A 42,091-nucleotide genomic window follows, 5' to 3' on the forward strand; every position below is an offset into this window, starting at 1 on the left:
CTCACCAGATACAACACCCGTAACCCCACCAGATACAACACCTGTAACCCCAACAAATACAACACCCTTAACCTCACCAGATACAACACCCGTAATCCCAACACCAACACCCGTAATCCCAACACCAACACCCGTAATCCCAACACCAACACCCGTAACCCCAACACCAACACCCGTAACCCCAACACCAACACCCGTAACCCCAACAGAATCTCCAAGCACATAAAACTGCTAATGGGTAAAAAATGCTACGCAAAAGCCGAAGACAGTACGTTTTGTCATAATTTTGCCTAATTTCTGTGGAACTTAACAGCTCCAATGCAGTAGCACAGACTTATGCTCGATTAGGGGCAGAACTATATAACTGTTAACTACTGCCTTTACTGCCGCCAAAGCAAAAAGTGATATTCCCTACGACCAGATAGCATCTGCTAACGCTAGATTAAATCAAGGACAGGACTTACACAGCGTTCAACGGATATTCTTATATAGTTCAATCACGTTCTGTGTGTAAGTTCCCAGGAACTCACTTGTTGCTAAAGAGAACATAAACTTATGACTTTTGATTACGACCTGTTTGTAATTGGTGCGGGTTCTGGAGGTTTGGCGGCTTCCAAACGAGCGGCTAGCTACGGCGCAAAAGTGGCGATCGCTGAATATGATTTAGTTGGTGGCACTTGTGTGATTCGCGGTTGCGTTCCCAAAAAACTCATGGTCTATGGCTCTCACTTTCCCGAACTGTTCAGTGACGCTTCAGGCTATGGCTGGAAAGTAGGTAATGCTGAGTTTGACTGGGAATATTTCATTACATCTATAGATAAGGAAGTTCGGCGACTATCGCAACTGCACATAAGCTTCTTGGAAAAAGCCGGAGTAGAACTATTTTCTGGTCGCGCCACATTGGTAGATCCTCACACCATAGAAGTTGATGGACGTAAAGTTACAGCAGACAAAATTTTAATTGCTGTTGGTGGGCGTCCCGTCAAGCCAGATTTACCAGGCATGGAACATGGCATTACCTCCGACGAAATCTTTCATCTAAAAGAACAACCAAAACACATCGTCATTATTGGCGCTGGTTATATCGGCACGGAATTTGCTTGTATTATGCGCGGTTTGGGTTCTGAGGTGACACAAATTACCAGAGGTGAAAAGATTTTGAATGGTTTTGATGAAGATGTCCGCATAGAAATTGAAGAGGGTATGACGAACCACGGAATTCGTTTGATTAAGAATAATGTGGTGAAAGCAATTGAACGTGTCCCAGAAGGGTTGAAACTGACTTTATCAGGGGATGACCAAGAATCACTAATTGCCGATGTGTTTTTAGTAGCGACCGGTCGAACCCCCAATGTAGATGGATTAGGTTTAGAAAACGCTGGGGTTGATATTGTCGCTAGTTCTATCGAAGGCCCTGGATACCCAACCACAAGTGCGATCGCAGTCAATGAATACAGTCAAACTAGTCAACCGAATATTTTTGCTGTTGGCGATGTCACCGACCGAATCAATTTAACTCCCGTGGCCATTGGTGAAGGTCGCGCCTTTGCTGATAGTGAATTTGGGGATAATCGCCGCGAATTCAGTCACGAAACTGTGCCCACAGCCATATTTTCTAACCCAGAAGCCGCAACAGTCGGCTGGACAGAAGCCGAAGCACGAGAAAAACTTGGTGATGCCGTAAAAATTTTTCGCACTCGCTTTCGCCCTATGTACCACAGTTTGACTGGTAAACAAGAGAAGACAATGATGAAGTTGGTAGTTGATGGCAACACTGACAAAGTTCTAGGCGCTCACATGGTAGGTGAAGGTGCAGCTGAAATTATCCAAGGTGTGGCGATCGCAGTCAAGATGGGCGCAACTAAAAAAGACTTTGATGCTACTGTGGGTATCCATCCCTCATCCGCAGAGGAATTTGTCACATTGCGGTAATAAGAGTTATGGGTTATGAGTTGAAAAAATAAACTCATAACTTAAAACTTAAAATTTATAACTTCTCACTCCTAACTCCTAACTATTAACAGTCTTGGACTACATATATCTTCACGGATTTGCTTCTAGCCCTAAATCTGCCAAAGCACGGGATATAGGCGATCGCTTTACCCAAATTCAGACAAGGCTGAAAATTCCCGATCTCAATGCTGGCGATTTTTCCCAATTAACAATCACTCGTCAGCTCAATCAAGTTGCCGCAGAATTCAGCAATGATTCTACACCAGTAACGCTTATTGGCTCAAGTTTGGGTGGTTTGACTGCTGCCCACTTGGGACAACAAAATTTACAAGTGCAACGCTTAGTTTTGCTAGCACCAGCTTTTGGGTTTTTATCACATTGGTTGCCCAAGCTAGGAGATGAAGAAGTACAGCGTTGGCAGCAAGAAAAATATATCATGGTCTATCACTATGGGGAAGAGCGATTAATTCCTTTAAGTTACGATTTCGTCATAGATGCTGCCCAATACCAAGAAAAACTTTTGCAACGCCCTATCTCCACGCTAATTTTGCACGGAAAAAAAGATGAAGTCATTCCGATAGAAGCTAGTCGGCACTTTGCGCACTCCCGTTCTTGGGTGGAGTTAGTTGAACTCGACAGTGACCACGCCTTGGGTAATGTTATGGAAGAAATTTGGCAGGCAATTCGCCTCTTTTGCCAATTACCTTGAAGTTGTAAAATATTAGACTCACAGATAACTAATGTCCTTAGTCATTTGTCCTTTGTTAGTTACTAATGACCAATGACTAATGACCATTGACTAATGACTAAAACTATGCTTCCCTTCATCCGGTCAGATTTAGCCCAATTCACCGCCTATAAACCTCATCCTAGCAGCGATACAGCCAATTCTGTCGCCACACAGTTTGATCGCTTAGATACAAATGAAAGCCCATACGATTTACCTCTTGAGTTAAAAGAGAAGCTGGCGTGGACTTATCAGCAAGTAATTGAAACAAATCGTTATCCTGATGGCGGACATGAAACCCTTAAAAATGCGATCGCTGAGTACATTAATCAGTCAGCCGACCTCTCATCATCGTTATTTACTGCTGCCAATATTTCTGTTGGTAATGGTTCAGATGAACTAATCCGCTCTTTATTAATCGCCACTTGTCTGGGAGGAGAAGGGTCAATTCTTGTCTCCAATCCCACTTTCTCGATGTACGGGATTTTGGCGCAAACTTTGGGCATTCCTGTAGTGGCGGTGGGGAGAAATGAAACAAATTTTGAAATTGACATAAGCGCCGCACAGTCTGCGATCGAACAAACTCAAAATCCCCCCATTCGCGTAATTTTCGTAGTCCATCCCAATTCGCCGACTGCTAATAGCTTAACTGAGGCTGAGTTAGCGTGGTTAAGAAGCTTGCCACAGCATATTTTAGTAGTAATTGATGAAGCTTACTTTGAATTCAGTCAAACTACCCTAGTAGGTGAATTACCACAGCATCTTAATTGGGTAATATTACGCACTTTTTCTAAAGCTTTCCGATTGGCATCTCTCCGTATTGGTTATTGCGTTGCCCATCCCGAAGCGATCGCCATTTTAGAAAAAGTTCGCTTACCCTACAATCTCCCCAGTTTTTCCATAGCAGCTGCCTTAGTTGGTTTACAAAATCGTACACTCTTGCTGGAATCAATTTCCCAGATCCTGAGTGAACGAGCTAAACTCATCGAAATTTTATCCCAGCAACCGGAACTACAAATTACTCCAAGTACTGCGAACTTTATTTACCTGCGTCTTAAACCAAATGGCTTTAATTCACAAGAAGCTGCTTTAAAAACTTTCCACCAGAAACTTAAAACACTCGGCACTCTTGTACGGCACATTAGCGGAGGATTACGAATTACTGTCGGAACGATAGAAGAAAACGCCCGCACCGTTAATCGAGTAAAAACTGCTTTGGCAAATTTATCATCTTAGCAATTTACTCAGTAATTAAACCTGCTATTTAACTCACTGCCCAAACGGCGTACTACTCCCACTGTTTGTGGCAGCACACCTACTAAAAGAGCAAAAGCAACATCCGGCAAAAGAGCCACTATTTCTGGTGGAAAGTATTGTTCAAATTGATCGAGAATCTTCTGCACTCGCTGCCCAGGCAGTGGATTTTCTGTAATTTGTTTGATCAATCGAATCCACTGTCGCCTAATCAAGTAAGCCTTCTGGCGTTCTTCATTAGATTCAGGAGTTAATAAAGAAAGATTACCTATGGGCAGTGCCCTTTGGCAATCACAATCGTAATCCCCACCCACAGCAGCCCCAGGCCCAGCAAACTCTGCATGGTAGCGTTTAAAGAGTATTAATCCATTTCGCCTACGACTATTGACGATGAAAACTTCTCCACTGTGCAAACGTGTAAGGATATCCGAGCCTTGCGATTGCTCAGTTCCGTCTGACATGACAACAGAGTCAAGGAAAGTAGTTTCAGGGTAATAAGTTGATACCATAGAGGTCTGATAGCGTCGATGCTGTTCGCTATCCATGTTTTTTAAACTTTTAATGAATGTTGTTGTAGTATGCACTTCAAAACGGAACTAGCTGTTATATCAAATCAAGTTTTTGAATTCTTTTATTATCAAGACCTTTCTGGTCAATCTAACTAAAAATAACAATATATAGGCGTTGTTTCAGTAATTGAGTGATTATATTTTATGAGATATAACTAGATTTGTCTGTAAACTCTACTAATGTTTTCTTAAAGTTTTTATAAAGATGAATATATGAATTACAAAGTTATTATGAGGAAGTAAGATTTCTTTCAACGTGATTTTGCGTTATGTTCCTATTATAGTCCATTTTCATCTATATCGAATGCTTTCAAAAATTTGTTAAGCATAAATTTCAAAAGGGAATTTAACATTTTTTAATATTAAAAATATTTACCAACAAGATAATTTGTTTATAGCGACGAGGGCATTTTTCGTAAAAAGTTAAAATCAAATATTCTTTTGATAAAAAATTATCAAAAGCTTTTTACTCGCTTCGTAAATTAACAAACACGTTTAAGTTTTGATTTATTAAGACTCCTATTTGATTGCGTGAAAAAACTTAGTATAACTCAAAGAGCCTTCTTTCTCGTTAGCTCTTGCTTGCTAAATCAAGTAAATTCTGGAAATCAAAGCGGATTTATCTGGATATTTAGATAATATTGGCTAAATTTCTAATTAAACCCCGTTCATTTTAAAACCTAGAGTTATTAAAAAGAGTATATTATCTAGTCCTGGCTTGAGTTTTGAGCTTTCTCGGAGTCAAAATAATTATGGTTCTAAAGGTAGACGTGGTTTAGCTTAGTTTGTGTTTGATTACCGCTATGAGTTACAGATTTTATTGAATTAATTGGAATGGAATACAAAACTTGACAATTGCCAAAATAAAACTCAGAGAATGGAATCAGGACTCAGGCGCTTGTGCAATAACATCTGGCTTGAGCGTCTTAGAAGAAATGTATTCCAATTAGATTCGACTTTATGCACTCGATATCCCAGCTTGAAATAAAGCTGTCGTGCTTGATGGTTATTTTCTAAAACATGGAGATATAAGTCTTGAAATCCCCACTCGCGAGAGACTTTTTCACAGCTAGTAAGTAATCCTGAAGCCACACCATGTCTACGGTATTTTGGGTGAACCGCTAAATTAGATAAGTAAGGAAAACCTACACCAACCTCGCTCCATGAATCACTACTGTAGCGTACACCCATTTCCACACTTCCTACTAAGTTAGTAGCCTCACCAGTAGTAGCTTCAAGAGCAACTAAGCAAAGATGACGGGGCGCAGGTGATGCCATCCGATGCCTTAAGTCTTCGTAAATACCCAGACGTAGCAACGGAAAAGCCCATCCCCATATACCATTGTGGGAGTGAAAGCTTTCAGTAATAATTTGGGCAACACCAATCAAATCAGCAGGTGTAGCTGTACGAATTTGGAATTGGTAGGAAGCTGGATCGATTGGCTGTTGGTGGTATGGGTGAAAAAACCGATATTTCAAGGCTAGTTTAGTATTGATTTTATTCAACAAAAATTTTCTCAAATATCCTAAAACAAAATTTAAACTAAATCAGAACTTATAGAGTTGCCCAGGAGATTTAACTGAACCAATGTAGATTAAACAAATTTTACACTTTAGTTTGGAGTTTTATAACCTGCATTTTTGAAAGAGTATTAGAGGATGAATGAACAAGTATTTTTCATAACATCAAAGCCTCGGAAACCTAACCCCCCTAGCCCCCAACACTTATGAGGGAATGGCAGGGTGGTTTCATACGAAAAAAGAAAAATACATAAGTCTTGATTTCTTGTTTTGTGTCCAGGTTTTTTCCCTCACTTCCATTCCTTTCCCCCACGAGGGCAAAGGCTTTGAACCACAGTTTTAGTTTTTCTCTGCTTGTATGAAACCACCCTGCCTTCCCTACGAGGGAATGGGTGTTTCAAAGCCTCTCCCCGAAGCAAAGAGGAATGGAAGTGGGGTTTATAGTATACTTTACGACTTTTCAAACATCCTCTTAGGAGTTACAACTTCATAAATCTATTTAAACCCAGTATATTCATTGCATACCTTCTTTTAGGTAGGCAGAATATCAAACTGATTACTACAAAAACATCTCTAAAGTGATAGAGCTTTCAGCGAGTGGGCAGAGGAATAGCATAACTTATCTGTAAGCAGCATCTCCAAAATTGTTAAGTAAGTACACTATTGGCAAACTCTGGTTTCAAACTACCCTTGGTTACAGTACTGAACTTGTTTTTTGCAGTTACCGCACACTGATGCTACTTTGCTACTAAGTCCTAGAAGTAAGCTGTACAGTTACTGTGACAAGAATCTGTAAGGTTTCCTAATCCCTAATCTCTAACTCCTCAACCACTTACCACTTGTCTTAATGATAGTTCTGATTGCTAAATTAGAAAGAGGTATTTGTCTAATAGTATACTTTGACTTTAAATCTTATTGTTTTAATTTTGCTGGCTCTACCATGACTACCATAAATAAAATTTACCTGCAAGTGTTATTACAACAACTGTGGAGGGAAAACTTAATATGCAGCTTTATCTGGATTTTTCTGCTGGCTATGAGCGCTGTATGTATTATCAGACATTGCTCACAGGAGGTGAAAAAAGATTTGGCAAGCAAGCGTCGACTCTATAACACTAAAACTGACAATGAAAGCAATTACCCTGCACCAACGCAAACGGTAATCGGCACAAGCAATTGAGACGAATTACTGTGAGTAAACGCTCATACACTCAGCAGTCATGTAGCCAAACAGCCCTATTGGTCGAAATGCTCTGCTCTTACCTGACTCAGAAAAATCCTTACCTGATCAGATTATTCTTTATCCGACTGCCGTTGCAGCAGGAAAGCGGTGCATGAAATCCCAAGCAAACAGTAAGCCTAAAATTTTGGTTGTCGATGATGAACCAGACAACCTTGACTTGCTTTACCGCACTTTTTATCGTGATTATAAGGTGCTAAGGGCAACCTCTGGCCCTGCGGCCCTCGATCTGCTGGCTCAAGAGGGAGAGATCGCGGTGATCATCTCCGATCAGCGGATGCCAATGATGAGCGGTACAGAATTTTTGAGCCTAACAGCAACTCAATATCCAGATATTATTCGGATAATTTTAACTGGCTACACCGATGTCGAAGACTTGGTGGAAGCAATCAACGCTGGTAAGGTATTTAAGTATGTCACGAAACCGTGGGAAGCGGAGGAACTCAAAGCAGTGGTACGCCAAGCTTTGGATACCCACAATGTCCTCAAAGCTAGAACCCGCGAACTTACCCGCACACTCCGTCAAGAATCGCTGCTGAATACTGTTACCAATACGATTCGCAGTGCTTTAGACTACAGACAAATTTTGCAAGCAATTGTAGATACAGTGGGTGACATGTTGGAGGTGGATGTTTGTCTGCTACGTCCCTTCCAAGATGAGCAGTTGGCGGATAAAGGGTTTATTTATCAGAAGCCTCTTTCTGAAGAAACAGAGGTGCAGGAGAGCAAAGGGGAAGTGGCAGTAAGTCTTTCCCCTCTGCCCGCTATATCCTCTGCAACTCCTCTGCCTCTTTTGGCTCAGACGGTATGGGAAACCCGCGAAGTCCAGGTGATTCACGATGCGATCGATGATGAGCGCATTCACGGTAACACTCCCGAACTGCGCGAACGGGGGCAAGCTTTTGCTGCTGCTAACATTTGTTCTAGTTTAGTTGTGCCATTGATCTGCCAACAAGAACTGATGGCAGTGCTAGCACTGCACCAGTGTTCTGTTCCTCGCTTCTGGGGTGAGGATGAGGTGCAGTTAGTGTTGATGGTAGCGGATCAGGCAGCCTTAGCTTTGTCTCAAGCTTATGCTTACGAACAAGTACGTGCTCTTGCCAAGCGAGAGAGCTTGATTAATACAATTACTAGCGCGATTCGCTCTAGCTTAGATCCTCAAGATATCTTTGCGGCTATTACCCAACAATTGGGACAAGCTTTACAAGTTGATGGGTGCGTCTTGTCTTTGTGGACAGAGGAAGATGAATTTGTTGAGTGTGTGGGTTTGTATGACAGTTTTCAACATCTAGAAAATTTAAGAGCGCCAGCCCCAGATAATAATTCAAGTAGCAATCATCACCTATCAAACCAGAGATTACCCTATTCTCAAGCATCGATTCAAGAAAATCCCATCCTCCAACAAATGCTACAGACACATGAACCTGTGGTAATTGGTAATGTAAACCATTCTCCTTCAGATGTGCGGGGTTTTGATTTACCTTTAAAAATGCCAGCGCGATCGCTAATGTTTGTGCCATTATTAGCTGATGGTAAATGTATCGGTAGTATTACTTTGCATGAAGGTAAAAAAGTACGCCAATGGTTGCCATCTGATATCGATTTGGCGAAAGCAGTGGCAGCGCAAGCCGCGATCGCTGTGCAACAGTCACACTTGTATCAAAAAACTCGCCAACAAGCTGAACGCTTACTGGAATTAGACAAACAAAAAACTGAATTTTTTCAAAATATTTCCCATGAGTTCCGCACACCGATTACCTTGATTCAAGGGCCTTTAGAGTCGGCAGTAGCGGCTGGTGAGGGATTATCTTACTCTCAAAGTGCGATCGCCCTGCGTAACTCCCGCCGCCTGCTGCGACTGGTAAATCAACTCCTGGATTTACAACGCCTGAATGCCGGGAGAATGCAGCCTAGCTTCCATCCCTGTGATTTAGTCGAATTTGTCAGCCAAATAGTGGAATCTTTTCGTCCCTATTGTGAGAAAAAGAGACTGCATCTCGTCACCCAATTAGATGAATGTTCGACGGTGTACTTGGACATGGAAAAATTTGACAAGGTGGTTTACAATCTCTTGTCAAATGCCATGAAGTTTACTCCCGAAGGTGGCACGATCGGTGTCAGACTAAAATCTGAGCGCGATCGCTGCATATTACAAGTGCAAGATACTGGAATTGGTATTGTTAAAGAACAAATTCCCCACCTATTTGAGCGCTTTCGCCAAGCTGAAGGTTCAGCAAACCGCTCCTATGAAGGCAGTGGTTTGGGTTTAGCTTTAGTTAAAGAATTAGTAGAATTACATGGTGGTCAAGTCACTGTGGAATCAGTTTATGGTGAAGGTACTACTTTTAGTTTATGGCTGGTGACTGGAAATGCTCATTTACATGCACAGCAAGTACTAGAAACGCCTACTGAACTGAATACAAACCGCGCTAGCGTAGAATTAGCTGATTTAGAACTAGTAGAGTCAACAACAGACAATATTGAAGATATTACAATAAACCTGTCCCCCAGTGTTGATACTCAAGACTCAGCACATAAGACTCAGCACTCAATTTTAGTTGTAGATGACAACCCCGATTTGCGAACCTATGTATCTGAAATTTTCCGCCGTAATGGCTATCATGTACAGACAGCTCGTAACGGTCATGAAGGGCACAGTAGAGCGAAGGAAATTCTACCCAGCTTGATTGTGACTGACTTAATGATGCCGTTGGTGAGCGGACTTGAGATGATTCAGATGATCCGCAATGAGGAGACGTTGAAAGGAACACCAATCATTCTGCTGACAGCGAAAGTAGATGAAGAAACCCGCATCGAAGGTACAGAACATGGCGCGGACGCTTATTTAGCAAAACCATTCAACGATCGGGAACTTTTGGCGGAAGTTCGCAATCTTTTAGCGTTGAAAGAAAATGAACGGCGAATTGTGGAGTTAAATACTTATCTAACAGAATCGGTGCTAAAGCGCTTTTTGCCTGCTGTATTGGTGCAAAAAGCCGCAACCGGAGACTTAACGTTAGATTTGCGCCCAGAACCACGCTTAATTACAGTTTTGTTTAGCGACATTGTGGGTTTTACACAGCTAGCAAATACTCTCAGATCCCGACGAGTTGCAGAGCTGCTAAATGAATATTTAGAAGCAATGACCAAAGTTGTATTTAGCAATGGCGGCACTGTAGATAAATTTATGGGAGATGCTATCTTAGCTTTATATGGAGCGCCGGAAGAACTAACCCCTAACGAACAAGTGCGTCGTGCCATTAATACAGCAAGAGCAATGCACCACTCACTGGCTGACTTGAACCAGCGCTGGCGAGAGCAAGGTGTATTCGATAGCGACAAACTTACTAGCGTACAGTTCCGGTGTGGTATTCACCAAGGTACTGCTGTTGTGGGGATGTTTGGTAGCGCTGAACGCGCCGATTATACTGCTATTGGCCCAAGTGTCAATATTGCCGCAAGGTTGCAAGCTGCCGCTGTTCCCGGTACGATTCTAGTTTCTGCTGCCGTAGCAGATTATTTGCAGGAAGGAGAAATTACTAAAGGTAGTCCGCTAGAACTTAAAGGAGTAGATGAAACAGTTTTGACTTTTGCTGTTTCACCAGAGGTAATGGTTAATCGCTAAAATTTAGACTGGTATTTTAAAGCATTACCAATGAGTAAAAGTGCATAATCATATCCAGTTTATATAATATGACACCATCGGTTGCAGACAAAACTCCAATTCCAGCCAAGGTCTGGAGACGACACACCGATCCACCAGGTTTGTGGATTTTTGTCGTTGTTAGTTCAGTCTCTCTGCACTTGCTGGTGTTCTGGCTGATGCGCTCATCTAATGCATTTAGTCTGTGGTTTCCCCAGCAAAATCAATCTGTTGTTCCCGTTGAATTGATAGAAATTGCTCCTAAAACAACATCAATAATCAAATCAAAATCAACAGCCAAAATAGTTTCGTCAAAGCCACTATCCTCTACTCAAAAGTCTGTACCAGCACGTTCATCACAAACAGCACGAACTACGCCTAGAAATGAAGATATTGGCGCAATAAATGCTTCTGAAAATCTCCAGAGAAAGAGCCGAATTTACGCCTCTCAACCTAATAGCGAACCTTCTAGACAGCAGATAGTCCCCACGCCAACACCGAAACCTATAGCTAAAGCCACACCGATACCGAAACCTACACCTAAAGCCACACCGAAACCTATAGCTAAAGCCACGCCGACACCGAAACCTATAGCTAAAGCCACGCCAACACCTACAGTTCCAGTCGGTAATTTACCTTGGAAGCGTCGTCAAGAAATTAAACTAGGAAAGGGAACGCAACTACCAACAGGTATTCCATCAAATCGACCAGTTTTAGAACCTGAAAATAGAGAAACTCCAGCGCCTTCGACTAGAGAAACTCCAGCGCCTTCGACTGGAGAAACTCCAGCGACTTCGACTGGAGAAACTCCAGCGCCTTCCACTAGAGAAACTCCAGCGCCTTCGACTAGAGAAACTCCACCAACTTCGACTGGAGGAGCATCGGTAGCAATAGTAGCTCCCTTATCTAGAGATCAAGTGATTAGCTTGATACAATCAAAAGGATTCCGACAAGATGCTTTACCCGATGTTATCGCTTTATACAGGGGAAGCAACACAAAACAATTAGACCCAAGTTTTCTTGTCCCCAATTCGGAACTTGAACCAGCACAACTTTTGGCTAGCTTGATAATCGATCAGAATGGCAACTTTCAACAGGCTGTAGTTCTAGAAATAGAACCAGCAAAACTGCAAAGTGAAAAAAGTACATACGAGCAAGTCTTGAGGGAAGTTTTCAAAACAGAAAACTTTCTTGCTGCCCACAATAACGATGGCACAAAACCAGAATTGAGCAATTTGTATGTCAGGATCAAAATGCAACCCGCAAATTCCAACTAAATGCTTGAATTTTTACAAAAACTGTGTTAAACTTATAAAGTTGGAAATTTGCGGGCGTAGTTTAGTGGTAAAACTATAGCCTTCCAAGCTATTAATGCGGGTTCGATTCCCGCCGCCCGCTTAAAAAAAACTCTTAAATATACGAGTACAAAAACCTAAGTCTAAATCTTAGTAAAATAATTAGTGAAACAGCTATTCACAATTTTTTGCAGCGTACAGAAATAGCTTGAAACTGAGAGTAGCCAAATTCTAGGATGAGGAATAAGCAACACTTTGTTCAACAACATCCGCACTCTGGCTATCTTTTTGTTGTTTTATAGTTGACAGAACTCTGGAAAACGCCCAATAAGTTTTGATTTTTTGAATTTTAGAATTGCTGCTAATTAAGATTTTCTAGGCGAATGCGTGGATCGGCTGCTTTGAGCATCAAGTCGGCGATTAAATTGCCAACAATCAGCAATACTGCGCCCATAACCAAGCTTGCCATTAATAAATATAAATCTTGAGCTTGTAAAGCCTGTAAAGCCAATCTTCCTAAACCAGGCCAGTTGAAGAAAAATTCGGCGATGAAGGCACCATTTAATAAACCAGCTAATTCAAAACCTAATAAAGTAATTAAGGGATTTATAGCGTTGCGCAGTGCATGAACATAGATGACGCGGTTTTCTGGTAAACCTTTGGCACGAGCCGTTTGGATGTAATCTTGACGCAGGACATCTAATAATTCGCCGCGAGTGATGCGTTGCAAACCCGCAAAACTAGTAATTGAGAGTGCGATGGTGGGTAAAATCATGTGCCAACCGATATCTAAGATTCTGCCAAACCACGACAGTTCTGAGTGATTGATGCTAGTCATGCTACCCACTGGAAAAAATGGTGAGGTGATTTGGGCTAAAACCAGCAGCGCTAAAGCAGTGATGAAACTAGGAAAGCCTTGTCCTGCGTAACTAATCACTTGTAAAATCCGGTCTGCTGGCTTATTTTGTTTAACGGCGGCAAAGATCCCTAGAGGGATGGCGATCGCCCATGTGACAATTAAAGATGCGATCGCTAATAGCAAAGTCGCTGGTACTCGTTCCCACAACAGCGATGCCACTGAACGTTGATAAATAAAACTCGTGCCAAAATCCCCTTTGGTCAAGATTCGCCATAGCCACAGCCCAAATTGCTCTGGCCAAGACTTATCCAGACCAAACTGCCGTTTGATTTCCTCAATTCTTTCAGGAGATATCTTCGGATTTTGCCGCAGCGTATCTACATAATCACCGGGAGCGAGTTGAATGATGAAAAACGACAACGCTGACGCCAACAACAAAGTTAGCAGTGCCTGCAATAGTCGTTTTGCCACATAAACAAAAGTTTCGCTCGTGACTAGCCTGATTAGCCAATCCCGACCTGTCTCCAAGGAAATTTTCGTAGATGTCATTTATATTTTGTCCTTTGTCATTTGTCATTTGTCATTTGTCCTTTGTCCTTCATCATTTGTCTGTTGTTTTTCTACTGACTAATGACTAATGACCAATGACTAATGACTAATATTCAATTAAAGAGATAATCGGCACGTCCGGTAAATGTGTACGCCCTTGTAAATCCCGTAGCTCGATAATAAACCCAAATCCTACTAGTTCGCAGCCAATTTTCTGCACCAATTTAGCTGTGGCACTCGCTGTCCCACCTGTGGCAATCAAGTCGTCGACAATCAAAACTCGGCTACCTTGGTGTAAAGCGTCTTGATGCACTTCTAGGCAATCTGTACCATACTCTAGTTGATATTCAATTGAGTGAACGGCTGCTGGTAACTTCCCTTTTTTGCGGATGGGAATAAAACCAGCTCCTAATTTATAAGCTAGAGGCGAACCAAAAATGAATCCTCTCGACTCCATACCAATGACATAATCAACTGTTATTCCAGCTTCATTGCATTTTTGTGCTAAAAAGTCAATAGTGTAGCGCAGTCCCTCTGGGTCGCGCAGTAACGTAGTAATATCCCGAAATAAAATTCCGGGTTTCGGGAAATCTGGAATGTTACGAACGAGAGACTTTAAATCCATAAAATAGGGATTAGGGAATGGGGCATGGGGCATGGGGCATAGGGCATGGAGAGTGGGGAAGTGAGGGAGCAAGGGAAGCAGGGGAAGAAGAACTATTGATTATTGACAAATGCCCAATGTTCAATGCCCCTCAAGAATACTGAGTTCCGAGTTTCGAGTGCTGAGTGAGGGGGAGGGGAGAATAACTCTTAACTTTTAACTCAACACTCAGCACAAGCTAAACGCCCCGCTATCGCTAACAGCACTTAGCACTCAACACTGTTTTGCCCAATGCCCAATGCCCAATTTCAGATACCTGAAAAATCGTACACTATAATGTCATACGCTGGGGGTCAAGTGGGGATAAAGGCTGAAGCTTCGCTCTTCATTGACGATAATTAGAATCTAAACCAAGCTATAAAAGGTATTTCACTAAGAAATGAGGTGAATTTAGTTATGTTTTAAAATTTTGATTTCAATATAGGGAAAACTTTGAGTAGAAAGAGTTAGGTAATGTATATATCAGGTAGTCATGCTACTGCCACAAGTCTAAGGCTTAAGTCTTGGCTACCGATCTTAAATTTGTTTTATCTAGTCTGTTGGAACCGCACAAGGTATTTATAGAATGAATGTTTCAGCAAGTTTAACGCCGTTCAACAGTCCAACCCAAGACTCACTGCCGATGATTCTGGACACTTTACCAGATCCTGCGATCGCTTCCAAAACGTGTCCTCGGAGAACCAGGCTGCAAATTGACCTGATTTTACTGGCAATTGAAGCTTTAGAACTTGGTGGTTCGGAAGCAATCCTGGCTTTTGCTCAAGAGTTGGATCTTAAAGGAATTGTTAAAGACAGGGTGAATTTATGGCGGATGCGTAGCTCTAACCCGCTACGAAGAGCGCACATACGCCGTCCCTTAACTATTATGGAAGCAAAAGCTTTGGTGGTCATTGCTTGCTATATAGCACGGCGTTTAACTGTTGTCATCCGTCAGTTATTAATGATATGTCAACAAATGGAAGAAAAACAGATTCCATTAGAACAGAATTTGCGGCTATCTAATTATTTAGAGCGGTTTAGAGCACATTTTAAAAGCCGGATGAATGCTCGACGTTCTGGTGTACTCGCATTAACTTCTGATGAAAAATTAGATGCGCTAGCAATAAATTTGTTAGGACAATTACTATTTTGTACTGGTACTGCTGGAATGCAGCGGTTCTGGATTAGTCTTTTTGACGGTGAAGTAGAATGAATATTCAACGTAAGTACAGTCTACCTAATTGTACTCTTCTTTTAGAAGGGTTAAGTGATGTCACTAGGGCTGCACAGTTTCAGGAAATGCGCCCAGAATTATCAATATTGGTAAATGCAGAATGCTATTTATCTGGTTACAATCAACCTTTAACGGGAGGGCGAGAATTTTTTGAAAGTTTGGTGAGGGCTGTTAGTGGTTATGCTCAAGAATTTCTGAGTACTGTACCCAATCCGCAAGCACACAACCAGGAATCGGAGCTAGTAGAGTTTCAAAAAATTGACGGCAACCGCCACAGGTTAATCATACATTCAGAGAATGCTCCAGAGGGGTTTGATCGCTCTAATAATTCTAAACGTCCGCCGATTGAAATAGATTTGAATACGGTACAGTTGTTTGATTTAGTAGAAGCAGTAGATCAGTTTTTTGCTGATACTCAGACTTTACCAGAATTATCTCTAGAACTACAACCAGTTACTAGACGCTATGGCGGTGCTAGTCAGGCTGTAATCAGGCAGGCTGTTCCTGCTGCCATAGGAGTATCAAGTTTAGCAGTAGCAGCGATCGCATTTAACTTGATTCCACCCCCCCAAATTCGTCCACCGCAGCCTAAGCCAGATGAACAATCTAGCTCTACAACAAACAACCTTAATCCTCCAGCATCAGCAGCTGCAACACCCATCGCAGCTGCAACACCGACGACACCACCCACAGCCGATCAAAAGCCAGTAGTTAAAGATTTAGAAGCACTTTTAAATACAGTTCCAGAAATTACCGATCCATCCCAGTTGCGTGCATTGAATCGTCAAGTGTATAACCAAGTTCATCCAGCTTGGACTAAGCGTTCAGGATTGCAACAGGATTTGATCTATCGTTTGGGTGTAGCTGCGGATGGAGCGATCGTTGGTTATAAAGCGGTGAATAAAGAGGCCAATCAAGAAGTCGGACAAACTCCTCTGCCTAACCTACTTTATAATCCTGCTAACCGCGCTCCCATTTCTAATGAACCAATCGCCCAATTCCGAATAGTGTTTACTACAAATGGTGTGCTGCAAGTTAGCCCTTGGCGAGGATATGCTAAGACACCAGAGGTAGTCGGTGCTAAAATTACTGACTCTAATATCACTAAAGGTTTAAATCAAAAGCTTTATAATACAGTTCGTCAAACCTGGAGTGGCACCCCCACCTTTACGCGAGATTTAAAATATCGGGTAGCAGTAAACAAAGATGGTGTCATTGCTGACTACGAACCACTCAATCAAGTCGCATTTGATTATTTCCGAGAAACACCTCTTCCTAAGATGTTTAACGACATCTATGGTTCTAATGTAGCTCCTCCCAATGACAAAGAACCTCTAGCCCACTTTCAAGTGATATTCAAGCCTAATGGCAAACTTGAAGTCACTCCTTGGAAGGGATATCAGTAATTGGGTATGGGGCATGCCCAATGCCCAATGCCCAATTACCTTGTAATTCTCCGCATATAATTTCCCCATAATTGAGCTGCTTGAGCGCTGCTACCAGATGTCGGGGAATTATTGTCGTTTCCCAGCCAAACGCCAGTTACAAGTCGCTGACTGGGGATAAAACCAATAAACCACAAGTCAACGTTTTTATCAGTCGTGCCTGTTTTACCAGCTTCCCCTAGTCCAATGGCAGCACTACGACCAGTACCTCTTGCGATTACACCGCGCATCAAACTAGTCATTTCATCGGCGACATTAGTTGTTAACACTCGTTTGTTGGCACCTGGATCTTGGTCGAAGGAGTAGATTACCCGACAGGTTTTGATATCATTGCGATCGCTGCAATCACCACTGTCTAAAATTCGGCTGATGGCATGGGGAGGATTCGACACACCGCGATTGCCAATAGCACCAAAAGCACCAGTCATTTCCAAAACATTAACTACACTTTGACCCAGTACCAAGCCGGGAACTGGATCTAGGTTTGATTTTATTCCCAAACGCTGCGCCATTGCCACAACTTTATCCAGCCCAACTTGTCTGGCAACTCGCAAGGCGATGGGATTTTCTGAAAGCGCCAGTCCGGTGGCAATATCTAAACTAGTGTCAGCACCAGCACGACAGGGTTTATAAGTAAAGCCTTGCCAAGTTAAAGGCGCGCAGGAATAACTGTTGGATGGCGAAATTCCCTGTTGAATAGCGGCGGTGTAAGCAAAGATTTTGAAGGTGGAACCTGGTTGTCTTTTGGCTTGAACAGCACGATTGAACTGACTTTTTTTGTAATCAGTCCCGCCTACCATTGCCAATATACTGCCCGTACTAGAGTCAAGAGTGACTAGCGCCCCTTGAGAAAAATTAAAAGTTCTACCAGAGTTGTTCACCGAATTATTCAACGCTGCTTCTGCTTGTCTCTGTATGGTTGGATCGAGCTTGGTTTCAATGATATAGTTTCCCTCTCTTGCAGCTCCCTCCCCCAAAATTGATTCGAGTTCAGAGAAGACGTAACTGTAAAAATAAGGTGCGATCGTTTTAGCTTGCTGTTCGCAGACTTTAGGACTAATTTGGACAGTGGAGCGTCTAGCTCGGTTCGCATCCTCTGCTTTAATTTTGCCCATCTCCAACAACCGCTTAATCACACGATTCCGGTATTCAGCCGCTTCTAGTTTATTGGGCCCATCCCCACAAAAATCGAAGGCGTTGGGTGCTGGTAAAATTCCTACCAATGTTGCTGCTTCTGCCAAAGTTAATTCTTTAGCCGACTTTTCAAAGTAATATCGGGCTGCATCCTCAAAGCCAGAGGTATCTCCTCCCAAAAAAACCCGATTTAAGTACATCAGCAAAATATCATCTTTGCTGTAAAATGTTTCGAGTTTTAGGGCGACAACTGCCTCCCGCAATTTCCGACCAAGGGTATCCTGTCTGCCTACATACTCGCGGAACAAACTGCGGGCAACTTGCTGGGTGACAGTGCTGGCTCCTTGTTGCACATCTCCGGTGCGGCTATTAATCAACACAGCTCGTAAAATCCCCAGAGGATCGACCCCAAAGTGCCAGTAGTAACGACTATCTTCTGAAGCCACTACCGCAGCAGGCAAATAAGGGCCAAATTCCTCTAATCGCTTCATGTCTACATGAGAGATTGTCCGAGGTTCTCTCAGAGGAGTGGCTCCATCACGGGCGTAAACAACTACTGGGGCGCGTGTTGCTGTTGGTAAAGGTTTGACTGAAAATTTTAGCCATTCGACGCCAATAACTAACGTTAACAGCGCACTGACACCACCAACTCCATAAGCTGTCCAACTTGCAGCTTTGACATACCATTCTGGTGGATCGACATATTGCAACCGTACAGAAGCGGCTAGTTCTGGGGGTCCCAGAGTCAGAATATCGCCGTGACGCAGTTCTAGAGAACTAACACGACGTTTGCCACGATAAATGCCATTGGTGGAGTTTTCGTCTTTGATCGTGAAAACTGGTGTGCGCTGACTAGAATTCCGCGATAATGAGAGGTGAATTTGGCTGACAACAGGGTTACGGATAACGATATCGCTGGATTTCGAGCTACGACCGAGAATATAGCGATCGCCCAACAGTGGATATACTTCTGCTTTATCCGCCCCCGCATCCTGCACCCAAAGTTCTGGTACTTTGGCATTAGGCTTGAGCGCCAATTTTGAAAAATCGACCCTAGCTTGAATCGTATGTACTGCTTGAGTCAGTTGACCTAGTAACGTTTGTGGCTTGTGAGGGGGTTGGGGAGAACTCATCGGCTATTCACATCACAGTTTTTAATAAAGAATCGGGCGAATTACAATCAATTTTAGATGTTAGTCTTTCATCATTTTACTCATAAGCCAAAGCATAAATTAGCTATACGTAACTTTTTGAGCTAATTTATACTTTAATTTATGTTAAAGCTAAAGTAATGTTGTAACTTTAATCACTTTTTTATATAGACAAATATTTCTGTATATTATTTTCAAAAGCTTATATAAGCTAGTATAAATAGTTCAAGAACTACAGATATACTTTTTATTTGTGTCTTTTGAAACACTAGTTGTCAATAAATAACTGATTTAATTTTTACCAATTTTACATATCCACATATTCTGAAACAAACCTAAATATCTTCATTTAGGAGGATTTTCTAAATCTTGGTTATCTGCTTTAATGGGGCGAGTGTTCTGTTGAGGTTAATTTGAGAAATGATGGGAAAATCTCTGAGCTTGATTGGTACAGCTTTATCTTTGGCACTTACCACTAATATTGCTGTAGCCGAATCCAGTAAATCCCCCATAGCCCAATCTAGTACCGACTCCACTAGTGCACCAGCGGAAATCAAGCTGTCACCAGAAGGTAAGAAAATTCTGTGCGAGAATTTTCCACTTAATTCACGTTGTCCCGGCGGCACAGCACTCACCCCTAGCGCTCCTGGTAGTACTACAGTACCAGCAGAAACAACACCAGCAGAAACAACAACGCCTGATAGCACCACCACTCCTGACAGCACAACTGCACCAGGAAGCACTCCTTCTGGATCTGGTACTCCCGAAACCACTCCAGCACCAGGAAGCACAACCCCATCGGCACCTGACGCACCTAGCAACTTAACTCCACCACCAGGAAGCGTTACTCCAACCACTCCTGAAGGCGCACCTAGCAACTTAACTCCACCAGGAAGCTCAACCACTCCTGAAGGCGCACCTAGCAACTTAACTCCACCATCAGGAAGCCCAAACACTCCTGAAAGCGCACCTACTACTCCTGGCAGCACTACCGAACCAGGTAGCTCAACTACACCAGAACAACCTGGCACTCCTGGCACTCCTGGCAGCAGCCTCGAACCCGGTAGCTCTCCCAGTACTCCTGGCTCTAGTTCACCAAAAACTCCTACCACAGGTAACTAAATTTAAAGCTGGGGCATAATCTAAATAATGGTTTGCCATCAGCGATCGTCGGTGCATCTTTCGCGATCTCTTGCATCAGTTTGGATAACTGGTGTTAAGTGACAAATAAAAATTGATAAAAACCTTATAAGTAAAGTCTTCGCATATAAGACTGAGCAAGGGTTTCACTAAGTCAATAGCCTGGGATTAATCATCCCAGGCTTAATAGTTTAATGGGATCTGCCAGTTGAAGTCGGTGTTTTTTGGAAGGAAGCAATTAACAGGAAAACAATACCGATACTAATAAATGAATCTGCCACATTAAATACAGCAAAGTTAATCAGGCGAAAATCAAGAAAATCAACGACGTAGCCTAAAACAAAACGATCGATACCGTTGCCCATAGCTCCACCTAAAATCAAGCCATAGCCTAACTGATCCCACAAATTTAATGTTGGACCAATTAACGCCAATGCTATCAACACTAAACTCACTCCTAAAGATAGCCAGCGCAACCACTCTACTTTCCCACTCAACAGACTAAAAGCCGCACCAGTATTAGTGACATACGTAAAGTGAAAGATACCTGGTAAGAGTGGTAGTGTCTGTCCCAAGCTAAAGCTTTGTACTACCCAGTACTTTGTTATTTGGTCTAAGAAAAAAGCAATGAAAGCAGCGATCCAGAAAAGACGATTTTTTAAATGCATGGCGAATTAGTCATTGGTCGTTGGTCGTTGGTCATTAGTCATTGGTCATTGGTCATGAGCTTTTGACAAATGACAAAGGACGAAAGGCAATGAACTAATAAAACATTAAGTGACGCAATATATATGCTATTACACTAACTGCACAGACCACGGTTAGTTGACCTGGTAGTGCAAACCAGGAATATCTAAGGATTGCTTGTATCAAGGTTAGATTTTCTGTGCCTTTCCACTGAAAAAAATAGCTAATAATTAAATAAGTAATACCGCATAGGTGGAGAGTTAATAAGCCACAGACACAACTAAAGGCAAGAGTTTCTAGTCGAGGTCTGGCTTTAAAAGCAACTAAGCCACAAATCCAAGCTCCAGGAATAAAACCTAGTAGATAGCCAAACTGAGACAGCTTGACATAACCAATACCGCCACCATCGGCAAATACTGGTAATAAGGTTAACCCCATGACTAAATAGGCAATTTGCGAGAGCGCACCCGCATTTTTGCCTCCTAAACAACCCACCAACAATACTGCGCCAATTTGAAAAGTGACACCTAAAGAAAAAGTCTGAATTCCGTGCTGACTCCAAGTCCAAGGAAAGGTGATGCCATAAACTTCTAAGAAGGTACCACCCATTGTCAGGAGTAAGCCAATCATAGACCATAGTAATTGATTGGAAGCAGCAAACATTTATCAGGCAACCAAGGAAAAGCAAAAGGGAAAATCAACAGCAACTAGTATATTCATTAATATTGAAATGAAATTTGTGCTGACATCTTAAGAACTAGCATATTTTCTTTTGCCTTTTTGGTATGTAATTTTTCAGTTCTACGAATTTCAGCTTAAATGTCTATTGTCTAATTTTATTAACTGAGGCCTGTTCTGAATTCTGGTATTTGACCGAAAATACAGTAAAATCTACATTATTGAGCTTGGTATTTATACTATTTTTTCAGATAATTGCCTAAATTGAGCTACAAAGTGCTTAATATTTATAGTGCTTATCAGTTGAGTCTAATACAGACCTAACAAGAACAGCCACTTCCCAAGGAAGTGAAATAAGATTCATAGCCTTTATCCTTTTAGGAGAGGTAGAAGTGTATTGGATACAAAGCAAAAGCGCTATTCCATACTAAAATTTTTTCACAACTGAGCCAAAGAATTTACTCTAATAATAAAGTTTTGTAAATGCGTATGAGCTACTTAATCCAGTGCTAGATATAACTTGGACGTTAAGTAAGAGTATAAAAATTATCAAGCAAAACTAAAAATAAGGGTTTGTTCTTCATCAAAAAAAAACAAGCATTTTTTGTTCTATTAACCTATTGTTAATCTTTATTGCTGTCCTTTAGGAGTATCTTAGAAACGCTCACCTGAAAAGTTACTAAAAAATTGATAGCGATGCTCTCACGTCTTAGTGCAATAAAAACTCATCGCCTCACAGGTTCAATTTCAGTGTTAGCACTGACAATCAGCCTAGCAGCTTGTGGCGGACAGCAAACACCAGATGGTACAGCCACCAAAGATACGCCTTCTGGCACTGCTACAGATACTACTGCTTCTAGCCCAGCTAAATTAGACCTTGGCGGAACCGTAAAGTTAAGCGGGGCTGGTGCGTCTTTTCCGGCACCACTGTACGATACCTGGTTCACAGATTTAAACAAAAAATATCCCAATCTGCAAGTTGACTATGCATCAGTTGGTAGCGGTTCTGGAGTTGAACAATTTATCAAAGGCACTGTAGACTTTGGTGCCAGCGATGTCGCAATGAAGGATGAAGAAATCCAAAAAGTACCAGCAGATAGAGGTGTTATTTTACTACCTGTGACTGCTGGTAGCATCGTGTTAGCTTACAACTTGCCTGATGTTCCAGAACTCAAGCTCCCACGAGCCGTTTACGCCGATATTCTACTAGGCAAAATCACGTCTTGGGATGATGCCCAAATTGCCAAGGCTAACCCAGGTGCAAAGCTTCCAAAAGAGTCAATCACAGTTGTTTATCGTTCAGATGGTAGCGGAACTACGGGTGTGTTCACAAAACACCTCAGCGCTATCAGCCCTGAGTGGAAGAATAAAGTTGGTGAAGGCAAAACCGTCAACTGGCCTAAGGGAGTAGGTGCTAAAGGTAACGAGGGTGTTACTGCCCAAATCCAACAAACTCAAGGTTCCATTGGTTATGTCGAGTATGGCTATGCCAAACAAAATAGTCTCAAGTTTGCTGCTTTGGAAAATAAAGGCGGTAAGTTTGTTGTAGCTAGTGAAGAGTCAGCTTCTAAAACTCTCGAATCAGTAGCTCTACCGGCAAATCTCCGCTCCTTCATTTCCGATCCCGACGGGGCTGATTCCTATCCTATCGTCACTTACACCTGGATTTTGGCTTACAAGAAATATCCCAATGCAGCAAAAGCCAAGGCGATTGAAGCTGCGATCGAATACGCTTTAACTGATGGACAGAAGCAAGCTAGTGCATTAGGATATGTTCCTTTACCCTCAAATGTGATTACAAAGGTAGCTGCTGCTGCTGACCAAATCAGTCCAGAGTACAAAATTTCTGTTGCCAGTGGTAATAGCGCTAGCAAGTAAGCAAGCAATAAAACATGCCTATCCAGTAGTAACTTTGGATACGGAGTTACTATTGTATAAGTCAGTTTAAATAGATGATGAGGCAGCAATTTTACTAATCTGGTTGCCTCCCATATTTTTCTCTGATTTTATTCTGAAAGTCGGTATTCATGACTACAAATTCTCAAAATCTGTCATCAGCGATGAAAAATCGCTCTGACGCCGAAAAATCCCTAGATTTGGGTTTTATTTGGCTGACTAAAATTTTCGCTTTTGGGGTTGCTGGTACTTTATTATGGATTGGGTCGCAGGTTGCAATTGCCTCTTGGCCTGCTATCCAAAAGTTTGGTGCTGGCTTTCTAGTCAACACCACTTGGAACCCGGTTAATGATAGCTATGGGGTGCTACCCCAAATTTATGGAACTCTCGTGAGTTCTTTTATTGGTCTGCTGATAGCAGTGCCAATTGGGGTTGGTACTGCAATTGTACTGAGCGAGGATTTTTTACCTGCAAAAGTGAAGCTAGTACTGGTTTTTGCGGTAGAACTGCTCGCAGCTATTCCCAGCGTTGTCTATGGCGTGTGGGGTATTTTCGTTTTGGTGCCAATATTAACCAGCTTGGGAAAATGGCTCAATGGTTACTTTAGCTGGCTGCCATTTTTTAGCACTTCTCCTACAGGGCCAGGAATGTTACCGGCGGGAGTCATCTTAGCGATTATGACTTTGCCCATCATCACAGCTTTATCCCGCGATGCCTTGATTTCTGTACCCCCCAGCTTGCGCCAAGCCTCTATCGGACTAGGAGCAACCCGCTGGGAAACGATTTTGCAAGTTCTTATCCCAGCAGCCTTTTCGGGCATAGTTAGTGCTGTGATGTTGGGACTTGGCCGCGCAATGGGAGAAACAATGGCTGTAACGATGTTAATTGGCAATTCCAACAACATCAGTCTTTCTCTTTTAGCACCAGCCAATACGATTTCTTCTCTACTAGCAAATCAATTTTCAGAAGCGAGTGGTTTGCAAGTTGCGGCTTTAATGTACGCGGCTTTAATTCTATTTTTTTTGACACTGGTAGTCAATATTCTGGCAGAGTTGATCGTTCTGAGAGTCAAGCGAATATAGCTTAGTTTTGGGTTAAATTATGACTTCTAATTTTCCAGAGCGCAGTTTAACTCGCTCCGCCATGTCTCAAAGGACACTGTTTAATACAGTGATGACCGTAGTCGCATTTACCTGCGGAGTATTGGCACTTTTACCTTTGCTAGCAGTCCTTTCTTACGTGATTATTAAAGGCTTTAGCAGTCTGAATTTAGCCGTGTTTGTTGAACTGCCACCCAAAGCCCTCCAAAAAGGAGGAGGCTTTGGTAATGCAATTTTAGGCACGCTGCTGATGGTAGGAATTGCTGCCTTGATTAGTATCCCCTTTGGAGTTTTAGGGGCGATTTACATCACAGAATTTAGTTCGGCAAGAGTAGCTAGATGGGTGCGTTTTGCAGCTAACGTCCTTAGTGGAGTCCCTTCAATTATTGCTGGGGTATTTGCCTATGGGATTGTAGTTTTGACAATGGTAAAGTTGAATTTAGGATCGTATTCAGCTCTGGCTGGAGGGTTTGCACTGGCAATTTTGATGTTGCCAATTATTCTGCGAACTACTGATGAAGCGTTACAGTTAGTATCGCAAGATTTGCGACAAGCTTCTGTAGGGTTGGGAGCGACTAACTTTCAAACTGTAAGTCAAGTAGTCTTACCAGCAGCTTTACCAGCTATTGTAACTGGGGCAACGCTAGCGATCGCCAGAGCATCTGGAGAAACCGCACCTTTGCTATTTACTGCTCTATTTTCTAACTTTTGGCCAGATGGTTTATTCCAACCAACAGCTTCTCTGGCTGTCTTGGTTTACAAATATGCCATTTCTCCGTTTAAAAATTGGCAATCTCTAGCTTGGGCAGCATCTTTAATTTTGGTATTGATGGTTCTAATCACAAGTATCATCGCTCGTTGGGCAACTCGCAAAAAAGCCTAGTAAAACCATCCACAGTGCATATCCCATCGCTTAAACTAACACTAAATTTATTTTATGCCTACCAATACTAGGACAGTGAATGACACTGAAACCGTTTTACGCACTGAAAATCTCAACGTTTACTATGGCAAGTTTTTAGCCTTACAGAATATTTGGCTAGATATACCGAAAAATCAGGTGACTGCTTTTATCGGCCCTTCTGGTTGTGGTAAAAGTACGTTGTTGCGATGCTATAACCGTCTCAATGACCTAATTGAATCATTTCGGGCAGAAGGTAAAATACTTTTTTACGATAAAAATTTGTATGCATCCGACATCGATCCTGTAGAAGTGCGTCGGAGAATTGGGATGGTGTTTCAAAGACCAAACCCATTTCCCAAATCAATTTATGACAATATTACTTTTGGAGCCAAAATCAACGGCTATAAAGGTAATTTAGATGAATTAGTAGAAAGCAGTCTTAGAAAAGCAGCTTTGTGGGATGAAGTCAAAGATAAACTACAGCAAAGTGGCTCGTCTTTATCTGGTGGACAACAACAACGATTATGTATTGCTCGTGCGATCGCAGTACAACCTGAAATTATCCTGATGGATGAACCTTGCTCCGCTCTTGACCCCATTTCCACCTTGCGTGTTGAAGAACTGATTCACGAACTTAAAGAGCAATATACTATTGTCATTGTCACCCATAACATGCAGCAAGCAGCGCGTGTTTCTGATAAGACAGCCTTTTTTAATGTTCGGACTTCAGAAACAGGAACCCGTAATGGCTATATGGTAGAGTATGATGCAACAGAAGTGATTTTCAACAATCCTCAGCAGGAAGATACCAGAGATTACGTCAGCGGCAAATTTGGATAAATATTTATTTCACATTACATTGTAGATATTAAAGCAATGAGGGATATTCGGAAATTAAAGTTGTGCGATATTCCTCTATGTTTTTTATTTGAAGGAATTTTTTCTCCCTAACAAACTTCATCTCCATGTTGTCCGATGTCTATTACTTGGTGCGCTCAAAAACTGACGGGAATTATCTTATAGCTCGTCCTGATGCTGAAACATCGGGTTATTTATTGCTGTTTCAAGAAAACTTTGACGCTCTTAGCTATCTCAACACCCACGCAGCAGAAGTGGCAAATCGCTTTGCGGTGGAATCTATTGCGCGTACACAGTTGGGGAACTTGCTCAAACGCTGGGGTTTTAGCGGTGTGGGCATTGTAACTGACCCGTTATTGCCCAAAATTGAGTTTTTACAGCACAATTAACTAATTTGTAATTCGTAATTCGTAATTCGTAATTCGTAATTTTATATTAATTAAATAGTTGTGCGATCGCACAAGTAAAATTAGGTAATATTGGTGAACTCAATTCATCACCATTGAATAACGTAGCAACTAACTTTAAACTCGCTTGTTCGCGTCGATATACTTCCACCTGTTGCTTACGCCAATCTACAATCCAATATTCTCTGACACCTCGTGATGAGTAGAGCTTAAGTTTTAGTTCTCTGTCCCGTTTTTCATTTTCAATACCAGCAGATAGTACCTCTACAACCAGTTCTGGCGCACCAATTAAATGCCCTGCCTCGTCTAAAATTAGAGGTAATCTCTCGTTGCTAGCCCAGACAACATCGGGAATAACATTATCATTATCGCCAAAAATTATTCCTGGAGCAGGTACGACCTGTCCCAAAGAAGTAGCTTGTGACCAAATATGCAATGGAGTAATAATTCTGACACACGTTTTTTGATGATTCCAGTGGGGCGCTCTGGTCACAAATAATTCTCCGTCGATAATTTCATAACGATTCCCGTTATCTGGAAACAACTCTAAGTCGGCGGTAGTCCAGCGCACTTTCTCAGATATCGGCTGGTTCATAAATTATCTCGGTTAGGGGATTTACCTATTTTAGCCTAGGTGGAAATGGGATATTAGTTAGGAGTAAAGCCGGGAGTCAATCTAAAATCTAAAATCTAAATTCCAAAAATATTGGGTGGAGCGCTCGCTCCACCCAACCTAAAATAATCTAATCATTAACTACTAATTCGCTACCTCAGCCACCTCAATGACTCGCCCTTCATAGTCCTTGACCAAAAAGTTCAGGGGTTTGTGGTTACGAATCTTTAATTTCAAACCGCGCATTTCGACTCGCATTAAAATCATTTCCAGGCAGTCGTGGTCAAAACAAACGTGGCGTTGCTGATTTTTGCTACCTAAACTTGCACCAGTAATGACGTGTAGCTGGGTATTTTTCTTCAATTGATACCACAGCCCATCGTTGGCATTATTCATCATTTTGCTAGACAAGCTCGGCCCAGTAGACATATATAACGGATCGATGCCAGTTGCGCCTATAGTTTGTTCGTAGTTGTAGTAGTAGTGCAATGGCACCTCTGCTGCTGGCAAATCTAGCAGTCCTTCATACAACTGTCGGGCAATTTCCAAATCTGACACCATTACTGTGTGTACTTTTGGGGCACTGGTGAGAAACATCCACATAGCACCAGCGTAAGCTGCTAGCAGCATCACCATAATGCCTTGGGTGGAGAACAGGCTATCTAAGGGCAGGGAAGGCAGAAAGGAGCCTAAAGTAAGGGGACTGAGCAGGAACGATACCACGCTAACTTCTATAACCATGAACAAATAAGGATTCTTTAAGAGAGTTGATTTTATGATTGTCGATTAAGACTAAAATTAAGTCCTTGTTTTTAGTTTATCAATACTCAACTAGTCTGAGTCTTATCTACAAACTGAGCAACACCAAGATATTATGCGATTAACTAGGGGAGTGCAATTCCCAAAACTATTTTAACAATTATCAACTCCAAGACTTGTGCAAATTCCTCATTTTCCCGAAGCTAATCACCCACTGGTGAAGTCGCTGTTCCATCACAGCGACCATGAACTACTAACTCTGTTTCAGCGCTATCCAGATGCCGGAAAGTACTTTACGGTGATTTTTTGCCGCTATAGCCCCATAGTCTACACCTTAATTCGGCATTCGGCGCGATCGCCTGTGCAGGCAGATTATCTGTTTGCTCTTACCTGGCGACATATTTATTACGAACTCGGTGGACTCAAGTTAACTGACTCTGAATCAGGTGAGGAAGCCTTGACTATGCAGAATTGGTTAATTAATATGACAGCTTTCTGTATAAATGAGATTAAACTACCACCCACAGAAGCAATTCATTATTCTTTACAAGCAACTTCACCGCCGCTATGGTGCTATGTACAACAGGCGTTAGACCAACTACCGCCAGTTTTACGATTAATTGTATTAATGGCTCAAACTTTCCACTGGAGTGAAACTAGAATCGCTGCTTATCTACAAGCTGAAGGAGAAGCGATCGCTCCTAACGAAGTAGCCAATTTTCTCCAAGAAGGCTATCGTATGCTAGAGGACAAATTGCCCACAGATATCCGCTCTATATACTTTGGAGAAGATTTAGCTCAATCAGAACTTAAGTAAAAATGCGTATATTACTTGTCTTCAATTTTAAAACTTAAAACTTTTTCTTAGACCTTCTACTTAAACCCGCAACTTTACGGGTAATTTTTATGAAACAACGGCTTGTATTTCCCTGCCAAAAGGTAGGCTTAATTTGTGTAGGTGCGATTTCTTCTCCCCAGGTACTTTTACACAGCTTTTTACTGTTTGCTTTTTTGCTGAGTCCTGTAGCGGGTGCGGTTGATATTTCCGAACAACTCCATCGCCCTTTAAATGATTCCGTTGGGCGACAATCAAGAGATGAAGCAGACGGTTTGCTGCGTATTGGTCAACAAGAATACGCTTCAGGACATGCCGACAAAACAATTGCGTCTTGTTTGCGAGCATTAGAACTATATCATTCCATTGGCGACCTGAAAGCACAAGGTGTGACGTACAATTTGCTTGCTAAGGCTTATGTGCAGCTTGGTAGTTCAAAAGAGGCAGAAGATGCTTTCAGAAGAGGATTAGCGATTGCTCGTGATATTAAAGACTTTCAATCTCAGATTTTTGTGCTGAATAATATTGGTACATTTCTGCTGCAAAAAGGCGAATTTGCTGCTGCTGGTAAAACAGTTGAAGATGCACTCACAATTGCTCACGGTGTCAAAAATATTGAAGGTGAAGGACTGTCTTTGAGTAATTTGGGCTTGGTAAGTGCCAGGTTGGGAGATTATAACAAGGCGATTAAACTATATGAAAACGCTTTAATTTTCCGCCGTCAGACTGGCGATGCTATCGGTGAAGCAAATACCTTGAATAATTTAGGAGATGCTTATTTAGCATCTGGAAATTATCAAGATACCATTGCTACTTATGGTGAAGCAATGCAGACAGCTAAAACCAACCGCGATCGGCCTAATCAATTACGGGCAATTGACGGTTTAGTTACGGCTCACACTGCTGTAGGACGTTACGAACGCGCCTTTGACTTACTAGAGCAGCGTTTAGGACTCGCGAAAGAATTGCAAAATTTACGCGAAGAATTAAAATCTTTTGAATCTTATGCCCAGTTATATAAGCAACAAGGTAACTACCTAACTGCCCGCAATTTTTACGAAAGGGCAATTATACTGGCGCAGACATTGCAAGATAGCAGGCAAGAAGTGCAATTGCGGGATCAATTAACTAAAATGCTTCAGCGAAAGTAGCAGTAAGACACCGAAAATCTTTTGCATTATTCAAAGTAGGGGTAATTCATGAATTGCCCCTACAGTTTTGTATAAGTTAATCCACGCCTTAGCCTTACTAATTCAAGAACACTGAACCGTTTCGTTCAATTCTCATAGCACTTCTGCCCTGTGTTGCATTGGTGGCTTCCTTAAATGTAACTTCCAAGCTTCCTGGCTCTGAAGAACCTTGTGGAGTCACTATTAACTGTCCGCCATCTTGTCGTTCAAATGTTACTGTTACTGGTGCTTTTAAAGCTTGCAGCGTTACATCTGACTTACCTTCTAGCGATCGCGGTGCCGTATCACCAATCACTTGGAAAGTTATCTTAGCCGCAGTATTATTCACCAACCTGATATTAACCATACCATTAGTGAGTGCGATCGTCGCACTGGGGGTTTGCCGTGGTTCTACCAGTGGTTGTTGGTCATTGGAAACCGCAGGTGGTGAAGGCTGTTGAGTTCGATCGCCAGGAATTGGGCGTGGTGGTACGGGAGACACTTGCCCTTCAGCCGGAGGAATTGGGCGTGGTGGTACGGGAGACACTTGCCCCTCAGCCGGAGGAACTGGGCGAGGTGGTGTGACACCTGATTCCGGCGATCCGGGAGCTTGAGAGCGGTTGTAGGGTGGTTCGCTAAAAATGCTAGGACTTGGGTTAACCTTAACAGTAGATTCTTGTGCTAATGCTTGAGGAATTGCTGGCAGACTAATTAGCAACCCCCCACAAAGAGCGCCAAATAACTTGCCAGACTTGCGGAAATTTTGAGACTTCATATTTGTTCTTAACTCCTAAAAAAAAGTTCAATTTTTGTTACAAAGAATTTCTCCAACCGGAAATTAAATTAGGTTTTATCGGTCGTTGAGTATATTTAAGTTTTTAACAAACTACTCGATTTATCGCATCTAGCTAAGGATACGAAAATTATCTAAAAAAAATGAAAATATTTCATTCTCAAGATTTAAAGTCTTAATCATTGTCATTAAGCACTTTGTGTAATAGTCTAATTCAATATACTGCTAAAAAATAAATTTTCGCGCTAATAACTAAGGTCAATTTGAATAAATTAAAATTTTACATCTATCACAAGAAATAAAAATTTATTAGCAAATTAATACTCAAAAGTTATTGGCAAAGTGATAGTAAAGGTAGTGCCAATGCCTTGGGTACTTTCAACTTGAATATAACCGTGATGATGTTCGACAATAGCTTGAGCGATCGCTAATCCCAATCCTGAACCTGTAGCGCTGGCTGTGGCTGTATTCCCCGCCCTATGAGTACGTGCCGGATCTACTCGATAGAAGCGGTCAAATAAGCGTGGTAGGGCTTCGGCTGGAATTCCAACTCCGGTATCACTCACTTTAACTTGTAACTGGGCACTGGTGTTACGTAGTCCAGAAACACGATTTATTCCTTCTATCCGCGCCAATTCCACTTTCACTCGTCCACCTGCTGGAGTGTAATGCAAAGCGTTAGCAATTAAATTTGTGAATAGCCGCACCAATTGATCCCAATTACCTACAAGAGTAAACCAATTCTCCAGTAATTCGGGGCTAGTTTCAGAGATAGGAGGGTCAACTAAGTCTAGAGAAAGGGCGATTTCTTTCTCAGGGATTAACAATTGTTGTTCTTCAACCACCTCTATTAGCAAAGCGTCCAACGGACAAGGTGAAAAAGTATCTTTGCTAATACCACTATCCTGTCGTGCTAGGAAGAGTAAGTCATTGACTAACTTACCCAAACGCTGCGTTAACCGTTCCACCACCTTTAACTGTTGTCGATATTGCAAAGAAGTAGTCGTTTCTGTCTCTGCTAAATCCAAGTCAGCAAGCGCAACTTGGACATTAGTTTGAATCAAAGTAATCGGACTTCTCAGTTCGTGGGAAGCATCAGCAGTGAATTGTTTAAGACGTTGATAAGATTCACCCACCGGTTCCATCGCTTTACCCGAAAGAAACCAACCACTTGCACCTACAGAAAGCACCATTAACCCAATACCTAATGCCAAATCAAAAATTAACTGGCGACTAGGTTTAGTAACTTCAAACCAAGGATGACTAACGCGCAGATATCCTAATACTTGTCGTTTCACTTCTACACGTTGGGTGACTTGTCGTAATAAGAGTGGAGAGTTAGGAATTTTAAATTTTGAATTTTCACTCTCTGCTTTGACTACGCGTACAGTTTCACCAGTGCGATTGACACGAATGGGAATATTTAGGGGTTCAGATAGCGTTGACCAAAGTAATTTACCAGTTGGACTAAACCATTCTAAATCAATGTGGTCATCTTCTACAGCGTCGGTATTATTACCAAAACTGGCTTCTACATTAATGCGAAATTTATCTGCATCAGTATTAATTGGCTCAAATATTAGTGTAGATGCACAACCACTGCTTGTGAGACAACGCTCTACTATTTCCACTACATGGTTAAGTGTGTCATCAATCCGCTCAATCAGTGTAGTACGGAAGTATAAATAAACGCCACTGGCAAACAGTAGCAGTAATACAGCAGTGACCGCAGTGTACCAAATTGCAAGACGGCGGCGAGTAGCTTGAAACATCTTTTCACCTACTTTTTTTGACTAAATATTATCAGATTACGTGTTAAGAATAATTATAAATGGCTTTTTATTATCAACATTATTTAAAAAGAATACTGTTTAAATTCTTGGCGATCGCATCCAATTTTAACGCTCAAAAAAATATTACTTTGTCTGCAAAAATAATATCAATATAACTTTGATTACATTAGCTGAGAGGTTACATAAAAAATTTAATCTTTGTATGTGATGAGTTTCTACGCGTTTTATGCAACAAAAGATAAGGGCTTTTAAAACCTAGTCTCTAGCCAGAAGTTATATCAATTTTAAAAAAGAATGCGACAAATAGACCATTTGTAGAGACGCGATTCATCGCGTCTTTACCCAAGGATGTTAGGAACGAGCATCTAAAGAAGCGTTATTACAAATTACAAATGATAAGCTGCCCTTGCTTTAATTTGCACAACTAGGGCGGGCAAGATGCCCACCTCACAAGAGATTTATTTTTTTGGAAGATGCAAATTAAAAGATTTTTAGCTTATTAAACCTCTACCAAAACGGCCTCGCGCAGCTTGTCAATCACATCACTCAGATTACCTGTATTCAGACGGTAACTCAGAGGATGAGCAATCAATCGCGCCGTGCTTTCATACAGACTAGCAATTTCAATCAAACCATTTTCGCGTAAAGTCCGCCCTGTAGAAACCAAATCTACAATCGCTTCTGACATTCCAGTAATTGGGCCTAGCTCTACTGAACCATACAATGGCACTATTTCTACAGGTAAATCCAGACTATGGAAATATTCACGAGCGCAATTGACATATTTTGAAGCAACTCTACCATGCGGTGGTAAATCTAAAGGCGATCGGTAAGCACTTGATTCTTTTACCGCCACTGACATCCGACAATGACCAAACTGCAAATCTACCAAGTGAGCAACTTGCGGCTGCTTCTCCCGCAGCACATCATAACCAACAACCCCTAGTTGTGCTTGACCATATTCCACATAAACGGGCACATCTTGCGCCCGTACCAGTAAAGCTTTTGCAACTCCTTTAGTATCAGGAATTTGAAGTTGGCGAGTTCCTGAATCTAAAAAAGCACTAAAATCTAATCCGACAGCTTGTAGCAAGCGGATGCTATTTTTAAGTAGTTCCCCTTTTGGCAATGCAACAGTCAGCATTTTTGTTATTGGTATCCTTAGCGTCTTGGCAGTTGAATAATATTGAGAATATCTCTATATGCTTACCACAAGCAGCATGAGAATTTTATTAGTTGATGATGAAGTTGAACTAACTCAACCTTTGAGCCGCTTGTTAACTCGTGAAGGTTATGCCGTAGATGCCGTTTATGATGGGACATCTGGCAGCGAACTTGCACGGGCAGGCAGTTATGACCTACTTATTTTAGATTGGATGCTGCCAGGAAAAACGGGGTTAGAGATTTGTCAGGAATTGCGCCGCCAAAGCAAAACCACTCCCGTATTGTTCCTTACGGCTAAAGATACTCTTGATGACCGCGTACAAGGTTTAGATGCTGGTGCGGACGACTATTTGGTTAAACCTTTTGAACTGCGGGAGTTATTAGCAAGAGTCCGTGCTTTATTGCGTCGTTCCGGTACTCAAACTTATGAGACTAGCACCGGACGACTTACTGTTGCTGATTTAGAACTCGATTGTGAAAATCAAGTAGCCTATCGCCAAGGACGAATAATTGAGCTATCGCAAAAGGAAAGCCAGTTGTTGCAATACTTTATGGAACACACTGGACAACTTTTAACTCATGCCCAGATTATGCAAAATTTGTGGCAAGAAGAAGAACCTAGTAGTAATGTGATAGCGGCATTAATTCGTTTGCTGCGCCGTAAGATTGAGGTAGGTAAAGAAACTGCGCTGATTCACACAGTCTACGGCAAAGGCTATCGTTTTGGTGCTTCCTCAGTGGAGTCAGTTTAGCGGCTGTTTCGACTCACAAAGATTTGGTTAATTGTTTAGGAGAATCATTGATATTTCTCAGTCTTTGCAACTTTAATTCCTGTCGAAGTTTGTTGTCGAGGGATAAATCTACAGGCATCATAATTTGTGAAATTCCCTTCCAGATACGAAGCCGATTATTCGCACCCATATCTTTTTTACTAAACCCAAGAAAAATTTCGGAATCTTCCATAAGGGTTGACGGAAAACGACAACATCAGCATTTGCCACAAATAGATAAGTGTTGGTAACGAACGCATAAGTGTCGTTACTAACGAATAAGCATTGGTAACAAAATCGGTTGTGTTGGTAACGAACGTATAAGTGTCGTTACTAACGGATAAGCATTGGTAACAAAACAGGTTGCGTTGCTAATAAACGGACAAGCTGTGGTAGAAATAACAACTTTATTCCTAACCACACCTCCATACAGGATTACCAATGTTTGCAATGATTTTCTCTATTTCGGCTTAGTCAACAGTATAGTGGCGATCGCATTCACAACAGCCATCAGCGTCTCAAGTTTCAGAAATGCACTACAAACTTATACCATTTCTTTGTGAGGCTGCGCCAAACCCTTTTAACTTCTTTCTTTCTTTACTTTGTGTCCTTGGCGTCCTTCTCTGACGAGATGCTGCGCGAATGCGGTTTGTTTCTCTTTCTTCTGTCTTGTACTTAAATATGGTTTAGCGCATCTTCATACAAAATTGGTGTTACAGCAGTTATCATTGAATTTAACGACATTGTAAACCTGTTATAATCAACAATTTTTAGCTTATAATATTAAGATTTACCCAAAAAATGATTAATTTTGAGTTGCAGTTTTTCTCGTAGTTGTTGTGCTTGTTGATAGGTTACTGCACGCCTTTTGTTTGAGTGGTTGTGCAATTCTACTAATTCCAAAGGTTGAATAAAGTAACGCAAACGAGTTCTCATTGCCCAAATTCCCATTGAGGGAAACAGAAGTAAGGCAAACATCAAAAGCGACAAAGGTAAGAATGGTAGTTTGACTAGTCGTTGTAACTTGGTGAAATTAACGGCCCAAGGATGCAGAGATTCACTGCCGATGCAAACTACTGGCAGAATGGGAATATGATAGCGATCGCTCAACTGAATAAAGCTCACATCAAACTTTTCTAGTTGATAGCGTCTTCTCCAACCTTTCAAAGGCCCGCGAACACCTTCGGGTGCATATAAAAGAATTTTACCTTCAGCAAGCGCCCCCTCAAAATCATCTAATTCGGCTCGCACACCACCTAAAACCTGCGACCATTGAGGTGGTAGCCACCAAATCATCCAAGGATGCTCAAATAATACTGGATTGGCGATGGGTTGCACTACCCATTCTTTGGCTTCACTTAATAAATAAGCCAAGGTTAAAAAGTCCCAAGGGAAACACATCCCGGCATGATTCATTGCCACAATCAATGGCCCTGTTGGCGGCAAGTTTTCAACTTGTTGCAACTCTCCCCGAAAATAGTATCTAACGATAGGGGCCAGAATTTCTTTGCCAAAAGCTTGTTGATATTTAGGAGCGAATTCACCAACTTCTTTTCGAGGTGAACGAAAACCCAGACGCAACCAGCGACTCAGCAATGCTAGATAAAATCCGCCAGGAATTAAAAATAATCCATATTCTAGCCAATTCCAACCATCTGGATCTGTGTGATAGTGCTGCCAATGGCGGTTGAATAAAATTAACCACCCTGGAGGATACCAAAGACAAAACCAATCAAACCAGTTAAATATATAGCCTTCATCTGGTGAATTTTCCTGTTGACTGTTTAATAAGTTTTCGGAGTGTTGATTAATCAAAACAGTTAAAGATGAGGATTAGGCAAAAGTTTTATCAATAGTGGATCGTAACTTTCTAATTTTTTGACTGGCATCTGACCATAGAAGTAAAACTAACTACATATTTTAGAATCTATTTTAGATTGACAACCTAGTTTGGTTGAATGCAGTACAAAAGTAGAGATAACAACATGTTTTACCATACAATTATCTGTACTCACCTTGGTGTAGCCTCTGTCTGCGACATGCTGTTCGCGTTCGTAGAGAAGTTGTAAACTGCTGTAGTTACTAAATTAGCGAGATAAAAAAGCTTTTATCAAGTACAAAATTAACTTTATATATAACAAATTAATTTAAATATGAATCATGAAAGTGTGGCGCACTAGCAATTGTTTGGCTGTGTGCGAGCGCTAATAATTATTTAGTCAAATTGCCTTAGATAATACTATCTTGCTATCCCATACCAAGCAAAACTTAATGTTTATTTTAGATATACCTTCTACACTAAACACTAAGCCGTGAAGACGATAACTGAATTTTGATGTTTCGCCAAAAGATGAAATTGATAACGACTAATGATTATTTAAATTCTTCCTCAAGCTGGAGACGAATGGCGAGACATCTGTCTTACTCTTCCTACTATGGAACTAGAAAAGCCACTCAAAATTTCAGATTTCATCCGTCAACTTCGGCAGCAACTCGATCTCTCTCAAGAAAAGTTTGCAGCTAAGTTAGGAGTTTCCCTACGAACAATCAATCGTTGGGAGAACGGAGCTACAGTGCCTTCACAGATGGCACTAAAGCTGATTGAAGAAATGTTAGAGAAGATGGGCAAAGCAGACAAAAGACTAGCAAACGAGTATCTCCCAAAATCGGAGCAACGGGAGGACTCTTAAGATGATGGTGAAAGTACCTGAAAAAATTTTGATGATGCGTTCTCGGTTCATAGCTTTTAGTGTGATGATTCTGGCAGTCATGACGGCAATCCTGTTGACAAAAGTGTTACTGCCAGTTTTCGATCCGAGCGTATTTACATTATTTTATGCTGTTGTGGCAGTTAGCGCCTGGTATGGTGGTATGAGACTAGGAGTGCTAGCGATCGCTTTATCTGTGACAACTGCGCTCTATTTTTTAATCGATCCAGTCTACTCCTTCGATTTTCTCAGCTTGAAAGTCCTGGTACGATTAACCACATTCTCACTAGTATCCTTCTTAATTACTGCGCTTTCTTCAGAGTTGCGAACTGCTAGACGCAAAGCAGAGACAAGCCTCAAATTGTTGCAAAATAGCGAAATGCGGTTTAGCCGATTGGCAGAATCCAACATCATTGGGGTAATCGTAACTAATATGAACAACGGCTGCATCGTCGAAGTCAATGATGCTTTTCTGAAGATGATCGGCTATACGCGAGAAGATTTTTCTGCTAACCAAATAAACTGGCGCGAGATTACCCCACCTGAATATCTTCTTTTAAGCGAACGTTCGGTGGAAGAAGTAAAAACTACTGGAATATGTAAGCCTTTTGAGAAAGAATACATTCGTAAAGATGGCGATCGCATTCCGGTTCTGCTCGGTTCTGTAATCCTGGGAGACACTCAAGAAACGGTCATTGCCTTTGTTGTTGATTTGAGCGAACAGCAAGCTGCGCTACGCGAACGCAAACAAGCAGAAGCAGCATTACAGCAAGCCAATCAGCGGAACACACGCACTCTAGAAAACATGAGTGATGCATTTATGACTCTAGACCGAGATTGGCGAATCATCTACCAAAATGCCCAAGCAGAGCGAATTAACGGTAAACCCCGCACAGAGGTTATTGGTAAGTCGCACTGGGAGGAGTGGCCGATATCGTTAGGCACAAATTTAGAGCTAAATTATCGGCGGGCGATGGCAGAGCAAATTCCTGTCCATTTCGAGTATCACTACTACTTACCATCCAAATATGACTTGTGGCTAGAGATTCACGCCTATCCCAGTGAAGATGGTCTTGACATTTTCTTTCGCGACATCACTGAACGCAAACAAGTAGAACAAACTTTGCGACAGAAAGAGGAGCGTCTGAGATTAGCGAACGAGCGGTTTGAGTTAGCAGCATCTGCGGTCAATTGTCTGATTTATGACTGGAATATAGAACAAGATAGCGTTGAAAGAACTGATGGGTTAACTCAAATTTTGGGCTATTCCCTCGCAGAAGCTGAAGCAACTGGTAATTGGTGGTGTGAGCTTGTTCATCCAGAAGATTTGCCAAGCGTACAAGAGGCGATACTTGCTTTGGGAAATAGCGATCGCTATGCTGCCGAATACCGAATTCGTAACAAAAACAATCAGTATATCTATGTATTAGATCGAGGAATAGTGGTGCAACGGAATGCTAATGGAAAGCCAGTACGTTTAGTTGGCAGCACTACAGATATCAGCGAACGCAAACAGGTAGAAGCAGCAATCCAAGCAAGTGAGGAACGGCTCAGGAGTTTTGTAAAAGCTAATATAGTTGGCATTCTCTTTGGTGATGTGAATGGTAGCATCACTGAAGCCAATGACGAGTTTTTGCGAATTGTCGGCTATACCCAAGAGGATATCCAAGCAGGTAGATTAAGCTGGACTGATATCACGCCACCTGAGTATCAATATTTAGACGAATTGGCTATTGCCGAAGCAATAGCGAAGGGAACCTGTACTCCTTATGAGAAGGAATTTATTCGCAAAGATGGTTCCAGCGTCCCAGTTGTAGTTGGCTACTCCCTTTTAGGCGAATCTCGGCATAAATCAATCGCATTCATTCTGGATATTAGCGATCTCAAACAAGCTAAAAAAGCACTGAGTCAGAGCCAAGAGCAATTTCAAGCTTTTATGGATAATATTCCTGCCGCCGCATGGATTACGAATGCATACGGACGCGTACTTTATCTCAGTCCAACTTATTTAAGCACGTTCAATGTAGCAACAAATAAGGCGATCGATAAAAACATTTTTGACCTATACCCAGTCCAAATTGCTCAACCCCTCCTCGATAACATTAGAATAGTTGCCGAAAGGAATCAGGTTGTTCAAACGATTGAGTCTGCCCCACGCACAGATGGCACCCTTGGCGAATTTTTTGTTTATAAGTTTCCCATTGCCGATGCTTCTGGTCAACGTTTGGTAGGAGGAGTTGCAATTGACATTACTGAACGCGAACGCGCCCTTCGCGAACGTCAGCTTGCAGAACAAGCCTTACAAGAACGCAGTGAAAGACTTAAACTGCTTTCGGAAACGACGAGTGATTTGCTTTCAACCGAGCGCCCTTTGGATCTAATGAACAGCTTGTTTAACAAACTCTCGGCGCAAATGGATTTGCACTGTTACTTTCACTATTTAATCGATACACACGAAAATAAGCAGAAACTTCGGTTAGTAGCTTGGAACGGCATTACTGATGAAGTATTTCAAGCAATTGAATACCTGGAATTTAATCAAGGGATATGCGGATTAGTGGTGCAAGAACGCCGTCAAATCGTCGTCAATAATGTGCCGCACTCTACCCATCCCCATGCCAATATCCTCCATGCTTTAGGAATTACAGCCTATGCAGGTCAACCGTTAATTGCTCAAGGAAAGCTGCTTGGTGTCCTCTGCTTTGCCAGTCGCACCCGTACCAATTTCACTTCTGGGGAAATAGCTTTATTACAAGCAACTTCCGATCAGGTGGCGGTTGCTCTGGAACGCGCTCAGTTAATGGCTTCGTTACAGCGACGGAAAGAAGAATTAATCCAAGCTAATCGAATCAAAGATGAGTTTTTGGCAGTGCTTTCCCACGAACTTCGCACGCCGCTAAACCCGATTTTGGGATGGTCGAAATTACTACAAACGAAAAAGTATGATGAAGAAACCACTACTCGCGCTCTCGAAACCATTGAGCGCAATGCCAAGCTGCAAACCCAATTAATCGAAGATTTACTGGATGTCTCTCGCATTCTCCAAGGTAAGCTGAGTCTGAATATTGCTCCTGTAAATTTAGAAACTGCGATCGCCGCAGCAATAGAAACTGTACGTCTAGCCGCTGAAGCCAAATCGATCGATTTGCAATTTACAATTTTAGACTTCGACGCAAGCACTCAGTCCTTACCTGCGGGACGCTACGCGAAGGACAAGACTCAGGAACCATCGAAGGATTTTGGATTAGAAAATTCTCAAAGAAATTTAAACTCTATCGATTTTAATCAGCAACCTAACACTTTAAAATGCCAAACTTCAAATTCTAAATTTTTAGTTACAGGTGATTCTAATCGCTTGCAGCAAGTTATCTGGAATCTAGTTTCCAATGCTATTAAGTTTACACCTCAAGGTGGAGAAATAGAAATCAGTTTAGAGTCTGTTGGTTCTCAAGTTCAATTGCGAGTCAGTGATACAGGTAAGGGAATTAGCCCTGACTTTTTACCATTCGTCTTTGACTACTTTCGACAAGCTGATGGCGCAACCACTAGAAAATTCGGCGGACTGGGCTTAGGATTAGCTATTGTTCGTCACATTATTGAGCTACACGGTGGCACAGTTAAGGCAGAAAGTTTGGGTGAAGAACAGGGAGCAACCTTTACAGTCATGCTACCGCTCATCCAGATCGATCTAAATAGCCATCAGATAGCCTCTCAAGCTGATAATTTGCCCGATTTCAAGGGGTTGAAAGTTCTGCTTGTGGATGATGAGCGAGATACACGAGAGTTAATTGCTTTCATTTTGGAGCAATCTGGCGCGGTAGTAATCCAGGCAGCATCTGCGATGGAAGCACTACGAATTATGCCTCAGTTCCAGCCAAATTTGCTGTTAAGCGACATTGGAATGCCAGAAGTAGACGGCTATATGCTGATTCGTCAGATTAGAGCTATGTCACCAGAACTTGGAGGAAAAATTCCCGCGATCGCCCTTACAGGTTATGCTGGTGAGGTTGATTATCAACAGGCAATTGCCGCCGGATTTGGGCAGCATATCACCAAACCAGTGGAGCCAGCTAAATTACTTCGTGCGATCGCTAACCTTATTTATAGTTGTAGAAATTGTTAATTGAGAGACTTCATAATTTTGTATTTATAAGCTTTCAAACCAGAAAGCAACATTACACCTGCCCCATCGTGAGAGTTTAAGATAAGCTTACTTTTTTCAATTATAAATTATGCTGAAAATTGAGGAAAAACGAAGAAATTAAATTAACTCTTGTACTGAACTTATTGGGCAAGAATGAATCATGCGTATCAAGATGAGGCGTAGGCGTAGCCCGCCGTAAGGCATCGTCTGCTTAAAAATTATCTTTCCGAGCCGATTTTTAGCAATATTTTAAGTACTATTGCTTGTTGACAAATGGTATTTGACCTTAACCTCTCACAATGCACTTGCCCAATTTCTCATATTTTATATCTAGCAAGCTTTTTGCCGTTTTTTATGCATCGAACTCACATTAAATTAACCTATCTAATGTGGCATTTCTGGGAGAAACAAAAACCCCCAAGCTCTGATCTGAGCTTGGGGGTTTTTGTTAAATTA

34 protein-coding genes and 1 tRNA gene are annotated in these 42,091 nt (G+C 41.8%); 19 read left to right on the forward strand and 16 right to left on the reverse strand.

The genetic code is table 11. The annotated features are described in order from the left end of the window. A partial coding sequence (locus tag RMZ95_RS29740; protein WP_409884110.1) for a hypothetical protein occupies nt 1-222 on the reverse strand: 222 nt, incomplete at its 3' end. 333 nt (nt 223-555) lie between these two features. Here RMZ95_RS29740 and gor point away from each other — a divergent pair. The 3 genes from gor to RMZ95_RS29755 all read left to right on the forward strand — a co-directional run bounded on the left by gor (nt 556) and on the right by RMZ95_RS29755 (nt 3,916). Beyond that, nucleotides 556-1,932 (forward strand): glutathione-disulfide reductase, encoded by a 1,377-nt coding sequence (gene gor / locus RMZ95_RS29745; RefSeq protein WP_322683966.1) that lies wholly within the window; start codon nt 556-558, stop codon nt 1,930-1,932. Between the two features lie 94 nt (nt 1,933-2,026). Continuing rightward, on the forward strand, nt 2,027-2,662 hold the full coding sequence (locus RMZ95_RS29750) for a YqiA/YcfP family alpha/beta fold hydrolase (RefSeq protein WP_322683965.1): 636 nt from the start codon (nt 2,027-2,029) through the stop codon (nt 2,660-2,662). A 105-nt stretch (nt 2,663-2,767) separates the two neighbouring features. Further along, nucleotides 2,768-3,916 (forward strand): histidinol-phosphate transaminase, encoded by a 1,149-nt coding sequence (locus RMZ95_RS29755; RefSeq protein WP_322683988.1) that lies wholly within the window; start codon nt 2,768-2,770, stop codon nt 3,914-3,916. An 8-nt stretch (nt 3,917-3,924) separates the two neighbouring features. Here the strand turns inward: RMZ95_RS29755 and RMZ95_RS29760 are convergent, their stop codons facing one another. Together RMZ95_RS29760 and RMZ95_RS29765 are read right to left on the reverse strand one after the other, a co-directional pair. Continuing rightward, a complete protein-coding gene (locus RMZ95_RS29760) occupies nt 3,925-4,479 on the reverse strand; it encodes a hypothetical protein (protein WP_322683964.1) in 555 nt (184 codons plus the stop codon). An 894-nt stretch (nt 4,480-5,373) separates the two neighbouring features. Beyond that, the gene (locus RMZ95_RS29765; RefSeq protein WP_322683987.1) at nt 5,374-6,009 is read right to left on the reverse strand and encodes a GNAT family N-acetyltransferase; all 636 of its coding nucleotides are present in this window, start codon (nt 6,007-6,009) and stop codon (nt 5,374-5,376) included. Between the two features lie 1,349 nt (nt 6,010-7,358). On the opposite strand from RMZ95_RS29765, the gene RMZ95_RS29770 reads away from it, so the two are divergent. The 3 genes from RMZ95_RS29770 to RMZ95_RS29780 all read left to right on the forward strand — a co-directional run bounded on the left by RMZ95_RS29770 (nt 7,359) and on the right by RMZ95_RS29780 (nt 12,305). Continuing rightward, nucleotides 7,359-10,889 (forward strand): response regulator, encoded by a 3,531-nt coding sequence (locus RMZ95_RS29770; protein WP_322683963.1) that lies wholly within the window; start codon nt 7,359-7,361, stop codon nt 10,887-10,889. A gap of 68 nt (nt 10,890-10,957) precedes the next feature. Next, entirely contained in the window at nt 10,958-12,184 is a 1,227-nt protein-coding gene (locus RMZ95_RS29775; RefSeq protein WP_322683962.1) for a hypothetical protein, read from the forward strand. 50 nt (nt 12,185-12,234) lie between these two features. Next, nucleotides 12,235-12,305 (forward strand) — tRNA-Gly (locus RMZ95_RS29780). A gap of 258 nt (nt 12,306-12,563) precedes the next feature. On the opposite strand, the gene RMZ95_RS29785 is transcribed toward RMZ95_RS29780, so the two are convergent. Beyond that, entirely contained in the window at nt 12,564-13,610 is a 1,047-nt protein-coding gene (locus RMZ95_RS29785) for an ABC transporter permease (RefSeq protein WP_322683961.1), read from the reverse strand. A gap of 106 nt (nt 13,611-13,716) precedes the next feature. Then, nucleotides 13,717-14,235, reverse strand: a complete 519-nt coding sequence (locus RMZ95_RS29790) for an adenine phosphoribosyltransferase (RefSeq protein WP_322683960.1) — start codon at nt 14,233-14,235, stop codon at nt 13,717-13,719. 604 nt (nt 14,236-14,839) lie between these two features. On the opposite strand from RMZ95_RS29790, the gene RMZ95_RS29795 reads away from it, so the two are divergent. Together RMZ95_RS29795 and RMZ95_RS29800 are read left to right on the forward strand one after the other, a co-directional pair. Further along, entirely contained in the window at nt 14,840-15,466 is a 627-nt protein-coding gene (locus tag RMZ95_RS29795) for a DUF3038 domain-containing protein (protein ID WP_322675299.1), read from the forward strand. Beyond that, nucleotides 15,463-16,893, forward strand: a complete 1,431-nt coding sequence (locus tag RMZ95_RS29800) for a DUF4335 domain-containing protein (protein ID WP_322675298.1) — start codon at nt 15,463-15,465, stop codon at nt 16,891-16,893. The genes RMZ95_RS29795 and RMZ95_RS29800 overlap by 4 nt, the downstream gene beginning before the upstream one ends. Before the next feature lie 35 nt (nt 16,894-16,928). Here RMZ95_RS29800 and RMZ95_RS29805 read toward each other — a convergent pair whose 3' ends face one another. The 4 genes from RMZ95_RS29805 to RMZ95_RS29820 all read right to left on the reverse strand — a co-directional run bounded on the left by RMZ95_RS29805 (nt 16,929) and on the right by RMZ95_RS29820 (nt 21,707). After that, nucleotides 16,929-19,199 (reverse strand): transglycosylase domain-containing protein, encoded by a 2,271-nt coding sequence (locus RMZ95_RS29805; protein WP_322683959.1) that lies wholly within the window; start codon nt 19,197-19,199, stop codon nt 16,929-16,931. 380 nt (nt 19,200-19,579) lie between these two features. Next, entirely contained in the window at nt 19,580-20,329 is a 750-nt protein-coding gene (locus RMZ95_RS29810) for a hypothetical protein (protein WP_322675296.1), read from the reverse strand. Between the two features lie 219 nt (nt 20,330-20,548). Next, a complete protein-coding gene (gene lspA, locus RMZ95_RS29815; protein WP_322675295.1) occupies nt 20,549-21,025 on the reverse strand; it encodes a signal peptidase II in 477 nt (158 codons plus the stop codon). 94 nt (nt 21,026-21,119) lie between these two features. After that, on the reverse strand, nt 21,120-21,707 hold the full coding sequence (locus RMZ95_RS29820) for a biotin transporter BioY (RefSeq protein ID WP_322675294.1): 588 nt from the start codon (nt 21,705-21,707) through the stop codon (nt 21,120-21,122). Between the two features lie 711 nt (nt 21,708-22,418). Here RMZ95_RS29820 and pstS point away from each other — a divergent pair. The 5 genes from pstS to RMZ95_RS29845 all read left to right on the forward strand — a co-directional run bounded on the left by pstS (nt 22,419) and on the right by RMZ95_RS29845 (nt 26,869). Then, nucleotides 22,419-23,600, forward strand: a complete 1,182-nt coding sequence (gene pstS, locus RMZ95_RS29825) for a phosphate ABC transporter substrate-binding protein PstS (RefSeq protein ID WP_322683958.1) — start codon at nt 22,419-22,421, stop codon at nt 23,598-23,600. Nucleotides 23,601-23,749: 149 nt separating this feature from the next. After that, nucleotides 23,750-24,700 (forward strand): phosphate ABC transporter permease subunit PstC, encoded by a 951-nt coding sequence (gene pstC / locus RMZ95_RS29830; RefSeq protein ID WP_322675292.1) that lies wholly within the window; start codon nt 23,750-23,752, stop codon nt 24,698-24,700. A gap of 19 nt (nt 24,701-24,719) precedes the next feature. Further along, nucleotides 24,720-25,601: a phosphate ABC transporter permease PstA gene (pstA, locus tag RMZ95_RS29835; protein ID WP_322675291.1), complete on the forward strand. Its 882-nt coding sequence runs from the start codon at nt 24,720-24,722 to the stop codon at nt 25,599-25,601. A gap of 54 nt (nt 25,602-25,655) precedes the next feature. Next, nucleotides 25,656-26,462, forward strand: a complete 807-nt coding sequence (pstB, locus tag RMZ95_RS29840) for a phosphate ABC transporter ATP-binding protein PstB (protein WP_322675290.1) — start codon at nt 25,656-25,658, stop codon at nt 26,460-26,462. A gap of 125 nt (nt 26,463-26,587) precedes the next feature. Beyond that, entirely contained in the window at nt 26,588-26,869 is a 282-nt protein-coding gene (locus RMZ95_RS29845; RefSeq protein ID WP_289795754.1) for a hypothetical protein, read from the forward strand. A 46-nt stretch (nt 26,870-26,915) separates the two neighbouring features. On the opposite strand, the gene RMZ95_RS29850 is transcribed toward RMZ95_RS29845, so the two are convergent. Both RMZ95_RS29850 and RMZ95_RS29855 read right to left on the reverse strand, forming a co-directional pair. Then, the gene (locus RMZ95_RS29850; protein ID WP_322683957.1) at nt 26,916-27,482 is read right to left on the reverse strand and encodes a Uma2 family endonuclease; all 567 of its coding nucleotides are present in this window, start codon (nt 27,480-27,482) and stop codon (nt 26,916-26,918) included. 162 nt (nt 27,483-27,644) lie between these two features. Further along, nucleotides 27,645-28,241 (reverse strand): glyoxalase-like domain protein, encoded by a 597-nt coding sequence (locus RMZ95_RS29855; protein ID WP_322666999.1) that lies wholly within the window; start codon nt 28,239-28,241, stop codon nt 27,645-27,647. A gap of 196 nt (nt 28,242-28,437) precedes the next feature. On the opposite strand from RMZ95_RS29855, the gene RMZ95_RS29860 reads away from it, so the two are divergent. Both RMZ95_RS29860 and RMZ95_RS29865 read left to right on the forward strand, forming a co-directional pair. Then, complete coding sequence (locus RMZ95_RS29860; protein WP_322683956.1) at nt 28,438-29,076, forward strand: sigma-70 family RNA polymerase sigma factor; 639 nt, start codon at nt 28,438-28,440, stop codon at nt 29,074-29,076. An 89-nt stretch (nt 29,077-29,165) separates the two neighbouring features. Next, nucleotides 29,166-30,245: a tetratricopeptide repeat protein gene (locus RMZ95_RS29865; RefSeq protein WP_322683955.1), complete on the forward strand. Its 1,080-nt coding sequence runs from the start codon at nt 29,166-29,168 to the stop codon at nt 30,243-30,245. A 97-nt stretch (nt 30,246-30,342) separates the two neighbouring features. Here RMZ95_RS29865 and RMZ95_RS29870 read toward each other — a convergent pair whose 3' ends face one another. The 3 genes from RMZ95_RS29870 to hisG form a co-directional block, all read right to left on the reverse strand. Further along, nucleotides 30,343-31,038 (reverse strand): hypothetical protein, encoded by a 696-nt coding sequence (locus RMZ95_RS29870; RefSeq protein ID WP_322675285.1) that lies wholly within the window; start codon nt 31,036-31,038, stop codon nt 30,343-30,345. Between the two features lie 335 nt (nt 31,039-31,373). After that, nucleotides 31,374-32,828 (reverse strand): sensor histidine kinase, encoded by a 1,455-nt coding sequence (locus tag RMZ95_RS29875; RefSeq protein ID WP_322683954.1) that lies wholly within the window; start codon nt 32,826-32,828, stop codon nt 31,374-31,376. A 520-nt stretch (nt 32,829-33,348) separates the two neighbouring features. After that, entirely contained in the window at nt 33,349-33,993 is a 645-nt protein-coding gene (gene hisG / locus RMZ95_RS29880) for an ATP phosphoribosyltransferase (protein ID WP_322675283.1), read from the reverse strand. A 76-nt stretch (nt 33,994-34,069) separates the two neighbouring features. Between hisG and rppA the strand changes: the two genes are divergently transcribed. After that, nucleotides 34,070-34,765, forward strand: coding sequence for a two-component system response regulator RppA (gene rppA, locus RMZ95_RS29885; RefSeq protein WP_322683986.1), 696 nt, complete (start codon nt 34,070-34,072; stop codon nt 34,763-34,765). Nucleotides 34,766-34,778: 13 nt separating this feature from the next. On the opposite strand, the gene RMZ95_RS29890 is transcribed toward rppA, so the two are convergent. Then, complete coding sequence (locus RMZ95_RS29890) at nt 34,779-34,976, reverse strand: hypothetical protein (RefSeq protein WP_322683953.1); 198 nt, start codon at nt 34,974-34,976, stop codon at nt 34,779-34,781. 154 nt (nt 34,977-35,130) lie between these two features. Between RMZ95_RS29890 and RMZ95_RS29895 the strand changes: the two genes are divergently transcribed. Beyond that, a complete protein-coding gene (locus RMZ95_RS29895) occupies nt 35,131-35,346 on the forward strand; it encodes a hypothetical protein (protein ID WP_322683952.1) in 216 nt (71 codons plus the stop codon). Nucleotides 35,347-35,566: 220 nt separating this feature from the next. On the opposite strand, the gene RMZ95_RS29900 is transcribed toward RMZ95_RS29895, so the two are convergent. After that, nucleotides 35,567-36,598, reverse strand: a complete 1,032-nt coding sequence (locus RMZ95_RS29900; RefSeq protein ID WP_322683951.1) for a 1-acyl-sn-glycerol-3-phosphate acyltransferase — start codon at nt 36,596-36,598, stop codon at nt 35,567-35,569. 620 nt (nt 36,599-37,218) lie between these two features. Here RMZ95_RS29900 and RMZ95_RS29905 point away from each other — a divergent pair. Both RMZ95_RS29905 and RMZ95_RS29910 read left to right on the forward strand, forming a co-directional pair. Then, nucleotides 37,219-37,473 (forward strand): helix-turn-helix transcriptional regulator, encoded by a 255-nt coding sequence (locus tag RMZ95_RS29905; RefSeq protein ID WP_322683950.1) that lies wholly within the window; start codon nt 37,219-37,221, stop codon nt 37,471-37,473. Nucleotide 37,474: 1 nt separating this feature from the next. Beyond that, nucleotides 37,475-41,614: a PAS domain S-box protein gene (locus tag RMZ95_RS29910; protein WP_322683949.1), complete on the forward strand. Its 4,140-nt coding sequence runs from the start codon at nt 37,475-37,477 to the stop codon at nt 41,612-41,614. Nucleotides 41,615-42,091 lie beyond the last annotated feature (477 nt).

The organism is Nostoc sp. DedQUE07, assembly GCF_034530975.2.
Taxonomy (GTDB): Bacteria; Cyanobacteriota; Cyanobacteriia; order Cyanobacteriales; family Nostocaceae; genus Nostoc.

Excerpts from the sequence above, each read along its gene's own strand:
- gor (WP_322683966.1), top strand. The coding sequence starts at position 556 with ATGACTTTTGATTACGACCTGTTTGTAATTGGTGCGGGTTCTGGAGGT.
- RMZ95_RS29755 (WP_322683988.1), top strand. The coding sequence starts at position 2,768 with ATGCTTCCCTTCATCCGGTCAGATTTAGCCCAATTCACCGCCTATAAA.
- RMZ95_RS29760 (WP_322683964.1), bottom strand. The coding sequence starts at position 4,479 with ATGGATAGCGAACAGCATCGACGCTATCAGACCTCTATGGTATCAACT.
- RMZ95_RS29770 (WP_322683963.1), top strand. The coding sequence starts at position 7,359 with ATGAAATCCCAAGCAAACAGTAAGCCTAAAATTTTGGTTGTCGATGAT.
- RMZ95_RS29775 (WP_322683962.1), top strand. The coding sequence starts at position 10,958 with ATGACACCATCGGTTGCAGACAAAACTCCAATTCCAGCCAAGGTCTGG.
- RMZ95_RS29785 (WP_322683961.1), bottom strand. The coding sequence starts at position 13,610 with ATGACATCTACGAAAATTTCCTTGGAGACAGGTCGGGATTGGCTAATC.
- RMZ95_RS29790 (WP_322683960.1), bottom strand. The coding sequence starts at position 14,235 with ATGGATTTAAAGTCTCTCGTTCGTAACATTCCAGATTTCCCGAAACCC.
- RMZ95_RS29795 (WP_322675299.1), top strand. The coding sequence starts at position 14,840 with ATGAATGTTTCAGCAAGTTTAACGCCGTTCAACAGTCCAACCCAAGAC.
- RMZ95_RS29800 (WP_322675298.1), top strand. The coding sequence starts at position 15,463 with ATGAATATTCAACGTAAGTACAGTCTACCTAATTGTACTCTTCTTTTA.
- RMZ95_RS29805 (WP_322683959.1), bottom strand. The coding sequence starts at position 19,199 with ATGAGTTCTCCCCAACCCCCTCACAAGCCACAAACGTTACTAGGTCAA.
- lspA (WP_322675295.1), bottom strand. The coding sequence starts at position 21,025 with ATGCATTTAAAAAATCGTCTTTTCTGGATCGCTGCTTTCATTGCTTTT.
- RMZ95_RS29820 (WP_322675294.1), bottom strand. The coding sequence starts at position 21,707 with ATGTTTGCTGCTTCCAATCAATTACTATGGTCTATGATTGGCTTACTC.
- pstS (WP_322683958.1), top strand. The coding sequence starts at position 22,419 with ATGCTCTCACGTCTTAGTGCAATAAAAACTCATCGCCTCACAGGTTCA.
- pstC (WP_322675292.1), top strand. The coding sequence starts at position 23,750 with ATGACTACAAATTCTCAAAATCTGTCATCAGCGATGAAAAATCGCTCT.
- pstA (WP_322675291.1), top strand. The coding sequence starts at position 24,720 with ATGACTTCTAATTTTCCAGAGCGCAGTTTAACTCGCTCCGCCATGTCT.
- pstB (WP_322675290.1), top strand. The coding sequence starts at position 25,656 with ATGCCTACCAATACTAGGACAGTGAATGACACTGAAACCGTTTTACGC.
- RMZ95_RS29845 (WP_289795754.1), top strand. The coding sequence starts at position 26,588 with ATGTTGTCCGATGTCTATTACTTGGTGCGCTCAAAAACTGACGGGAAT.
- RMZ95_RS29850 (WP_322683957.1), bottom strand. The coding sequence starts at position 27,482 with ATGAACCAGCCGATATCTGAGAAAGTGCGCTGGACTACCGCCGACTTA.
- RMZ95_RS29855 (WP_322666999.1), bottom strand. The coding sequence starts at position 28,241 with ATGGTTATAGAAGTTAGCGTGGTATCGTTCCTGCTCAGTCCCCTTACT.
- RMZ95_RS29865 (WP_322683955.1), top strand. The coding sequence starts at position 29,166 with ATGAAACAACGGCTTGTATTTCCCTGCCAAAAGGTAGGCTTAATTTGT.
- RMZ95_RS29870 (WP_322675285.1), bottom strand. The coding sequence starts at position 31,038 with ATGAAGTCTCAAAATTTCCGCAAGTCTGGCAAGTTATTTGGCGCTCTT.
- RMZ95_RS29875 (WP_322683954.1), bottom strand. The coding sequence starts at position 32,828 with ATGTTTCAAGCTACTCGCCGCCGTCTTGCAATTTGGTACACTGCGGTC.
- hisG (WP_322675283.1), bottom strand. The coding sequence starts at position 33,993 with ATGCTGACTGTTGCATTGCCAAAAGGGGAACTACTTAAAAATAGCATC.
- rppA (WP_322683986.1), top strand. The coding sequence starts at position 34,070 with ATGAGAATTTTATTAGTTGATGATGAAGTTGAACTAACTCAACCTTTG.
- RMZ95_RS29890 (WP_322683953.1), bottom strand. The coding sequence starts at position 34,976 with ATGGAAGATTCCGAAATTTTTCTTGGGTTTAGTAAAAAAGATATGGGT.
- RMZ95_RS29905 (WP_322683950.1), top strand. The coding sequence starts at position 37,219 with ATGGAACTAGAAAAGCCACTCAAAATTTCAGATTTCATCCGTCAACTT.
- RMZ95_RS29910 (WP_322683949.1), top strand. The coding sequence starts at position 37,475 with ATGATGGTGAAAGTACCTGAAAAAATTTTGATGATGCGTTCTCGGTTC.